Raw genomic sequence first — 56,152 nt, 5'->3', positions numbered from 1 at the left:
ACGTTGGAGCCCTAGCTGGCAAACAAGCCCACAAAGGTATCTTCATCACCACCAGTGGCAACAACACCAACGCCATAGAATTTGCTGAAGCCGTCCCCCAAAAAGTCATCCTCATCGATGGACTCCGTCTGGTGGACCTCATGATCGAACACAACGTGGGAGTCTCCACTGAGCGAACCATCGCGATCACACGCCTCGATACCGACTACTTTGAGGAGTCCTAGAGCGAATTCACGAATCCCCTCTCGATTCACAATCAGCATACCGCAATAGCAGTGCAATAGCAGTGCAATAGCAGTGCAGACTGACAAATAATTTCCGACCTGTTACAAATCACTTCTAACTGTTAGAATATTAATCAATACAATCTAATCATACATCGATTGATTAAATCCCCCAAGCACTTCGCAAACAGGCAATTTTTGATCTAGTGGACACCATCAAGTCTGGCCTCAAGAACGGTGATGCCAGCATCGCCCTCCCCGTCATCGAATAGCCTCTACTCCACAACTCCTTCAGAGTTGTTTCACGTCTTATTTCTGCACCTAGGGCAGCGACTGTGTCTCAACTGGCCCTTTGGGCGGTCAATGGTAATTGGTCAATGGACCATCTAGCTCCAGGGTTCGGAATTCTAGATTCAGCAATCAGCAATCAGCAATCAGCATTGCTGTAAATTCTGTCCGGAAAACTCACTGGCTAGAAATTCTGTCTCGCTGAGCCTCTCTCCCATTGACTAGTGACCATTGACTGATAGACCAGCCCCATGTCCGAGCCAGCCATTGCCAGCGCATCTGAACTTTGCGTTAAATACTCACACCACACCGTCCTCGACGGTGCGACTCTTGCTATCCAACCTGGAGAGCGCATTGGTCTTGTTGGTCGTAATGGCTCAGGAAAATCGACCTTCCTCAAGATCTGCGCTGGAGCCGACACCCCAGACTCAGGTGAATACACCACCCGCAACGACCTCGTCACGGGCTACCTGCCACAGAATTTTGAACTCGATGAAGAAGCCACCGTTCTCGAGGCGACACTCGCAGGTGCGCAGCACATTCTCGACCTGCTCGATGCCTATGACAACTGCGACATGGCGTCGCAAGCGGGCGCTGATATTTTGGAAGAAATCAATCACCTCGATGGTTGGAGCGTCGACTCCAGAGCTATCTCGCTACTCACCAACCTTCACGCTCCGGAGTCTGAACGTATTATAAACACCCTCTCCGGTGGAGAAAAGCGCCGAGTCTCACTGGCTCGTGCTCTTCTCGCGCAGCCAGATTTCCTGATCCTCGACGAGCCTACCAACCACCTCGACACTGGCTCTATCGAATGGCTAGAGACATTCCTCTCTCGCTACAATGGCACCTGCCTGTTCGTGACGCACGATCGTTACTTCCTCGATCGCATTGCCACACGGATTGTCGAGATGGCTCAGGGTAAGTGTATTTCCTACCAGGGAAACTACACCGAGTACCTCATCAGCCGCGCCGAACGCATGTCTCAAGAAGCAGTCAACGAGCACAAGCGCCAACGCTTCCTTAAGAAAGAACTCGAATGGGTCAGAAAACGCCCATCGGGCCGCCGCACCAAGTCACGCGACCGGATGGATAAATACTTTGAGGTTGCCGACCAAGAAGCACCAGAAGAAGAAATCGATGTCGATCTCATCATCCCAGCGTGTGGCAAGCTACCGAACCGCGTACTCGACTGCGAAGGCATTACTCAGACAGCTGGCGACCGCACACTTTTCAGGAATTTCGATTTCAAACTAGAGCCTGGCGAACGCGTTGGGATCGTAGGTCGCAATGGCATGGGCAAATCCACGTTGATCAAAACTCTTTTGGGCATGATCGAGCCAGAATCCGGTTCAGTCCACGTAGGCATGCGTACCGACATCAACTATGTTGACCAAAACCGACTCTTGATGGACGATCAAAAATCCGTTTTCGAAGAAGTCGGTGAAGGCCAAGAATACGTCAAGCTCGGCGATGAAACCATCGGCCTGCGCGCCTACCTCCGCCGCTTCCTGTTCGACGATGATCGCATCAACACTAAGATTGAGCTACTTTCAGGCGGTGAACGCTCGCGTGTCATGTTAGCTAAGATCCTCAAACGCGGCGGCAACGTGCTGGTTCTCGACGAACCGACCAACGACCTCGACCTCGCCACTCTGAGATTGCTAGAAGAAGCGCTCGCTCACTTCAAAGGCTCAGTTTTGGTGGTCTCGCACGATCGTTATTTCCTCAACCGAGTCTGCACAGGCATCCTCGCCTTTGAAGACGATGGATCACTCTACTTCTCACCTGGCTCCTACGATTACTATCTTGAAAAGAAAGCCCAGCGCGACAAGCAAGCGAGCAGCTACTCGAAACTCACCACCAGCAAGGACAAGCCCAAGAAGGTGAAGCCGACTGAGAAGCCACGCAAGCTGAAGTGGAGCGAGGAAGAAACGCTCAAAACGATCGAAGGTGACATCCTAGTAGCTGAAGAAGACGTCGCCGCGCAAGAAGCAGTGATTACAGCACCCAACTTCTATGCCGAGCACGCCAGCGACTATCAAGAGTTTGAAAAGAAGCTCAAAGAAGCGAAAGAAAAAGCCACTAAGATCTACGCACTCTGGGAAGAACTAGAAGCAGTGAAGGCGGCTTACGAAGAATATGCGAATAGCTAGTTTCGAAAATGAACTTCCCACGACTACCAAAAAGAGCTGAGAAATTCTTCCTCTCAAGATCGTGGGAGAACCATTTCGACAACGCACGGCTCAAGCGCGGCCAACGACTCTTCTCGAACGAAGACGCCAGCATTGATAACCTCCTAGTCGATGTCGACAGCGCGAGCTTTGCCTTTTTCACAGTCACGGGCTCCTACGCCTACGAAGTAGAAGTCAACTTCACCACCAATGACCGGCTCTACTCGTTTTGTGATTGCCCAGACGAGGAGAAATGCAAGCACATCGCGGCGGCTCTCTATACGTTAGAGAGGCATATTCTAGAAAATCGACCCGAATCTGAGTCCTCGGAATCAACAGCTAGCACAGCTGAAATATCCGTCGATTCCTGGCTCGAAAATTTAACTCAATCCGCCTCTGCTGATTCAGAGGAGGACGCAGAAGACGAATTCCCGCCAAGCTATAAGGACCGCGTCATTTACCTACTAGGTCAGGAAGCTGATTACCAAAATTTAGGACTTCATGCTTACAAAGGCAGACTACAAAAAGACGGCAGTTTCAAGATCACTGCCCACAATGTCCGCACTGATTACCAAGAGTACAATAAGCCGATGTTCATCACAAATTCTGATCTCAGGCTACTCAATCAGATTTCATTGTCGTCTGGGCGTATGTATGGATCATCCTCGATATATATAGATTCCTCGATGTTCGCCAACATTCTACTCGAATGTATCTCTACGGGCCGAGTTATTTTAAGACAGTCAGTATCTGTTCACGATAGAACTACGACCTACTTACCTATAGAGTTAGGTGAAGATCGAGTCCTGTCCCCTAGCTGGTCGAGCACTGCAAACAATGCGCTCAAACCCTCCATCTTGATCGAGCCAGAGCCAGACGAGCTTATTTATAGTACACCAAAAATCTACATCGACCGCAGCCAAAACTCCGTCGGAAAGCTCGATCAAACTCACCCAGACGAGTTTCTCAAGCAATGGTTGTTAGGCCCTAAAATCCCTCAAGATGAGCTAGATAATGTCCAGCAACTCATCGAGAAATCTGCTAATATTACCGGCAGCGAAACACCAGACAAACCCGCGCGCCTAGGCAAGCCGAAACTCAGCACCGCCATCCCCCAACTGCCGAAGCAAAACATTTTAGTAGATCTTACCCCGACTGCTCAGTTTGACATCGAGAGAACAGACGCCAGCTCACCAGCTATCTTGCTGCAGAATAGCCCAGTCTCGAATGTTCTCATCGGCTCACTCAGCTTCAACTACGGCGACCACTCGATAAAAGCCGAACCGTTCGCTGACACCTTCACCGTCACGACTGCGAATGACATCACCACCATTCATCGAGACCAAATACTGGAAAGTAAACTGCTCCGCCAGCTAGAGCACGCGCCAACGCTCAAGCTCTCCAAAGCATTTGATGAAAAGCTCATCAATCAGCCCTATAATGACTCAGTCCTTTTCTCTAAGGCTGACAGCTCCAACACGCATCAATGGGTGGCCTACATCAGTAGCGAGGTGCCGAAACTCGAAGCCGCTGGCTGGACCGTCAACATCGGCAAGCTCGACTACACACTCCTCGATTACGATAGCTTTTACGAAGTCATCTCACAAAACGAACTGAAGACCGAGTGGTTCAGATTCGACCTCGGAGTCGAATACAATGGCGAGAAATTCAGCCTGATCCCCGCACTCGCCAATGCCATCGCATCTGGCATGTACGAGAGCTACGACTTTGACGCAGCCGGCGGTGATCTCCTCGCTATCCCGATCGACAAGAAGAACACCTTCATCAACTTCCCAGCCAAGCGCTTCAAGCTGATCCTCGATAAAGTCCAAGACATTTTCCAACACATCAATGGCGACGGAGAAATCCACATCCCCCAGCTCCGAGCCGCCACATTGGTTGATGACCTCGATCTTGAAAAGTCGAACCAAACACTGACAGAACTCGCAGCCCTAGGAGCCCAACTCAAAAACATCAAGGGGCTACCAAAAACCAGAGTTCCGAAGAACCTCAATGCTGAACTCCGCGACTACCAGATCGAAGGCTTCCGCTGGCTCCAATTCCTCGCCCGCTATAAGCTCCACGGAGTGCTAGCCGACGACATGGGCCTAGGTAAGACGATCCAAGCACTCACCCACATTTTAGCGGAGAAGAATACCAAACGAAACAAGGGCCTCCCCACCCTCGTGGTCGCTCCCACCAGCGTGATACCTAACTGGAGAACCGAGGCTGCAAAGTTCAGCCCCTCGCTCAAGGTCCTGCTCCTCCACGGCAGCGAGCGCCACCTCAATTTCACCCAGATAAAAAATCACGACATCGTCATCACCAGCTACGCCTTGCTCCAGCGTGACCAAGCTCTCCACACCAAGCAACAATACCACATCGCCATTCTCGATGAATCCCAATACATCAAGAACGCCGCGACTAAGACCACCAAGGTTGCCTACAAACTTAAGGCCAACCACCGCATTTGCCTGTCCGGAACCCCGATGGAAAACCACCTTGGCGAGCTGTGGAGCACCTTCAACTTCCTGATGCCTGGTCTGCTCCAGTCTAACAAGGAATTCACATCCACCTTCCGCACTCCGATCGAGCGCCATGGTGACACAGCCAGACAGATTAGCCTCAACCGCCGAGTCGGCCCGCTACTCCTCCGCCGCACCAAGGATGTCGTCGCCAAGGAACTCCCGCCAAAAACTATCATCCCCCATCACATCAGCCTCACTCAGGAGCAAACTGACCTCTATGAGAGCGTGCGAGCCTCGATGGACAAACGCGTCCGCGACGCCATCTCTGACCAAGGCCTCAGCAAATCACAGATAATCATCCTCGATGCACTGCTCAAGCTGCGCCAGATCTGCTGCCACCCACAGCTGCTCAAGCTAAAGGAAGCCCAGAAAATCCAATCCTCAGCCAAGTTAGACTACCTCACCAACCTGCTAGGGACACTCATCGAAGAAGGCAGGCGCATTCTCATCTTCTCCCAGTTCACCACCATGCTAGGAATGATTGAAAAGCACCTCGTAAAGGAGAATATCGCTTTCACTAAGATCACTGGAGCCACTCGCGACCGCGAGGCCCCAGTCGAGAAATTCCAAACAGGCAAGGTCCCCGTCTTCCTCATTTCGCTCAAAGCCGGCGGCACTGGTCTCAACTTAACCGCAGCCGACACTGTCATCCACTACGACCCATGGTGGAACCCAGCAGCTGAGAACCAAGCCACCGACCGCGCCTACAGAATCGGCCAAGACAAACCAGTCTTCGTCCACAAACTCATCTGCCAAGGCACCATCGAAGAACACATCCAAGAGCTCCAAGAAAAGAAAGCAAAGCTCGTAGAATCCCTCCTAGCAGGCTCAACCAACAAGCTCAGCCTAACCACCGAAACTCTCAACGGACTACTAGCCCCGATTGATGTTTAACTAGCAGCCAACCTTTCTCTCCAACCCTTAAAAAAAATGGAAACACGCGTCCACCTACCAGACTCCGAGCCACCCGCTACTATCCGCGAAGTTGTTGCAGCCCTCAAGAAACAAAAGCTCATAGCCAAACACGACAAGCAATCTTGGGGCGACTGGATCAACCTCGATGGCCTCCAAACCGTCATTTCCATCGAATCCATGAGCGGCCTCACCACCTCCGCCACCATCGAGCAAGCCGAAGGCGAAGACGACACCTTCTCATCCATCATCGCCGCATTCAGAAAACTAGGCTGGAGTGGCGAAGACGAAGACGGAAGTTACGCGCTGTAGCGCGAATTAATAATTAACAATTAAGAATGAATAATTCTCAGCATTGCGGCACAGCTCTACTATGAAGCACAATGTGATTCAGGATAAATCCTACGACTTTGCTCTGTGAATTGTGAAACTTAGTCGTTTCCTCAATGAAGAAAAGAACGAGCATGTTCTACCCAAACAAGTCCTAAGATCTGGCACTTCAATCGGAGCTAACATTGAAGAGTCGATTGGAGGACAATCCCATAGAGACTTCATCTCCAAAATGAGCATTGCTTATAAGGAGGCTCGAGAAACACTCTATTGGCTAAGACTTCTCACAAACTCAGACTACCTCAACCGTGATCAGTCAGAATCCATCCAAGGGGAATGTAGAGAGCTCATCAAAATACTCACATCCATTCTAAACACATCTAAACAAAACAAGACCACATAATGCATATTCACCACATCCTCCTACCTGGCTGCAAAGCGGCACTAGCATTGTTAATTATTAATTGTTAATTATTCATTCAAATGTTTCACTTGATCACAATTGGCGGCGGGGCTGCTGGATTTTTTGGTTCTATTACGGCGGCTGAAAGTGGCGCTGAGAGCGTCCTTATGCTTGAGAAATCCTCAAAGCTGCTAGGAAAGGTGAAAATCTCTGGCGGGGGGCGCTGTAATGTCACCCACCATTGCTTTGACCCCAAAGAGCTCAGCAAGAACTACCCACGCGGAGAGAAATCTCTGATTGGTCCGCTGCACCGATGGGGCGCGCAGGACACTGTGGATTGGTTCCAGTCCCGCGGGGTGGAACTCAAGACTGAGGCGGATGGTCGGATGTTCCCCATCACTGATGATTCTCAAACCATCATCGATTGCCTCACCAAGGCTGCTAGAGATGCCGGAGTGAAGATCGAGACCTCCAATGGAGTAGCATCGGTCGAGCAGTTAAGCGACGACGAGTCCGATAGCGCTCGCTTCATCGTGCACACCGACAAGGGTGAGAGCCATCGGACACGTTGTATTTTATTAGCCACAGGCGGCACGCGCTTGGCCGCGGGTGCTAAACTAGCCGAACATCTAGGCCATCAGTTAGAGCCAGCCATTCCCTCACTGTTTACCTTTAAAATCACCCACCCTCTGCTTAAAGATCTACCCGGAGTAGCAGTTGCCGATACGGCAGTCTCTGTGGAAAAATCAAGACTCAACTCCCGCGGCCCCTTGCTCATCACTCATTGGGGCGTGAGCGGCCCTGGAATATTGAGGCTTTCAGCTTGGGGCGCCAGAGAGCTATCAAAGCTCGATTACAAATTCACCCTCGTCGTCAACTGGCTACCAGACACTGACGCGACCACCACGATCATTCAACTAAGATCAGATTGGGGTAAACGCCAACTTTCTACCCGTTGCCCCTTTGAAGCTATTTCAAAAAGACTCTGGGCCAGAATGTTAGAAGTCGCAGGAATTCCAGAAACACAGATTTGGTCCCAGCTTTCAAAAGCACACACTCAGGCTCTGAGTATACTGCTCAACAACTGTCGCCTTCCTGTCGACGGCAAGAGTATCAACAAAGATGAGTTCGTCACCGCTGGTGGCGTGGAACTTAAAGAAATCAACCTCAAGTCCATGCAGAGTAAACTTAGCCCTGGCCTCTATTTTTCCGGAGAAGTGATGAATGTAGACGGCATCACTGGTGGATTCAATTTCCAGAATGCCTGGATGAGCGGTCACCACGCTGGTTGCGCTATTGCTGAAGACTACTAAGCTACCAGATCCTCTAGGCCCCTTTTATCACCCACATGGTTTCCCCACCATGTGGGTCTTTTTTGCCCTCATCCCACTTTTTTAAAAAGTTTTCCTATTTCCTGCACATCCTTATCAGGATGAATACTGAAAGACTAGCCATCCTAGTCAATTAAGTCTCTCTATTCCTTCTAAAATAAGTCACTATCAACTAACTTTCTAGGATTTATTGAACTTCAATCTTTACAAATGAATCTTTTTAATAAAGTGTGATTCTTGTTATGAAACAATTTGCCCTCGTTACTGCAGCCGTCGTTGGATCGCTGAGCCAAATGGCTCCAGCCGCCAGCGAAACCGACACATTGCGCAACCGCTGCGCTACCCAAGATCGTCAGATCACAGAGCTTGAGAAAGAGATCGACTCACTGCACGCGCTCTTGGCTAAAAATAATGCTTCACCACAGCGCCTAGCATTCGCAGCACCGGCGCCAACAAATACGATCAACTACAAGGTCGCCAAAGGTGACAGCCTGAGCAAAATCGCTCGAAAGCATGGTGTAGCACTCAATACATTGATGGCCGCGAACAATGGCATCAATCCTAACAAGCTTCGTATTGGACAGACTGTCCATGTTCCAAGCTCAGCTACGGTTACGAAAAAAGCACCAGCAAAAGCGACTCCTATCGCGAAGGCTGAAATCCTCCCAGCACCCATCCCCGCTGCAACACACGCGGAGGTTCCAAAAGCTATCGTGAACACAAAGGACTATGTTGTTCAAAAAGGCGACACCCTCTACGGAATCGCTCGTAAGAACAACACTAGCGTTGCTAACATTCTCGAACAAAATCAAGGACTCGATCCACGTAAACTTCGCCCCGGCCAAAGCATTGCAATTGCTACTGCGCAGTCTAGTTCCGTAACAAAAAAGACTCCAACAGTTGCAAAACAAGCGGCTAAGCCAGTGCCAGCAGTCGAAAAGGAAACCCCTGAGAAAAAGGTTGCTAAATCAGCTCCAGCTAAACAGTCAACTCAACAAGTAAAGCACGCACCAAAGCAATCTAAAGTGCGCACGGTTTCAGTGACACGCCAGATGACCTTTGGAGAGTTTGCATCTACCTATGGAGCAACAGTTGAGCAGATCAACGTGATGAACGGCCTCAAACTCACCAAGAGCACCGTCCTCGCACAGGGATCCGAACTCTACATCCCTGGCAACCAGCACTGAGCTAGTTCATATTTTAAAAACGAAGGCAGCGCTCAGAAGTTTCGACTTCTGGGCGCTCTTTGTATACAAAAACACCATGGAAACATTCAAACTCAACGAGAGGTTAGAAAAAGGCGGTATCGATTTTGGCTGCCACGGTATCTGCCGCATGTTGCTCAAAAATAATAGCCATTTTCTCTGGTTCATATTGGTGCCTGAGATTGACCCTTCGATCACCGAAATTCACCAACTCAGCGAAGCCCAGTATGATTCGATCAATCACAGCACACGCTTCGTCGCTGGCTTCTTGTCCGATCGCTTTAGCCCAGAAAAAATCAATGTCGGCAACATTGGTAATGTTATAAGACAAATGCATATCCATGTGATTGGAAGAATCTCTAGCGATCCAGCATGGCCTAGCGTCGTTTGGGCCTGCTCAGAAAAGCAGCCCTACTCAGAAGTTCGTATTGCCGAGATTAAATCCCTCTATAGCGCATATAGTGGTGAGAATAACCTCTAATTGTTAGTTCGTCATTTGGTGGCGTGCTCCCATTTTCAACAAACTCTTATACAGCACTTAACCAGTTCCCGCCAGTTGCACTAACACCTCACCTCCGAGGACTAAAGGATTCAGAGCACTCAATCTTCAGCTTGTTGACAGGAATTAGCCACATAGAACATACTTAAAGGCTCTAGAAGATTCACATTCTAGGAAACTACTATCCCCCAAGTAGTGTCCATGAAAATCAAACCCACCATAACTGCAGGCTTGGCTTGTCTATGTGTTTATTACGCACATCAGCAAGAACAACCAGCTGCGCCTGTAATTTCTCCAGCTGATCCTACGCTTGAGACGCTGGATACTCAGACTATAGCCTCGGCTACCAGTATTACTTCACTCAGTACTCAGCCGAGTTCTGAGGAAGCTGTTGAAAGTCCGCTCGAGGTGGCCACGAGTACAGCTCACACACTTGATTCATCTCGACTCAGCAATGGAGCCTTCAAATCCATGGATACGAGACTGAAGTATGTCGCTGCGCTAGATAACCATGCTCAAGAAACCCTAAAAAACGCTACAGTTAGAGCTGAGTCGATGGGTCTAATCACCCGCGGTCGTACGGTCGGTGGTATGGAATACCAACTTGCTGGATTCGAGGGTAAGCTTCCGCTCTACCGAGCAACCAACAACGAGAATGCAGCCATCACAAATGCGGCATCCCTCATCAACACCCCGTCGTCACTGTACAATTTACAAGGAGGTGGTATGCACGCTGGGATATGGGATAGTAATGCTTGCAGAACTAGCCACCAAGAGTTTGGCGGACGTGTTCAGAAAATTGACTCCGCAAGCCTACTTTCCTACCACCATACGCACGTGAGTGGTACCATTCTCGGAAATGGTAGCCAAAGCAATGCTCGAGGAATGGCTCCTATGGGCCAGCTTACCAGTCACGATTGGAATTCCGACTTCGCAGAGATGGCGAACGAAGCGGCGGCTAGCGAGAATGCAGTCGCCTCCATCACCACATCTAATCATTCATATGGCTACCTAGCCGGCTGGGCCTATGTCAATATTTCAGGAACCACAGCCTGGCACTGGATGGGTGATGGAACAACAGACACAGAACACGAAACATTTGGTAACTATAATAGCGGCGCAAGAACCCTCGATAATATCTGTGTCGCAGCTCCCTATTTTCTCCCCTTCTGGCTGCTGGAAACGACCGCAACGACGGGCCTAACAATAACGCACGGATATACCTATGGAATGGCTTTCAGTGGCAAAGAAGCCGCTACAAACCAGACAGCCACCCACCACGCGAGCTCGACCTTCAATACGACACCATTGCCGGCGAAGCGGTCGCAAAGAACATCATGACTGTGGGGGCGGTCAGCGATGCTGTCAGTTCGGGTTCACGAGACCTTCAACAAGCCAACATCACAATCTTCAGCAGCTGGGGACCAACCGATGACGGACGCATCAAGCCGGATATTGTCGCAAATGGCGACTCTCTGACCTCTGCAGACTCAAGCAGTGACACCAGCTACCTCACACTCAGCGGCACATCCATGTCGACTCCTAGCGCCATGGGAGCCGCCATGCTGATCCAGCAACGCTACGCACAAATCAACTCTTACAAAAGAATGCCGTCTAGCTTACAGAAGGCTCTGATTCTTCACTCGGCAGATGACCTTGGCAATCCGGGTCCAGACTATAGCTATGGCTGGGGGCTAATGAATGCTAAGGCCGCTGTTGAATTGCTAGATAAACACGAGGCTTCTCCTAGTCTAGAACACCTCAGCGTCATAAATCTGAATGATGGCTCCAGCCACCAAAGGCAGTTTCAATGGGATGGTAGCTCTAGCGAGATACGCATCACTCTTTGCTGGACTGACCCAGTGCCAGCATCAGCGATCTATGGAATCGACAACCCGCAATCGGCACTGGTCAACGATCTAGACATCCGCCTCACCAGCCCAACTGGTGAAACAACCCTACCATGGATACTAGACCCTACTGCCCCCAGCGCCAGTGCGACACGCGGTGACAACACCCGCGACAATGTAGAACAAATTATACTCAATCTCCCTGTTGCGGGAAACTACACTCTCAGCGTCAACCATAAAGGCACCCTCACTGGTGGCAATCAGGTCTGTAGCATCATCATCGATGGCCATAAAATCGGTCCTCACGCACAATGGGAATTTGATCAAATCCAAGATCTCAATGTCGCCGATACTGGTGGGAGCCATTTCGACGGCACCTTATCCTCCTCCGGTGCTAGCCCGATCCAAGGAATGAGGGGGCAAGGCCTATACCTCGATGGAATCCAAGGTTCTGTGACCATCCCTCCACTTAATTTGGTAAACCCACAAACGACTCTCACAGCATGGGTCAAGCTTAACAGATCACAAGATCCTGATGTAGCTATCCTATACAACGGATCAAACAATCTATCCTCCGGACTCACTATAAAAAATGGTAATTCCCTAGCCTATCAATGGAATGCAGGAGCTAGCGACACAGCCACATTAAGCAGCTTAACTCTACCTTCTGAGCAATGGTGTTTCATCGCACTCGTTATCCACCCCACTCAGACCACTCTCTACTTGCACGACGGAACATCGATGCATTCTTCGATCCACCAAGTAAATAACTCAGCGAGCAACTTCAGTGACTCTAGCTCTATTGGCTGGGACGGAGTAAGTCCGTACCGACTCGATGCCTGTCTCGATGAAATTAGAATCTATCAAAGAGCTCTCCCTCCAGATGAGTTGTTAGATGTTTACTATGCTGGGCTTTCAGACGTCAGCCGCCATGCCTACGATGAAGGACTTGTCGGAGAAGACTTAGAGCCACTTGCGGATGCTGACGGAGATGGCGTCAGTAACCTCGTTGAGTACGTGCTGGGATCCAGCCTAACAACTCCCAACTCCCCGATTACGACAAGCTACTCAGAAGGTTTGCTCACACTCAATTTCACTGACATGAACCGCCCGGGGTTCATCATCATACCTGAGTGGTCAGATGACCTTATTCAGTGGTCGTCCACAGGATTCATTATCAGCAATGAAGGTGCCAGTATTGGGGCTACTGGCGACCAGATGTTTGTTAGGCTCCGCGTAACTAGCCAATGAAAATAGCTTCTATAGAAATAGAGCGCATGGCTAAGGCATTGACAAACCCAGATAAATCGCTAGGCAGAACATATAAATCTTATTCAACCAACTCGTAATCGACGTAGCGAGCGTGCATCATGCGCGGTTGAGTAGGCTTGTATTGTTTTCTCACCCGCCCTGCTGATGCACGCTGCACGCAGGGCTTTTTTGTGCCCATTTTTTTGGCTCCTGACCGGATGCCAACGAGTAATTCATTTGAATACTCGTCCTAAAAATTTCATCTCAAATTCTATTTTGAAACTTCAAAAACAATAGCTCGTCGAGGCTGGATGGCAACAAACTCCATTGCTCGACACCATCTATCAGCACGCAATCCAGCTGATAGATCAAAAAAACATTACAGAACTCAGCTACCTCATAAAGCACCTCAAGTGTGACTTTCCGGGTAGCCATGGCTCGTTGACAATGCAGCAAACTCCAGCCCCCCTGAGTCTGGCGATCCAAGCAAACTCAAAGGAAGCAATCAAGAACCTCGCGAAATCTCAAAAGCAAATGGAACAACTCCTTTGCTGTCCAGTGATCGAGCGTGGAGTATTGATGCCTGATGCCTGCCCAGCGGGAAATACTCCTGCCGTCATTCCTGTCTGTGGCGTGATCGCAGTAAAGAATGCCATCATTCCAGCGGCTCATAGTGCCGACATCTGCTGTTCACTCCACGCCAGCTTCTTTGTGAGCGAACTGGATACCACAAGCATTATGGATACTCTGCAGTCAGTGACTCGGTTTGGCCCGGGTGGCAGACCCAAGTCAGATCAAGTCCAACACGATTGGATTCACTCAAGTGAGTCATATTGACCCGACATTTTGTCACTCCACTGGGTTATTGTGTCACATTATTACTATGTAACAAAAATGACACACCACCAAAAGTAACCGTAACTCACTCAAAATAGGCAAATAAAACAAACTGATCTCAAATTGGCACACAAGCTGCAACTATGATTGTAGAACAAAAATAAAATATGAGAACATTATCACCATTCACAACACGTAGCCTCTTCAACGAACTCAACATCTTCTTCGAGGAAAGTCCACAAGCACACCAACTCTATACCACAGACGATGGCTGGGCCGTACGAGTTGACCTGCCGGGATTTGAGAAATCTGATCTTGAACTCCATTTCGAAGACCGAGCCCTGCATCTGATCGCAGAAAAGCCAGAAGGCTCAGAAAGCACAAGGCCAACAGCACACCACAAATTTGCACTAGGCGAGGAAGTCGACAGCCTATCGATCACCGCTAAACTCGAAAATGGTGTCCTAGAGGTCAGCCTGCCACGTAAAGAAGAAGTGGCCAACAATAAGCATATCACCATTCAGTAAGAACAAATTTAACCAAATAAATCCGATGATAGAACACACAAACAGATCCAGCAAAGAAAGCACTCCATCCACAGCACGTGCGCAGTACAAATCCACGACTACCAAGCTCGGAATATTGGTCTCAGTCGACCTTCCTGGCGTCGCTAAGCAAGACGTCACGATCACCAGCACCAAGCAACAACTAAAGATTCAGGCGCAACGTAGCGACTCCACACCTGAGGAGTGGAATCTCGTCAATAACAGCACGCGGCCAACAAACTATCAGCTGGTGCTCAACATCCACCCAGACCTCGACCTCAATAAAACTTCGGCTTCTGTTGATAATGGAGTCCTCAGTATCCAGATCGACCGACGAGACGAAAGCCTGCCGCGGCAAATCCAGATCGACCAATAATCAACACAGCGCCAGAAAGCGCAATCAACCATTTTCATTGTGTAGGTAGAGTAAGTCTCCCACATCCTCGAGTGAGGGTGTGGGAGCATTCGCTTTTACAATACTTGGAACGAGAAAACAGGCAAATGCTGGAGTCATTCCTTGAGAATTCAAGGCACAACAAAGGAGCGGTGCGCTCACAGTGACTGAGGAGAAACGTAGAATCCTCAAGCAAGCGCCCAGTATTTCATTTCCTACGCGAAGCACTATCAACAAAACCTAAAAAACAACAGTTATCTCTTTTATTGCTCCAAGTGGTATTAAACTTCACAAATGAGGCTCAAGGCCATACACCCGCGATATACCCTTTCGACAAAGCCGCAAACTGCTCCACAAAAGGCTGTTTCCTGAGCGTGTGCCTAGCATATTCAACATCAACACTTTAAACTACTCAAATCCTATGGAACCCGTAGAAGAATTCACCAAAGTAGAATCCATTTTCGTCCGCAAGCGCAATGCGCTAATGGTGTGTGGTCAATTCACGCCGATTTTCACCGACTATTACATCCACTTGATGGAGAACCAGCTGCGCCACAAAGAACAGCTCGACACAATCATCAAAGATAAGCTCGCATTCCTCACCCTCCACTTGGTCGCTCGTCCATGGGCTGAAACCATCGCTTGGACAGTCAACTTACGCGCGCCACGCGTCAACTTTTTCGTCACTGGTAGCTCAGTAGAGGAAAACATCACCGGCCACCTCTTCACTGAAAACGTCAAAGAATCTGACCGAAACATCCTCTACAGCCAGACACTGGTTAAAGGTGCTGAAGGCCGGAAGTCTACTGTCGAGCTCGATGATAATGATCCAGCTAAATGGGTGGAAACCTATTATGTGCAAAGTGAGCAACGCCCAGCACGCGCATTCCGTCTGCCAGATGAGAACTTCGTCCTGATCGCTGCCCAGCCGGATTGTGACCTTGAATGGCTCGAAGCTCTCACCACCGAAGATGTCGAAAAAATCATGGTCGAGGAACAAACCAAAGTCCTCGAGACACGCAAGTTCCGCTTCCACTGTGGTTGTGCCCCCGATCGTTTCCTTCCGGCACTCGCTCAATACAAAGACAACAAAGAAGAACTCTTCCAGGGAGATCCAGAGGTCGAGATCACCTGCCCACGCTGCGGCTCCAAACACGTCATCACCCCAGATATGCTGTAGAAAAGGCAAAGCCTTTTTTACTGTTAGCTCCCACTTCACACTTATAACTCCCCACTTATCACTTTAAAGTCATGTCCGTTCACGACACATTCACACAATACGTAATGCCGACCTACGGTCGGTTCCCTCTTGTCCCTGAGAAGGCTGAGGGCTCATGGCTCTGGGACGACCAGGGCAACAAGTACCTCGACTTCTGCACCGGCATCGCCGTGTGCTCCATCGGCCACTGCCACCCGCGTCTCGTAACAGCAATCCAACAACAGGCTAGCAAGTTGATGCATTGCTCAAATCTCTACGAGATTCCTCAACAAGCTGAGCTAGCGAAAACCATCGTCGAGAACTTCGTCAAAATCCCCGGCAAAGTTTTCTTCTCGAACTCAGGCGCTGAGGCCAATGAAGGCCTGATCAAACTCGCCCGTAAATTTGGCAATTCTAAGCCGAGCACCGACGGCACCCCTAGGCCTGAAGTCATCACCTTCAGAAATTCCTTCCACGGCAGAACCATGGCCACACTCACTGCCACTGGCCAAGATGCTATCCAAAAAGGATTTGCCCCGATCCTTCCCGGTATCAACTACGCTATCTACAATGATCTCGATTCCGTCAAAGCTCAGATCACTGACAAGACTGCAGCAATCCTGCTAGAGCCAATTCAAGGCGAAGGTGGAATTTTCTCTGCAACAGCAGAATTCCTCAATGGACTCGCAGCTCTTTGTAAGGACCACGATCTTTTACTGATGCTCGATGAAGTGCAAGCTGGCTTCGGCAGACTCGGCCACGACATGGCATGGAGAGCTATTGCTCCAGACGTGCAGCCCGATGCTATCTCCTGGGCCAAAGGCATGGGCGGCGGTTTCCCAGTCGGTGCCTTCTGGGTCAGTGATAGAGCAATCTCTGACGGTGTCACACTGAGCAGCCAACTAGGCCCTAGAACTCATGGTTCCACCTACGGCGGAAACCCGCTGGCATGCGCAGCATCCCTTGCAGTTCTAGCGGAAATCAAAGAGGCTAAGCTCAACGACAATGTCATCGCAAGAGAGCAACAAATCAGAGCAACACTTGCCGAGTGGAACCACCCAGCAATCAAGGAGCTCAGAGGTAAAGGCCTGATGTTAGGCTTCGCTCTCGAACCTTCTGCGATCAAGACTGCTGAGGGCGTGACTCCAGCTCTTGCTCTGGTACTCAAACTCACTGAAAAAGGTATGCTCACAGTACCAGCCGGCGCAGAGACTCTCCGGTGGCTGCCTGCGCTTAATGTGAGCCAGCAAGAAGTCGAACATGCGCTGGCCCTCCTCAAAGAGGCTCTCGACGAGTTAGCTGCGTAACCGCACTCACCAATCAACACAAAGGCCCAGCGTGATTCGAATCACACTGGGCCTTTTTTTTGAAATTTTAAGAGAGTGAAATATTACTTCTGGAACTCTTCACCTTTCTTCGGTGCATATTCCTCATAGCTCGGAGCATCGTAGTGCTCACGTAGCCGGTAGTATTCCTTAGTAAGCGACTCTCTAACTTTCGAATACTCAGGATTATCATAGACGTTCACCATTTCCTCAGGGTCTTTGACTAAGTCAAACATCTGCCACTCCTGAGTCGCAGGAAGGTAGAACAGCTTGTGCGTTTCCGTGCGTACTCCGTAGTGCTGAGGCACAGCGTGCTCACCAATCTCGTAGTATGCGTAGTATACTGCCTCTCTCCAATCATCCACTTTGCTACCTTTCAGCAATGGAACGATAGAGCGCCCTTGCACCTCGTCAGGCACCTTCACTCCAGCCATCTCTAACCAAGTAGGTGCGTAGTCGATATTCTGTATGAGTTGCTTTGGCCTAGACCCAGGTTTGATGACTCCTGGCCACTTGATCAAGAATGGCATTTTAAAGGACTCCTCAAACATCCAGCGCTTATCAAACCAGCCATGCTCGCCGAGAAAGAACCCTTGGTCTGAAGAATAGATCACGATGGTATTCTGATCGAGCCCATTTTCCTTAAGATAATGCAACATCCGGCCAACGTTCTCATCGACAGCTTTAACTGTCGCTAAATAGTTGCTAATGTAGCGTTGGTATTTCCACTTCACCACATCCTCAGGCTTCAACTTGCCAGCTTTGTAGTCCTCCAAGAATTTTTTATTCCTTGGTCCGAAGTAGCCATCCCAAGTCTTCTTCTGTGACAGGCTCATACGGTTGTAGACTTTAGCACCATATCTATTGGGCCCAGGGAGTTTCACTCCTGCAGCTTCGGCCTCATCTCCACGTAGCTTGAGATCGTATGACCAGTGCATATGGCGACCGATTTCCATCTCATTGAGAGGCATAGTCACACTGCGGTTTTTGTAGTCATCAAATAAGCTGTCTGGCTCAGGGATATCCACCCCTTCAAATGCATTGAGGTGACGCAGAGCTGGTGAAAAAGTGCGATGCGGTGCCTTGTGCTGACACATCAAAAAAATGGCTTATCTTTATCTCGACCGTCGAGCCATTTGATCGCCTTGTCAGTCGTTATGTCAGTCACATAGCCCTGAAATTTTTTCTTGGAGCCATCCATTTGAATAAAATCAGGATTATAGTAGCTCCCTTGCCCTGGTAAAACTTCCCAATAATCGAAAGCAACTGGATTAGTGTGGAGATGCCACTTACCTATCACCGCCGTTGTGTAACCTGCACCTTTCAGAGCCTTCGCTACCGTCCATTGGCTTTGGTCAAACCCTTTACCAGTATTGCGCATGAAGCCATTTTTATGACTGTGCTTTCCTGTCAGGATACTGGCGCGCGATGGCCCACAAATCGAGTTGCCGCAAAACGAATTCTCAAAGATCGCCCCCTCTTCAGCAATGCTATCGATGTAAGGAGTCGGTGCTATATCTTTCAGTGGCCCACCATAGGCTGAAATAGATTTCAGAGCGTGATCATCAGAAAAGAGAAATAGGATATTAGGCCGCTTTTGCTCAGCCGAGACCATTAGGCTCATGCTCGCGCTGGCTAAGATTGTTAGTACGTGTGCTTTCATAGGTGTATTCAACTGCATAAACAGTAGATCTAGAACTCTAGGTAAGTCCACTATCTTTCACTAAATAGATGGCACACACCTCACAAATGATCGTAAATGCTTTTTCTTTTGAAATTTAAGTCTCTTGTAATTGCTTAGCCAAGCTCAGTAATGGCTGCTTCAAGCGAGGCCACGTCATCGATTGAGTAGACTTTCACGGTCTTATCGATACGTCCCATGAGACCCGCGAGCACCTTACCTGGCCCTAGCTCGATGAAAGTAGTGTTCCCCTCAGCGATCACGGCCTGCATACTCTCAGTCCAGCGGACCGAGCTAGTCACCTGCTTCTCGAGAGTCTCACGGATCTCCGCCGAGTCAGCAACAGCTGTTGCATTATAGTTAGAATACACAGGAACTGATGGCATTGAGATATCTGCAGCGACAAGAACTGGCGCAAGCTGGTCCTGAGCACTTTGCATGAGACGAGAATGGTAAGCTCCAGCTACTTTAAGCTTCTTAGCTATACGGATACCGCACTCTTTAGCTCCAGCGACAGCCTTATCAACTCCCTCGATTGAACCAGAAACGACGATCTGCCCGATCGCATTGAAGTTAGCCACATCCACGTCGCAGTCTGCAGCAAGAGTCTTTACAGCCTCCGCGTCACCACCGATCATGGCTGCCATTGCACCCTCAGTGCTATTACAGGCTTCTTCCATGAAGGCTCCACGTTGCTCCACGAGCTTAAGACCGTCTTCAAACGAAAATGTCCCAGCAGCAGAATGAGCGGTGAATTCACCAAGTGAAAGTCCTGCAGCAGTCACGATCTCTAGCTCAGGCAGCTTCTCTTTGAGCACCTCGAGACAAGCCAATCCGTGTAGGTAAAGCGCTGGTTGGCAATTGCCTGTGCGTGTGAGTTCCTCATCGGGGCCCTCAAACATAACAGAGCTCAATGAGCGACCGAGTGCGGCGTCGGCCTTGTCGAAAAGTGCTTTTGCTCTAGGAAATGTCTCAACTAGATCTTTACCCATGCCCACTTTCTGAGCTCCCTGTCCGGAAAATAGTACTACTACCTTATTAGCCATAACCTTTCTCTAACCTCCGACTATCGACTAAGCAACCCTCAATATGAAGAGCTAAACGATTCTCTCTAGGGCTCTTCTAGCTGCTCGTATAGCGACCTTTTGATTTCAGATAGCCCCAGTAAACCAATGACGAGTAAACCTGTGACAGTACTACAAACAATGCGCCCAGTATTCTCCCAAACCCTGAACGCATATTTCACAAGCTCACTAGCCCAAGCACGGTACTAGCTTAGCCGCGGTCTGGTTCGTCCTCTATGATGAACGTCCAGACGAAAGTTTCTATTACTCTAATTTTTCATCAGATTTCTCGACATCGGCTCCAGCCTCAGTCCATCCAGAAATTCCGGCTCTCATGGCCTTAATATTTGTGTAACCAAGTTTTTTGACTGCGACCGCAGCCTTCTTCCAAGCGTTTCAGGTAGGTCCAGCGCAGTAGGTCACAATCAGTGCCGCTTTATCTTCGGGCAAGACCTTAGCTAGGGCTTCAGGTTTCATCGACGCGAAATGCAGTGACCTAGGAAGGTGCCCATTATTGTACTTACCAATGCCATTCGCATCGATCACAGTCAGCTCTTTCTTAGCTATTGCATTCTGGACATCCTTGATCGAAATCTCGCCAAACTTTGGCTTATCCATTTGCTTATCTGCCTTAGACGCATCCTTTACTTCGTCCGTAGCAGCTGGAGTCTCATGGCTATCAGCAATAGCCGAGGTCACGGGAACTAAAATGGACGTAACAACAATCAATAACCATTTCATCTTCATAGCTTCACAAAGTAACACAGTCACACTCAAAAAATCAATAAAACACTGCAATAGAGTAAGTTAACTAGAATTAAATAACCCAACATCTAACTTATTAAGTATCCTTACATAGTTGATCTATGCAGTATTATATCTCAATGATTAGGCCGACATTAACTCTCCTAGAAACGCATCTCCAGTCCCTCTAACGCTGTTTCTTAGTACCTAGTATTTTCACCTAATCCATACAACCTGAATGTCTAACCATCCAAAGTTTTATAGAAATCCCTAGTTTATTCTCATCAATCCAGTTTTTTCGAGTACACATGAACCTCAAATATAGATGATATACCATCGCTGGCAAGTTGTCGGGTATCACTCAAACTACCGTTCTCAACATCATAAAAGCGGCATCGCCGCCCAACGGAGCGGTACAGCTTAAAGCTGAGAGCTACTTCATAATCCATGACCATGTATGAGAGCTATCAAAATCAGCCCGAGCCAAAGCTACTTCCGCCAGTTTTGCTTTAGCTCAGGGAGGAGCATCAACGAGGCTATCAAAATACAACTCGCTCCGATGTAGGCAACTACTGACGGGCCGAGAGTTTTAGCGATAGCGAAAGCGAGGAAGGCTGAGATGACGCCACGCACACCAGTGAAGAAGGTGTGAACGCTCATGTACTCTCCTACTTTGTCGGATGGGGCAAAACGGGTGACGAACAGGTTCCACAACACATTGCCACCAGCTTTACCAATTCCGTGGAGGGAAATACCGATAATTAAGCCCCAGTAAGTAGGCACCAAAAAGTAGACTAACAATCCTAGAAAGAAGAAGAAGTTAGTGATTATTCTCAACCTGTAGAATTCCATTTTATCATAGATGGCACCCCAGGCAACTATCGAGACGATGAAAACTAACATCGGTATGGTGGTGGTAATTAGGCTCACATTCTCAGCACCATAGCCAAAGCCGTAGTCTGGGTTGGTTATGTATTCTACGAAGAGTGCCATACAAAGTAGATTTCCAAAGCCGAGCATCATCCAAGAGCTGATGAGTTTCCTAAAGACTTTATCCTCGCGAAGGTGGCCGAATGAGTCCAACAATGAGAGGCGATGGGACTTGCGTAAATAAACACGCCGCATGCAGAGGGTGAAAGTGGCCTTAAGCACACTCGCTAGAGCGAACACCCAGAACAATGGCGCGTAATCATTTCCCTGCCCGACTAACCATAGCCCTGCGAAATAACCAAATAATGCAGCAACTGAGGCACGTATCATTCCCACAGTAGAAAAGAGCCGACCACGCACTTTGCTAGGGTAATGCTCACGGTAGATTTGAGCCTGCAGTGGGCTCGATAATGCATGCGTGAGCGTCGCCAGCACTATCCCCATAACAAAGAGTATCTCATTCTGAGGCGACATCGCCACGACGGCGTAGCCAACCGCCGAGATGATCCAACCAATGGCCGCAGACACGTTTGCCGAGAGGCCGATGCGCCGCACCATTGCCACCGAAAACATACTCAGCAACAAGCCGAGGGCTGGGCCCGCAATGATGGATGATTTGGAGACTGTATTTACCTGCAAGATTCCAACAGCCACAAACATAGCAAAGGTGGAGCCCACAGTCTCGGTGATACCCATCGGTACAGACCGCAGCAAATCCATGCTGAAGGTCCTCTTCCAATTCTTCTCGGCACTTTCTTCGCTCATGCGGGACAATGACTAAGATGAGTATCCAGAAAAATCAATAGTTTGTCAGTCCGTCGACGACAGAGTTGAGCGCACCCAACGACCTCACTCTCAAATTCAAAAAGTTTATTCGAAATACATCCCGCTCTAGAGTGGTCACCCACCGATAAATATATTCCTCTCATAATTAGGACTTTTCAGCGCCTACCTCCACAGAATTGGCTAGCCCCCACATGGAATCTATTGGAGTTTAGTATGCTTTATTTTTACAATTCCAACTTGGATAGGAACGGCAAGTAATATCCGATCTGTAAAATAATTTGAGACAGCTACGGTAATTTGAAGTGGTTAGTGAAGGGTAACGCTCCTTTGTTAAATAAAGCCTCTAGCCTGCAGGTTGATCGAAGTCACTAGCCTGTCAGCATATTAAATAAGCCGCTTAGAACAGTCGATAGTAGCCGTTGGTGCCTCAAATACCGTAGGATACAACTAGTTCTGCAGCCGCTAAAGTTCTTCATATGAACTATAAGGCAGATGAGTTCTCCCAGAAAACTAGTAGGCGTTTATCCAGTCTATTTCTAACTCAAACTCACCAGCCTTTTTATCGTAAAGCATAAATCCTACGCTTGTTACTTTTTTTGTGTTGAGTTTCAAACTTGGGATTCTGCGACCAAATGATGTCGCGTAAAATGCGCTGAGTGGTACTTTTACTGTCGTCCACTTTCCCTTATCTGGTTGGATTGGGCTCCAATACGCCAGCATTCTGCTACCATTACAGCGTGCTGTGAGATAATATTTTCTACCATCCCCTTTTACCTTAATTTCTATTCCATCATATTTACTCAAGTCATACTGATTTCCATAGCTGCGGATCGAAGAAAACCCCCCATTGTTTTCTAGTGAGATTTCACCTTTGAACAAAAGTGCTGAAGATTCTTTCAGATCAAAATCCCCCTTAGATCTCCCACCCATCACGCCATCGTTGACAGCTTGCCACTGTAACTCTTGTTGGTCGTTGTCAAACTGCTCCAATATCTTTGTTTCCTCAGCCATAACGGATCCTGTAAATAGGCTTATTCCTAGTACAATTTTTGACTGTAAGTGTCTCATAGTTTTATAGTTAAGTGGAACTGCATCATTCCACACAAAACTAAAATGTCTATATTCTGTTTACTTAATTAAAGATATAACTTGAAAGTGCCACAGAATTGTCTACATTTTGTTACCAACAAAATAGTCATGCATGGCATAAAAATCGCAACTCTCAAATCAGGCCTCACATCCCACGTTATACGCATGTGGGAGAAACGTTATGCTGCTGTGGAGCCTGAACGTACCGAAACAAACAGACGCCTTTACAGTGATGAAAGCATCCAGCGCCTTATTTACCTCGCAGACCTCACAAAAAGTGGGCACTCCATCGGCCATATAGCCAATCTATCTGATGAGAAGCTATCCGAGCTTCACAAATCCCTTCAAGAATCTAACCCTAAGCAAGCTGAGCAGACGGGACAAGGTGGCATCTATGCCCCAGTAATAGCAGCCACACTCACTGCCATCAGAAATTTCGACCAAGTCTCACTCGAAAAGATATTTGATAAAGTGGTTAAGGAAGCTGGCTACTCATGCTTACTAGAAAAAGTGCTTATCCCACTCATCCACAATGTCGGGGAACTGTGGCACGATGGTGAGCTAATGGCAGCAGAGGAACACGCAGCGACGAGCTTTATAAAAGATTACCTCTGCGTGAGTGCTCGCCCATTTAGTTCAGCGACTAACGCGCCAAAACTATTGATCACCACTCCTCAGGGGCAACTGCACGAAATCGGTGCAACAATCGCTGCTACCCAAGCTCGTAAACTAGGCTGGCAGGTTATTTACCTCGGGACCTCACTACAACCAGACGAGATCGCAGGAGCTGCCGAGAAAATAGGTGCGCGCGCCGTCGTTCTTAGCATCGTTTACCCACTAGATGACCCCCAAATTAATGTACAGCTTCGCAAGCTTCGTTCCCAGTTAGACGACACTATCCCGATCATTATCGGTGGAGCTCTTTCAAAGCTCTACACCCCAACGCTAGAGGAACTGGAAATCATTCAACTCAAAACTTTTGCTGACTTAAGCCCCGAGTTGAGTAAACTGCGAGAGTAGCTTATTTTCTAACTCAGTTCATTCCCAATTATCTCTTCATGCTCCTATTCTACTCTAACGATCTCTAATGAATAAAAAAATCATCATCATTGGCGCAGGTCCCGGCGGCCTCACAAGCGGAATGCTACTCGCCCACAGAGGATACGATGTCACCATTTTGGAAAAAGCTTCTGTCGTTGGCGGTCGGAATGCTCCTATTCGATCTGGCGGTTACATATTCGATACTGGCCCCACCTTCCTCCACCAAAAGTTCACACTCGATGAGGTCTTTGCCGAGACCGGTCGTAGACCCGAGGACTACATGGAGTTCGTAAAGCTCGACCCTATGACCACGCTCACCTGGGGTGACATATCGCTGGAAACCAGCTATGATCAAGATCAGATGCTGCGTAATATTGAAAAGGCATTTCCTGGTGAATCTGCGAATTACGAACGCTTCATGAGCGATCATGCTAAAAAGCTACAGGCTATATTCCCCTGCCTGCTAATGCCCTATCACAAGCTTAGTAATTTTCTCAATGTCAACCTCATAAAAGCCCTACCCTATGTTGCTACATCAAAATCTGTGATGGATGTTTTGGGGGAATATTTCGATGACGAACGGCTCAAGCTAGCATTCACTTTTCAGGCAAAATACCTCGGTATGTCACCCTGGAATTGCCCGGCGCTCTTCAGTATTCTTGCCTACATCGAGTATGCTCATGGAATATACCACGTCCAAGGTGGACTCTCTAACATATCTGAAGGCATGGCTAAAGTTGTTGAAGAAGAAGGTGGAACCATACGCCTAAATTCTGAAGTCACTGAAATAAAGTATAACGGAAAGCGAGCCGCGACAGTCACTCTAGCAGATGGTGAAATAATGCAGTGCGATGACCTAGTCGTGAATGCTGACTACGCGCAAGCTCGTCACATGATCTTCGGAGCGAGAAACGAAAGCCAAGAGGACCAGGCAAAGAAAAAGTATTCGTGCTCCACCTTCATGCTCTACCTAGGGCTCGATAAAATCTATCAAGACGAACCACACCACCACGTAGTATTTGCCGACGATTACCATCAAAACCTCCGTGATATTCAAGGTGAGAAAGTCATCTCTGACGACATGTCTGTCTATATCCGAAACTCCAGTGTGACCGACCCAACTGTCGCACCTACTGGACATTCTCAACTCTACATCCTAGTGCCCACTATAAACTGCCGAAATGGCCATGACTGGAAAAAAACCGTAGCAGAGTACAAGGAGAAAGTCCTCTCCCGGATCATCGAAAAAACTGGGATGAAAGACCTCCGTGAGCACATCGTTGAAGAACGCATCATCACGCCACAGGACTGGAAAGGTGCTGACATCTTCCTCGGCGCCACCTTCAACCTAGCGCACACGCTGGACCAAATGCTCTACTTGCGCCCTCGCAATCGCATGCAGGGGTTCGACAACATCTACCTAGTCGGTGGCGGAACGCATCCAGGGAGTGGTCTACCTACCATCTATGAAAGCGCGCGCATTTCCTCTAACTTGATTTGTGAGTCCTACGGAAAAAAGCGTGGACGTGTAGATTTTGCTACCGAAATTCTAAGTCAAACAACCGATTTATCCACATGTTAAAATTCACGACACATTTGCTGGTAGCTGGCTCGATCGCCCTTTTACAAGGTTGTTCCAAGGGTTCTGCAAAATCTGGAGCCACTTCCCAAAAGTCTAAAACTAGCCTTTCGGAGCACGATAAATTTCGACAATGGCACGATGTTTGTTTGCAGGGCGACACCAATAAAATTGCGGAACAAATCGTAAAGTTTGAGGCTGCACTGACGCGTAACCCTACCAACGACCTAGCGCGCGCCTATCTAGGTAGTGGCTACGCTCTTGAAGCTAAACATTCATTTTTCCCTCCAACAAAACTTAGCTGTATAAAGAAAGGAAAAGCCCTGATGGAGGCCGCAGTTTTCGGTTCACCGAACAAACCAAGAGTCAGAATGGTTAGAGCTATTGCCTACTACAAAGTCCCCAAGCGTTTTGGCACTCGTCCCACTTCAATATCAGATTTTGAGGTTCTCTTAGCTGAAGTAAAGAAGCCTAAATCGTCTTTAAAAGCCAATGAAAAGCAAGCTATCCTGTACTATGCTTCTTTGGCCTTTGCTGAGGAAAACCACAAGAGTGCCGGAGAGGCAAAGCTCCTTTGCCACAAGATCGATCCAAACTCCGAATACGGGAAACGCACCAAATAAGCCATGTATCACCTACACCGTAAACAACAACTCCACTGCAGTTTAGATGATGCTTGGGATTTCTTCTCTAACCCACGAAACCTAGACAAGCTCACACCTAGCTCAGTTGGCTTTAAAATCACCCATTGTAAATCTGATGTCATGCATGTGGGACAAATGATTGGCTATCGCATCAAAATCGCTCCCATGATCTGGGTGAAATGGCTGAGTGAAATCACCCTCGTTGAAGATAAGAAGCGCTTCATCGATGACCAGAGAATTGGCCCCTACAAGGTATGGCACCATACGCATCAATTTGAGGAAAATGCAGAGGGAGTTTTGATGACTGACGATATACTCTACGCACTCCCCTATGGACCTCTTGGAGCGATTGCCCACACGCTTCACGTGAAAAAGAAACTCCAACACATTTTCGATGAACGAAGGCGACTGACCGAAGAACTATTTAGCGCATGAATAGCTCTAGCCACGGAAATAATTTACCGTATGGAGGCTTCAGATCCATTTTCTGCGCGCCAAGCTTACCGCGTCGCACCACTGCCCTTTCATAACTAAAAGCCCTCACCCCAAATTCACCTCTATAGCGACCATTGCCACTGTCACCAACACCTCCAAAAGGAAGTTTCAGATTAGATGACTGCTTCATTGTGTCATTGATACAAACTCCACCAGAGCGTTTTGATTGCTGAATTTTTAAACAAAAACTCTTACTTTCGGAGAATAGATAGAGCGCCAACGGATCACTATACTCTCTTAATTTCTCTACCAAATCACTCTCAGAGCTATAACTAACAATCGGTAAAATTGGCCCAAATACTTCCTCTTTCAGCAAGATATGATCCCAGTCGATACCACTGACTAAGCGCGGTGCCATTTTACAAATACTCCTGTCATCCTCACCACTACAAACGATCTGCTCATCATTCAATCCCTCTAGAAAATTACTCAGACGCTGGTAGTGTCGATCATTAATCACATGCGCCATTTCCAGATGCCATGGCACCTGTTCCAACTCACACTGCATCGCCGCCAAAAGCGCATCCTTCACACTTTCATGGACAGCCACAAAATCAGGAGCAAAGCAGGTCTGACCCGCATTGAAAAACTTACCCGAAAGAATCCTACCAGCCGCCAATTTTATATCCGCCGTGCTATCAACAACACACGGGCACTTCCCACCCAATTCTAACACAGATGGAGTCAATGACTCCGCAGCCCTTAGGGCAACGATTTTCCCAACCTCCGTACTACCTGTAAAAAAGATGAAATCAAATTTCTCCCCCAACAATGCTGATGAAACAGCAACGCCTCCAGTTTGTACATGGACTAACTCTGGCGGGAAAACGCTGGCTAACAACTTAACCAATAATGCTTCACTTGCTGTGGCAACCTCAGATGGCTTTAACACTACTGTGTTTCCAGCTGCAATAGCTGACATCAACGGAGCCAATGCCAACTGTATCGGATAGTTCCATGGCGCAACAACTAATGCTACCCCATATGGCTCACGACAAATCTCACTACGACATGGCTGAAAATAGATGGGACTCGATACCTTCTTTGGTTTCAGCCACTTCTTTAGCGATTTTCTCACTAAGCGAATTTCCTGAAGTAGGAAATAGTACTCCGCTAAGTAAGCCTCCACGGCAGGCTTATTTAAGTCCAGACGTAAAGCATCTAGAATTTGATCCTTATGGGATATTAGAGCGCTTTCTAAGTCCAATAAATACCTCTCACGCATCGCCAAATCCAGAGTATTCCCCTCAGAAAAATACTGCCTCTGACGACTCAAAACGTCACGAATTTGCTGCTGTGTTTGCTGCTGTGTTTGCTCGACTGTCATAAGCTTATTTATATAATAACAAAGCTAAATCAGATCACCTTATAAACAAGAGAAACTAATTTGAAACCTACTATTATGAACCCACCACGTGTTGCTGTCATAGGCGCTGGCCTCGGCGGCCTATCTGCTGCTATTTCATTGAAATCTGCTGGCTATGATGTTGAGATTTTTGAGAAGAACGAACGCATCGGAGGCAAGTTGAACCTCTTAGTAAAGGACGGATTCACCTTCGACTTAGGCCCATCTATTTTTACCCTTCCTCAGTTTTTCAAGGACCTTTTCCAGCGCGCTGGAAAAACATGGATGACTATGTCCAGCTAGATCTAGTCACACCACAATGGCGTAATTTTTTTGAAAACTCTCCCACTCTTGACCTTTATCAAGAGCCTGATCGGATGAAGGCTGAGTTTAGCAAACTCCCTGGTGATGCCGAAAAACATTGGCAGGAATTCCAAAGTTTTCTCGACTACGCTCGTGAGCAATATGGCATTATCAACACAGGCTATTTCAGTGAAGGCCTCGACACACTCTGGGAGTTTTTCTGGCACTACAAAGCGCAATTATTCGCGGGTAAAATCGATTACAAAGGCAGCATGGCTGACTCCATAGCCAGCCGCATCAGTGATCCTAAGATGCGCATGATCCTTGAATATTTCATCAAATACGTAGGTTCCTCAGCTCTAGACTCACCTGGCTACATGAACCTCATGCCAATCATTCAATTCGACTACGGCCTTTGGTATGTCAGAGGTGGAATGTATAACCTAGCAAAAGGACTCGGCAAACTGATCGACGAAATGGGCATCAAGGTCCACCTCAACTCAGATGTGAGTGCTATTGAAAAAAGTGGTAAACAAGTCACTGGCCTTCGATTTTCCGATGGATCGAAACATGAGTGCGATATCATAGTGAGCAACATGGAAGTCATTCCATGCTATGAGCAATTACTCAATGAACCTCAAAAATTCATCAAAAAGTTAGAGAAGTTCGCCCCAGCTTGCTCAGGCATCGTGCTGCATATAGGAACCGACAAAATCCACTCGAAACTCGCTCACCACAATTTCTTTTACTCGGAAAACCAACACAAACACTTCGAAACAGTCTTCCACAAAAAGCAACTTCCGGATGACCCCACACTCTATGTAGTCGCCCCCACCCGTACTGACCCAAGTAAAGCGCCTGAAGGATTTGATAATATCAAGATTCTCCCTCACATTCCACCACTTGAAGAAGGCTCCGGTATTACCCACGAGGATTACGTTGCTCTGAAAGACCGCTGTATTGATAAAATGGAGCGTTGCGGAATCACTGGACTACGCGACAGCATCATCACCGAAGATCTGCTGACACCTATCGACATCGAACGCATGTACAGCTCGAATAAAGGGTCAATTTACGGCGTGGTGACTGACTGGAAAAAGAACTACGGCTTCAAAGCCCCTAAAACGAGTAGCCAGTATGACAACCTTTATTTCACAGGTGCCAGCACCAACCCAGGTGGCGGAATGCCTATGGTTGTTCTCTCCGGCCAAAAATGTGCGGACCGCATTATCAAACAACATCCTATCGGCTAATGTTAGTCATACTTCCCATCTTAGCCACTCTCTGCGCGCTGTCCGTCCTTTGTATTCTTGGACGGCCACGCTACTTGGCTAATGTCCCGAGCTCTCAGAAGCCCACTAAAGAATCCAGTACGGTATCCATCATTGTCCCAGCTCGCAATGAAGAGGCTAACATCACTCCTCTGCTCAACTCATTCCAATCCGGGAAAAACCTTATCCACGAAGTGATCATCGTCGATGATGCATCAACCGATGGCACCGCCAAACTCGCGCTAGACGGTGGAGCCAAGGTGCTCCCGTCAGATACATTACCTGAGGGCTGGAATGGTAAGCCATGGGCGTGCTACCAAGGAGCCAAATCAGCCACTGGAGATTGGTTGCTCTTTCTCGATGCTGACGTCCGGCTACACCAAGGTGCTGTTGAAAAGCTCAATCTACTCATTAGCCGTGGCGACACGAACACCGTCTATTCGGTCTACCCTCACCATCTAGTTGATCAGCCCTACGAAGAGCTCTCGGCCTATTTCAATGCCCTTATGGTCGCTGGTGTGAACGCATTTGGCTACGGTTCCTCGGCTGGACATAATGCCGCATTATTCGGACAAACATTCCTCATTCCCAAAGAACTCTACTTTGAAACTGACGGCCACGCTGCGGTGAAGGACAAAGTGTTAGAGAATTTCCATTTCGCGGAAATACTCAAGTCAAACAAAACGCATTGCTCATGTTTATTAGGTAAGGGCCTCATCAGTATGCGTATGTTTCCCACTGGTTCCAGCGAGCTTTGGAATAGTTGGAAAAAGGGCTTCGTTAGTGGCGCAGCAAAAGTTGAAAAAACTACTCTCGTTTTTTCCTCAATTTGGATCTCAGCTGGAATGCTGAGCATCGTTTCACTTTGTTTTCTTGGCAGTTCCTATGCACCACCACATTACAGCATCTACGTACTAATTGGATATCTAACCAACGCTCTAGCTTGTGGATGGGCATTCAGAATCGCAGGTTCATTTGGCATCTGGAACGCTCTTTTATTCCCTAGCTCATTGCTTTTTTATCAGACGCTATTTTTTAAATCGCTAGTCGATAAACACAGAGGAATGAAAACTAACTGGAAGGGTCGGATGGTAAACTAATATGTGGATTGAATTATCAAACACGTGGATTGTCCTACTCAATGTCATAGCCATTCCTATCGCGCATTTAAGCTTAGCATTAGCATTCACAATTCTGCCAATCGGGCTCTTTTCATCCTCGCATGATAAACCAATCAGCGATTTTGAAATTTTCCTACACCATCACCTTTTCTGCACCCGTCAATGGAAGCAACTATTACCTGACGGTGCTCCATGGTTAGGTGGTTTCCCAAAAGGAAAACTTACTGACACTTCCCCAGCTTACCTTGAGCGCTTCATCAGCGAAACTAGACGTGGTGAGTTTTCCCACTGGCTACAAATCATAGTAATCACCGGATTCATAGCCTGGAACCCATGGCCAGCAAACCTCGCCATTGTAGGCTACGCCATCCTTTCTAACCTCCCCTGCATCCTTAACCTTCGCTACACTAGAGTCCGTCTCGTTCGTGTGGTCTCTAAAAAAACTAGCTGTAATGAGTAAAGACACCTGTATTGTTTGGTTCCGCAGAGACCTGCGTCTGCACGATAACCCCGCTTGGAACGCAGCTGTAAAAAGTGGCTGCAAAATCATTCCACTCTTCATACACAGCCCTAGCGAAGAGGGTAAATGGAGAGCTGGCGCAGCATCTAACTGGTGGCTTCATCATGCGCTCCAAGATCTCTCAAATCAATTAGCGTGCTATGGACTCACGCTGACACTTCGCAGCTCTGACACCGCTATTGCAGCCCTCACTGCACTCACTCAGGAAATCCCAGTGAAAGCTATTTACTGGAACCGATGCTATGAAGAACAATCGATAAAACGTGATACGCTGATAAAAGAGACCCTAAGTAACGATGGGATCTCTGTCAGATCCTTCAACGGCAATTTACTCTTTGACCCTCTTGAAATCACCAATAAGTCGGGATCTCCCTACAAAGTCTTCACTCCATTCTGGAAGTCATGCCTCACTTTAGTCATCCCCCGCCCAGAAACTATCACATTTCAACAGGCCGAAACGTCACCTCACTATTGTTTAAAAAGTGACGAGCTTGATTCATTTTCTCTCTTACCCAAGATCCCATGGGACTCTGAAATGAAAGAGTTTTGGGAGCCCACTCGCTCAGGCGCAAAAAAGCTGCTAAAGCAAGCGATTGCGAAGTCCACTCACTACCAAGACCTGCGGGACATTCCATCTGATGACGGAACTAGCAGGCTCTCCCCCTACCTCCATTTTGGTCAAATTAGCCCTGCAGAATTTCACCACGAAGTCCTCACTCGCTGTACCGTTAAAGATACCGCTCAAAACGGAATATTACGCCAACTCTTCTGGAGAGAATTTTCAGCGCACCTGCTCTACCATTTCCCCCACACCCACGATCAACCGCTGCGGGATGAATACCAAAACTTCCCATGGAATTTCGACACCGACCTCCTCGAAAAGTGGCAACGAGGTCAAACTGGCTACCCCATTGTCGACGCAGGAATGCGTCAGCTCTGGAAAACTGGATGGATGCACAATCGCGTGCGTATGGTCGCCTCTTCATTTCTCGTGAAACACCTACTTCAGCCATGGCAGGAAGGTGCACATTGGTTCTGGGTCACGTTGGTTGATGCTGACCTAGCAAACAACACTCAAGGCTGGCAATGGATCGGTGGCTGCGGAGCCGACGCATCACCCTATTTCCGCGTTTTCAACCCGATTCTTCAAAGTAAGAAGTTCGACCCCACCGCAGCCTATATCAAAAAATGGATTCCTGAACTCAGCGAGGTGCCCGCCAAGCTAATTCATGCACCTTGGGAAATGGAACCACTCGAATTAGCTGCCGCCGGTGTCAAACTCGGTACCGATTACCCCAAACCTATTATCGGCCATCAGGAGGGCAGAAAACAAGCGCTCGATGCTTATTCAAAATTCAAATCTAGTCTGTAGCTAGTCCTATTCATTTTCACGTAACTTTATCATGCAGAAAATTTGACCTAACGGCATACCCAACTATTATATAGGATGAAGACAAATTCCACTGAAGTACCTACTGATCCGCCATTATTCAGTAAGAAAATTCTTGAAGACCGCTACTGGCACATACTACTCACCGAGGGATCGCGACCGCACAGCGTCTACGCCTTTACTCAGTCAATAGACATAGAAGAAGCTGAGTTCTACAAACACGCTTCTAGTTTTGATGCTATCGAAGCCGGCTATTGGGATAGCCTAGTCGAAGAGACGATTGCTGTCCTCAATGAGGATAGCGACTATGCCGATTACCAAAGTGAGCAAAAAGTCCTAGCCTTTCTCTACACCTTTTTTCTCCATGCTCAAAAGAATCGTTCTCGTATTGTCGAATTCTTCCCTCGACCTGGCTGTAGTAAAGCGCTCAAGCCGATGCGGAGTCGCTTTATCGAATGGGCCACTCATGTCATTTCCCAAGGGGTTGATGAAGGATCAATTGCCAATCGTAAAAAGCTCACTGAGAAATACCCTCAACTCCTTTTTGAACAATTCAAAGCCATCATCGAGTTCCACAAAAAAGATAGCTCTACAGAATTCCAAGACACTGACGCCTTGATAGAAAAAAGCGTTCGCCTTGGTGCCGATGTTGCCCGTTCAGGCTCTCTTGACTCAGCGTTTGACCTTAGTCGTTTTCTCCTCAGAAAATTTACCATCACCCAAAGCTAAATCCTGATGAAAGAACAAACAAAAATTCCTAAGAGCAAGATTGGCAGAGCCAGTAAAATTGCCGGGGCAGGTATTCAAGTCGGCGTCAACTACCTCAAATATCAGGCAAAAAAACCATCACCGGTGACGATGATAAAACTGCATTTCACGAGGCTACCGCTAAGACAACATACGACACCTTTAGTAAACTCAAAGGTGGACCACTAAAGCTCGCACAAATGCTCAGCATGGATCGCAACCTCATCCCCGATCAATACGCTGATCAATTTTCACAAGCTCAGTATAATGCCCCACCACTCACCTATCCATTGGTCGTCAACACATTTACCAAAGAGTTAGGTAAACGACCAAACGAGGTTTTTGACTCATTCACCACAAAGGCTGTCTCGGGCGCATCGATAGGCCAAGTCCATCAAGCTGAGCTCGCTGGAAAAAAATATGCGGTGAAAATTCAGTACCCAGGTGTCGCAAATAGCATGAAGTCTGACCTAGCAATTGTTAAACCAATCGCGCTTCGTCTATTCCAACTCGATTCCCAATCACTCGACCCCTACATCAAAGAAGTACAAGAGAGATTATTAGAAGAAACCAACTACCACCTAGAACTGGAACGATCACAGGACCTCGCTGAGAAGTCAAAGCAGTTATCCAACACGCGCTTCCCTCAGTTTTTCCCTGAGATGAGTAGCCTGCGAATCTTGACTATGGAGTGGGTAGAAGGAGCCCATCTCGACACCTATGCCGAGTCCAATGCCTCGTCTGAAGAAAAACTGAAAATAGCCCAAGCTCTTTGGGACTTTTACCACCATCAGATCCACGAGCTTCGCCTGTTTCACGCTGACCCACACCCTGGCAACTTTAAGGTCCATGACAATCAACTGTGGGTTCTGGATTTCGGTTGTACCAAGGCTTTGAGTGACACTTTCTACAAAGACTACTTCTCGCTGATGAATCCAGACGTACTCGGCGACGAGCAACTCTTCCAAGATGCATTGTTCAAGATTGGTCTCATCTTAGAATCGGATAAATCGCACGAGGTTAAAAAACTTACAGCTATCTTTAGAGAATCAGTCGAGCTGCTATCGCGGCCGTTCTATGAAGGTTCATTTGATTTTGGTGATCGTGCCTACTTCGATGAGCTAGCCGCATTTGGTGAGCGTACTCGACTAGATAAAGAGCTGAACAAACTCAGCACCTCGCGTGGAAACCCAAATGCTCTCTATCTAAATCGCACCTATTTTGGACTCTACCATCTATTAGGAAGCCTAGGTTCCACAGTGAAAACCAGTTTGCCTGAGTTCACCGAATCAGCTTAATTTACTACCATTCACGACTGCTGCCCACACTCGATCTATGGGAAGCCTTCTGGTCTTGTCGAGTCACCTGACAATTCCACAAGCCTCGCTACATTTTCCTGCGGCCAAATGCAGCTAATAGCCAGTGGAAAAACACTGCCACCAGTATCGCGGACAGTCCGATGTGGAGGACTTGTACTATTCTAAGAACTCCCACTTGGGAAAGGATCAGTCCAAGCGTCATCTGCGCCAAAACGATTGCTAGAATCGTTTTTTCATGCCAACCAGCTCCGCCAATACGGAAGTTCCGGCTCACCCAGTAGAACATCAAAGAGGCAAGCAACACTGCCCATGAAAAGCTGCGATGCACCAGATACATCCAGGTCTGTTCTAGTTCTTCCGACCATTCGATACGTGGGGCGTCGCCGTGGGATTTTTTCAGAGCATCAGTCATTTCCCTCACTTGAGACCCCATGATCCCCTCAACCAAAATGAAGACAAAAGCGATCAGGCCAAACCATTTTAGCTTGCGCCCGAGTTGGGTCACCTTGAGCGTCCACGGTTGTTCACGAGCCATCCAGACGATGGAGACTTGGACACAAAGCAAAAGCACGGCCAGAGCCATGTGGGTGGTAATCGTCCCCGGTTGCAGCCCTGAATAGACGATCCTCGCCCCCATCCAGGCATTCAGCCCAACCAAAAATGTGGCTGTTGATGCAGCAATGGGTACGATGGGCTTCTTTTTCGCGAACTTGAACGACATGGCCAATGTCAGCAAAGTGAATACTCCAATAGGCAACGAGCACAGCCGGTTGATAAATTCGGTCCAAGTGTGCACTGGGTTAAATTCGGCCAACACATTCTCGCGAGTCACTTCCGCTGGATCGCGACCATAGCGCTCGGCCTTTTTCTTGTAGCGTTCTATGGGAAGAGCATCGGCATCGATTTGCTCGACCGAGGTCGGAGGGATGTATTTTCCCCAACATTTTGGCCAATCTGGGCAACCCATTCCAGCCCCCGTTGCACGCACCACTGCACCTACAAACATTAGTAAGAGAGTGAAAATAAGTGTCGCTAGGGCCACCTTCTGGAATACGCTCATCCTCATGGTTTATCCATAGCCCAGCCCCCCCCGCTGCACAAGCGCTAGTTTGTTACTAACTTGTCCTTGTGCACCTGAATTGTACAACACAGACTAGCGCCATGCAGATAGTCTTTCTCGATGCCTCAACTCTCCACTCAGGAGAACTTGATCTCTCGGTACTCGAGCGCCACGGTTCCCTCACCAGCTACCCAGTCTCCGCCGAGGCTGAAATTCCGGAACGCATCCCCCATGCCGATATAGTCATCACCAACAAGGCCCTGATGACCGCAAAGAACATCGCGGCAGCCCCACAGCTCAAACTCATCGTTTCCTGCGCCACTGGTGTCAACCAAATCGATCTCGACGCAGCAGCAGCAGCCAATGTCGTTGTCAGCAATGTGGCTGGCTACTCGACCCCTTCGGTCGCCCAGCACGTGTTCACTTTCATTCTCAATTTTGCGACGCAGATCCCGCAATTTAATCAACATAGCCGAGCTTGGCCTCAGTTTCCTATTTTCACCAGCCTCGCCCATCCTAGTTTCGATCTTGTAGGAAAAACGCTGGGCATCATCGGTCTCGGCGAGATCGGTGGAGCTACCGCTAAATTAGCGCTGGCTTTTGGCATGAATGTGCAGGTACTCGCTAGGGAAGAATCGAAAGCTAAACGGATGCCCGAGCTGCCCAGAGTAGCAGCCGAAGATTTCTACTCTAGCTCAGACTTCATCTCTCTCCACTGCCCGCTAACGCCAGCCACCCAGGGCTGCATCAATAAACAAACTCTAAGTCAGATGAAACCCACAGCCTATCTCATCAATACTGGCCGAGGACCATTGGTCAACGAAGCTGATCTGGCCGAGGCCCTAGATGCGGGAACTATCGCGGGTGCTGGGCTCGATGTTTTATCCTCAGAGCCCCCCTCCCCTAACAATTCATTGATTCTGAGTGATCATCCACAATTGATGATCACTCCGCATACAGCTTGGAGTACTTTGGAGGCACGACAACGCTTGCTAGCGGGAGTCGCAGAAAATATTACAAGCTTCATGGGGAGCTTCGCTCCAATTAAGAATTAAGAATTCCAGCCAGCCTCGCTTATAGCCAGTGGAGCAGTTTCATAGTCTCTGCTTTTCGACACGTTCCCATCTTTCGCGGTAAACCCGTTTCATCAAGCATTAGTGCAATTCGTGAAATTCGTGAAATTCGCGGTAGAAACCGTTTTATCGTGCTGGATTTTCAACAAATAACTAACAATACCTATCATGGAAGAAACTGACCTAATCACCGCTCTGATACCTGCCATTAAGGATCAACTAAAATCCAAAGACACCCCCTACGTCAAAAAGACATTTGAGCGCCTCATCAAACTCGATGACACAGATGACGAAGAGGCAATCAAGATGTTAGCTCTCTGCCTAGCAGATGAAACTAACCGTATGTTCATCGATAAGCGAAATTTCGATGAACTCCGCTACCAAGTAATGCTCAACGCACTGCCAGAGCTACCAGAAGCCTAAAGCAACACCTGACACGATCATGATTTGAGGGGTGGTCGATAGAGCCGCCTCATCGAGGACTACTAACTCCTTGATACTAAATCTCTTGCTCGAGAGCTTTGAGCCTCAGAAAGAGCTGAGCAGCCACTTTTTGTTGTGGTTGCAGATCTGACTTTGCATCGGAAATATGGCGCCGCATACTTTCGAACATAGGAGTGTAGCCATTGTAATAGGCTCGCACTCGGTCAACGTACCCGTCACGCAAAGACTTCCTCAAGGCTGGTGCTGAGTCCTCTAGTGATTCGGCAAAACTACGATTCACCAATGAGCCAGTCAGGCGGCTATACACCACGGAGGCAGCTAAAAGCGCCACACCTATTCCTACGAGAGTCAGTGCGCCAACACCCAATAACTTGTTTGTTAGAACTGCGATCAAACTGCCCGCAGTGAGGAGGAAGAGCGCTAGCTTTATGATCTTACGCATGACCTTGTAGCGTCGGACGATTAGTACGTCTAGAAAGCGTCGGAGCTTGAGATGCAGTATTGCCTGACTAACAGACTTTGCCATTCCCTCACAAAATACTTCTTGTTGCTCATCGAAACTCGCTTCATTGAAGTCACCGACATCGATCGAGAGTCGATCTACTAAATGCGGCCGTATTTCTCCCCAATTTTTGCGGCATTGCTGACGCATCTTTTCAGTTTCTACTTTAGCGTAAGCTTCAGCCTCTTCACTGACCTTCTCAATCAAGAAGTGCTCGACCTTAGTAGCTGTGTCGCCTTTTCCAAAAATTGCAATGTGGCTAGCAACCACACCTGTGCGCAGACTAGTGTAGCGCATCACCCGCTTGATTTGACTACTTAGGAGCAAGCTAAGCTGGCTCATGTTTGCCATAACGTGACGCACTTCTTCTTCGCGTGATCTGTCGATTTGTGCTTCGATCGACTGCAGGTATTCTTGGTCGCCCGCAAGATTACGTGAGCGGTCATCAATATTTCCCTCAGTCCTTCGCAACATCGCGTAGGTGGTTTTATAAACATTCCGAAGCTCACGTCTTCGATCAACTGAACGATTTAAGCTAAGATTGACATGAGTAAAACATTCGTTGATGCCAGATCCGTTTTGGGTACTTAGCGCAAACTGTGGGATGCCTATCTCGACACGTTTTTCACACAGCTCCTTCATATGCCCTAACAGCATTGAGATATCCTCAGCGGCACGGCGGTCAACCTGCTGGAGCACGAGCGCAGAACGCATACACACCTGCGCGTGCTTATCCTCCACAGCGTCCCACGTCGATGCCGACCACGGGTTCTCTGCTGTAAATACCCAAAAAAGGAAGTCCGTCTCTTCTAATAAATAATCGAGCGAAGCATGTTGGGTCTCACTAAGTTTCCCGTAGTCATGCACTTCGATTATTTCTACGTCTTTAGCTCCCCTAACATAATGCTTTTCACAGGCGTCCTCTGCCTCTAAAAAAACACGGTAACCTGCGTCACGAATGATGGAGACAGAGGGTGATTTTAAAGGCTCACTGGCATAGTTAACACCAGCAAGCTTCTGCATCAAAGATGTCTTGCCTGCACCCGCCTCACCAATCACGACAAAACGAAACGGTCTACGCAATTGGTCATCCAAAGCGTCTTCCCCCTCCTCAAGTGGTGTCGCTGACCGTTTAGCTAGCACACGCGTGTAGCGAATGAGTTCGATCAGCGAGTCGCGTGTTGCTGCATATTCCTCCCCTAGCATATGGTCTAGCGGGCAACTACAGACTTCTGTGCTATAAGCTGAGAAACGGTCACAAACTGATAGCCTTGGCGTAAAAGCGTATCAATGGTCTGCGGCATAGCATCGACAGAACTTCCGTGTAAATCATGAACGAGCAAGATGGATCCATTCCGCGCACCACTAATCAAACGCTGAGCCACAACGCTGGATCCAGGCTTCTTCCAGTCGAGCGGATCCACATCCCACAGCACTGTCGGGTAGCCATACTCACGGTAAACCCATTCCCTTTGTTTTTTGAACATTGCACCATACGGAGGGCGCATCGTGCGGGGTTGAACACCACATGCGCTGACAATAGCGTCGCGCGTCTTATCCAATTCACGACGCACTGCATCGTCGCTGAGTTTTTTTAAATTCGGGTGTGTCCAAGTGTGATTGCCTACCTCATGGCCTTCAGCGACAATTCGACGTATGATATCTGGATGATTTGCTGCACGCTCACCGATCACATAGAAAGTAGCTTTCACATTTCTACGGCGTAACATGTCTAGAAGACGAGGTGTGTGAGCTGGATTGGGCCCGTCATCGAAGGTAAGAGCCAGAAGTTTCTGAGAACGCGAACCACTACTTATACTCACGGAAGAAATCCCTGAAAACTCTGAAGACAGACGCATGTCAGGGTTTTGCGGCACGGGGCCACTGACACTAGTATTGCCATACCCAGGATTCTTACCTATTGGGTTGGGTACTGGTGAACCTTCGTTGCCGTTCTTCGACGCACAGCTTGAAAACCCCACAACGAGGGCCATTATTGAAAGAGTTTTCCCTATAGGGCGTAGATAATGATGCAACATAAGTCTGCAATAATCCTTAAAGGAGATTGATTCAACTGTCACGCATCAACCTAAAAATGTTACTCAAAAACACATAGACAACTTACCCTTTTGAACTTACCTCTCTATTCTATTAAATCGAGAGGTGACTTGACCATCAGCCTTCATAATTTATAGTCCTGACAATTCGAAGTATATGAAATCTCTCTTACTTGTAGCCACTCTGGCATCCGCATTATTATTCAGCAGTTGTTACCCTTATGATCCTTATTACAAAGGCACCTCAAACTATGGAGGAAGCAGCTACCTCTCTGGCTTCGATCAAACTCAGGCTGGCCAAGCTCCTATCCAACATAATGGTCAAGTCGCAGCTAAGGGGTACTGGGATGGTGACGGAGTCACGGGCTCACCGAAAATCCGAATCAACCTAGACGACCAACGTGCTTATTACTTTAAAGGCGACACCCTCGTAGGCGTCACTCCAATTTCTACAGGCACCGATGGTCATGGCACTCAACGCGGCCGTTACAAAGTGACGCAAAAGGATATCGACCACGAATCTTCACTCTACGGGGTAATCAAAAATGTAGAGACGGGCGAGACCATCATTAGAGATGCGTCTACCCGCCGTGACAAAGCAGGCGCAGGCGAAGTTTTTGTGCACGCTCCGATGCCCCACTTTATGCGCTTCAATGGTGCAATAGGAATGCACGCAGGATTCCTCCCAGGCTATCCAGCATCACATGGATGCGTGCGTATGCCCAAGAATATGGCTCAGAAATTCTTCGATAACACTCCTCACGGCACACCTGTGATTGTCGAATAATGCTTCCCGACCCCAGCCACACCTTCGAGCTCGACGTCGCGCAATGCCAGGACTTACTTAAGTCTGAGAATCCCCCATTGCTAATCGACTGCCGCGAACTCAATGAATACACTCATTGCAGGATTGATGGAGCGACTCTGGTTCCGCTCTCAAATTTCATGGGCCCAGCGGAAACTGAGTTTTCTAGCGGAGATGTCCCCGCCATTATCTACTGCCACCATGGAGTGCGCTCGCTCAACGCCATTTTCTATCTACGGGAGCAAGGCTTCACCCACACATATTCTATGGCAGGCGGCATCGACCAATGGTCCTTATTGATCGACCCTGAGGTCGCCCGCTATTGAGTCGCCTGCATGCTCTGCAATATAGGCTGCCTGCCTAAGATGGATCTGAAGATGGAAGGAGAGCATACAGTTCCACTGGTGCGCATCAAAGGTACCGAAGATGGGATGCTGACTGGTGGCTGTTCCGCATAACTGACTAAGGCTGCTGACCAACTTGACGTGCTCATTAATTGAACGCCTAAATGCTGCCACTTGTGGACTCCCAGTTATAGCGGATGGCATCACATCCTTTTTGGCATCGAACCCTTCAGGTGCTGGGCTGGCTTCCCCTGTCACGAGGGTCTTGATTCGAGTCGTTATGCTCCTGTTCACGATCAGGTTATGCTCTAAGAGCATAAAAAACGACCAATCACGCATGTCTTCATCCACCCCGCGCATAGCCGGCACCCTCACCGGCAATTTACCAGCCTCTTCACTGAGAGTCATCGCCAGCACCATGTACGAATCCAGAGCCTTACGAGCCTGATTCATTGCTTGCCCTCTTGTGGTCAAAGCAAACTTTCCGCGTAGGGCTAATTTAATGAGCGGATTCATCGCTGTATATCCATTTATAGCAAATTATCCACCAAGGTAGGACATTTCTTTCTTAGCTACGGGAGCCATTCCCTCACTTCGTAGTTCAGAATATCGATCATCGCGTACGCCCCATAGTGAGGAAATTCTACTCATCAATTGCTCGGGAGTTTCCCCCTCTCGTAGGGACGATTTTATGTCGTAGCCAGACTGCGCAAACAAGCAGGTATAAAGATGGCCGTCAGCAGATAACCGTATCCGATTACAGTCGCGGCAAAATGGTTTAGTCACCGAGCTGATGAAGCCGACTTCGAAACCGGCCCGCCCCTCGATATGGTATCTTCTTGCGGTCTCACCGATTGCCGCATCAGCAACGGAAACTAATGGAAAAGATTCCTGCAACAATTCTAACACCTTCTGGGATGGAACCACCTCTTCGTGTTTCCAGCCATTGGTATTACCAGTATCCATGAACTCGATGTAGCGGATAGAAATATTCCTTTCATAAGCAAACTGAGCCAATGGCAACAACTCAGATTCATTGATCCCCTTCTGAACCACGGCATTGAGCTTAACGCCTAAACCTGCAGCGAGCGCGGCATCAATCCCCTCAATCACTCGGTCAGCTTTTGCACCCACACCATTCATTTTACCAAAGATGGCATTGTCTAGGGAATCCAGCGAGACAGTCACACGATGAAGCCCCGCGTCCGCAAGTTTCTGAGCATTGCGAGCCAGCAAGGATCCGTTAGTGGTCATTGCTATGTCATCTACCCCCTCGATCGCTGCTAACTTTCCCACTAAAACATCCAGATCTCGCCGCATCAAAGGTTCGCCACCAGTGAGACGTAGCTTACGAACTCCTAGGCTCACAAAACTCCGTGCCAGCGTCTCTATCTCACCAAAACGTAAAATCTCCTCACGAGGCAAGAAACTGTAGTTTTTGTCAAAAATCTCGGCGGGCATACAATACCGGCAACGAAAATTACATCGATCCGTGACTGAGATTCGAAGATCGCGCAAAGGGCGCTGTAATGTATCGGTGCTGCTCATCTGAAGAAACGCTAGTGCGGATTGTTGTCATAAACAAAATAAAAAAGAGCAATTTTCTATTGGCAGGCACGGCATTGCACGCTTCCATTATTGCAAGTAAGTCTATGAAGCCATTGACCACACCAGCAGACGCCAGCCAGCTCATTGAATTCAGTATCCCTGCAGCTGCTGAAGTGACTATTGAGCTCGATAAATCCTTTGGGAAACTACTGCGGCGTCCAGTGCTAGCGGACCGCAATATACCCCCGTTTGACAGGGCTATGATGGACGGCATCGCCATTCACTCATCGACTAATCGAGGAGCCCTCGCTGTAGAAGCAGTCCAAGCGGCCGGCTCCCCAGCCCTTACTCTACTCGATACCAACGCATGCCTCGAGGTGATGACTGGAGCGCCTATTCCAGTCGGATGCGACTGTGTCGTCCCAATCGAAGAAGTGACCATCGAGAATGGTCAGGCGAAAATTTCAGAAAAGTATGCCTATGCCGCGGGCGACTTCATCCACCGAGAGGCGAGCGATCACTTAGCTGGTGACACCATGCTTGAGCCAGGCTCGGTCCTCGGAGCTGCCGAACTGGCCATTGCCGCCAGTTGTGGCGCGTGCCAACTCCAGGTTTCACGCACTCCTCAGATTCACCTCATCACCACTGGTGACGAAGTCATTCCTCCCGCAGCCACACCAGAACCATTTCAAATCCGCTCCAGTCACCCGATCGCTATCCTCTCTGCTATTGATTCGGGTGGTCTCGGATCGGTGACACACACACACATTGCGGATGACGAGATGGCGACCCGAGAGGCTCTTCATCATTCCTTAGCAACGGCGGACATTTTGATTCTCACCGGTGGAGTTTCCAAAGGAAAATTCGACTACATCGCGCCCCTACTCAATGAGATTGCAGGCACCGCGCTATTTCACGGAGTCAGCCAACGGCCAGGAAAACCATTCGCCTACTTTGAGAAACCCATTCCCATTTTTGCTCTACCAGGAAACCCACTTTCAGTGATGGCGTGCCTAGCCCGCTATGTGCTTCCCGCATTGAAACTCCATCTAGGTATCCTCAAGGGTGTAAAAAGTCTTCCACTTTCCTCCCCCGCCCCGCTTCACCCGAAGCTCACTCAGCTGCTTGCTGGGCGTATTGAAGACGGCAAAATCTACCCATCCTCGCCGAATAACTCTGGAGATTATGCTGCCCTACTTGGCTGTCACGGCGTGATTGAAATTCCACCATCTACGACAACATCTCCAGCGAACTCTCTCTATAACTTTTACCCTTGGGCCCAAATTTAAAACCATGTTTACCATTACAGAATCTCCCATCGACCACGCGGCACTGCGCGAAAAAACTCTCAGCGACACAGCTGGTGGATTTGTTAGTTTTGAAGGATGGGTGCGCAATCACCATCAAGGGCGAGCCGTCGACTCCCTAGAGTACTCAGCCTATGTCAGCCTTGCTGAGAAAGAAGGCTCACGGGTGATAGAGGAAGCTCTGGAAAAATTTGCGCTCACTGCTGCGCATTGTGAGCATCGCATCGGACATCTTGCTATTGGCGACATGGCGGTATGCGTCACTGTCTCTGCAGCCCATCGCGATGCCGCCTTCGAAGCCTGCCGCTATATCATTGACCAGACAAAATCACGTGTTCCCATCTGGAAAAAAGAGCATTACACCGATGGAACCACAGCCTGGCCACACTGCGCAAAATGCGCCGAAGGGATAAAGCACAGCCACTAGAGCTTACCCTGATACGGTGCAAGTCGACTTTAAGGATTTGGATCCAAGCTTATTCATATAATTTCTGAACCCCCTCCAACTCCTTACACACGGATTGCACTAAGGCTTCTGGCGCCAGGACTTTAGCGTTACTGCCCCAGCTAAGAACCACCTGAGTCACCTCTGTCAAATTATCTAAACCCATTGTCATCTGAATTTTCTCGCCCAAATCATCGAGTATCGTGATTTTCTGGCTTGGATGCCAAAGTCGTTCTTGTACCAAACGTGCCGCCCAGCCAGTAAGCTCGATCACTACCTCAATTGACTCAGCACCATCTGCTTTGCCACTCCAGACCCCGATACCTCCGCCCAAATGCTCACCAATGCTAAAATCATCGGGCCGTTCAAACCAGGTCTTCAGGACCTTCACGCCAGTCATTCTCTGTAGCGCGAATGTCCGTAATCCATCACGGTCGAGATCATAACCGATAACATACCACCCCCCAGAAATTTCACCCACATGGTAGGGCTGTATCCTCCTATGAGTCGATACCAGAGCCTTGATCCCGCGGTATTTAAAACTCACTTCATTTTGTTTCAAAACCGCCTCAGCAAGTTTACCGAACAAAGTTAGATCCGCCTCAACCACCGCATTCTTTTTGATAGCAAACGCCTCATCTAGATCATTCCACCTCAGACTCACCTTTCCCTCAAGCTGCTGCGACAACCTCTCAAAGGCTGGCTGGAGCGACTCTGCTAGCTTAGTCCCCTGAATCCCCCCCATCGCACTGCGGGCTAGGAACAATGCGGCTAGATCCTCCACCTGTAGATCTATCAAAGGGAAATCTTCTAACTCTCCCACAAGTTCGTAGCCATGAAGTTGCTGATTATAGTGCAGTTCAATTCCCATCTGATCGCGCATATAGGTGATATCGCGTTGGATCGTTTTCGGCCTCACCTCAAATTCTTCCGCAAGCTTGCGACAATTTGGAAAACTTCCATTTTTAACTGAATCAAAAATATTCATCATCCTAACCGTCGCAGTCCGACCACCTCCAAATGCACTCATACACAATCAGCTAACATAGATATTCGAACCTAAAAACCTCCAAATTGACAAACTCTTCACAGGGTAGCCCAGCAAATGTCCCACCCTAGCATTCTATAGTCTATTCATGACTAGCAGACGAAACATTCTCGGGCTCTTGAGCCTTACCACCCTCCTCCCATTCATAGCTAAAGCCGCCGAAGATACATGCTCACCAACAGATCCCATTCAACAACGATCAAAAGAATTTGAGCCATGGAAAAATCAAGTGCGCTATCCTTTGAGTGAAAGCAATGACTCCACAGTCTGCAGATTACAGGAATCGAGCCAAAGCAACCAAACCATTGCGTTTTACTACTACGGTGGCTCCAGCCCGCGACAACTCCGTTTAGCTAGCATCGAATCAGTCTTTCGCTTCACCAACTCCCCTCACACCTATGCCTCAGCTTATTGCCATCTGCGACGCGAAAATAGGATTTTCAGGGTTGATAAAATATCTCTCGCTTAGCGTCTAGAATACTTCGAGTCTGGTAAAATTCATAGTTGGCAATTTGCGCTAAAGCGTTAGTTTGTCGACATGCACAAAGCAGTATCTCTTTCCTACGCATTCATCGCCATCGCCACGGCTGGCATCACTTCTTGCGGCAACACTAACGACAAGGTCCAAATTGCTACAGGTCAAGTCACACAGGGCAGCACTGTAGAGGCGAACAAACTCTACAGCCAAGCCAGAGCCCTCGAAGCTCAAGGTAGCACAAAAAAGGCAATCAAGGTATATGGTAATGTGACTGACGACTACCCAATGTCTAAAGAAGCACCAGATGCACGCATTCGACAGGCCGAGCTCCTTTACTCTCAAGCTGAGTTAATGAAATCATTTGAACAGTACCAATCATTCATCACCCAATACCGTGGCACCTCTCAGTATGACAAGGCTATCCAGCGCCAGTCCGACGTAGTGCACGCTGCCTCTACTGGAAAAATAAAAAATAGCTTCCTCGGGCTCAAATCTGACATCCCCCGTAGCAAGGTGGAAAAGATGTTCATACAAGTCCGCGATAATGCCCCCTTCGGCCCCACCGCACCTAAGGCTCAATTCGGCCTCGCTGAGATGTGGCAGAATGACAAGAACCTCGGTAAAGCGATCAAAGCATACGAGGATCTTTACGTCCGTTACCCGAAATCATCACTTGCTCCAGAAGCCCTCTACCGCGTAGGTAACCTCCTACTCAAACAAACGGAAGACGGTAACCGCAACCGTGGAAACCTCGACACAGCGAACACGACATTCACAGACCTTACCTTGCTCTATCCAAACAGCAAACAAGCGAAGAGCGCGAAGGTCATTCTAAAGCAAATCAAAGGCTCCGATATCCAGCGCAGCTTCAGCATTGCTGAATTCTACGAAAAGAAGAAACAGTATCCATCCGCCGCGTTCTACTACAACGAAGTGATCCGCGCCACGAAGTCGGGATCCGACCTCAACCAACGCTCCAAGCAGCGTCTCGCAGCCCTCCCTAAATAAACTCCATCGCTCATATGCTTCGTCAACTACTCGCCGCTGCTCTTTGTCTAACTGCTCTTACTTCCTGCGCTGGCTACCAGCTTGGAAATGTTAAGCCCTCCGAGCTCAGCTCAGTCAACTCGATCTCAGTCCCTCTTTTTAAAAATGAGACGCAGGAACAACGGCTAGCAAGCCTCGTGACCAACAGTATGGTCGACGCCATTACCCGAGACGGCACCTACAATATTGCTTCAGCCGCCACATCTGATGCGGACCTCATCGCGACCATCAAAACAATCGAGTACAGTGAGCGACGCAACGCACGCTTTGATTCACTAAAAGCTACAGAAATGTACATGAACCTCAAGGTTGAGTGGAAGTTAGTAGACCATCAAAACCAGACGCTTGCCTCAGGTAAAGTTTCTGGCCGCACCCAATTTTCTGTGGACTCAAATCAGCAAACCTCACGTACCAACGCCTTCCCCGATGCTGCAAAAAATGCTACTGAACTCATCATGCTTCGTATCGCAAACGGATTCTAATTATGATCAGTTTTGTACCAACACCCATTGGCAACCGCGGCGACATAACCCTTCGCGCTATCGAGGTCCTCAAAGAAGTAGACCTCATCACCTGTGAGGACACGCGCCACTCGCGCCCATTTCTCGAACACCTAGGAGTATCTAAACCGGTCGTAGCACTTCACGATCACAACGAAGCGAGAAAGACCCCAGAACTCATAGAGAAAGCTCTACAAGGCACAAACATTGCTGTCATCACAGATGCTGGTATGCCCGCGATCTCTGATCCAGGGTATCGCCTCATGCAGGCGTGTATTGAAAACAAGGTTGAGTACACAGTCCTACCCGGCCCCTCAGCGGTACTTACTGCTCTGGTTGGCTCTGGCTTCCCTCTTCACGCCTTCTACTTCGGCGGTTTTCTTTCTGTGAAAAAGGGCAAACGCACCAAGGCTTTACTCGCCGCAGCAGAATCTGAACACACCTCACTCTTCTTCGAGTCGCCTCACCGTCTAACCTCCACTCTTGAAATCCTCAGCAAAGAGATACCGGACCACCAGATTTGTGTGGCTCGTGAGCTCACTAAAAAGTTTGAAACTTACCACCGTGGTACATCCAAAGAGCTTTTTGAGCACTTCAGTGTCCACAAGCCAAAGGGGGAAATAGTCCTTCTGCTCAAGCCAAAACCCTGAACATCACTTCACTTGAATGCTCAGTTTTTCAACATGCTGGAATAATGCTCGGCACAACTGTGGCGAACAAGTCATCGATGAAATTGTCGAGCTCGGTTTCAGCAATATCGAGCTCAGCCACGGCATGATGATCACCAAGCTTCCTGGCATCATGGAGGCTTTCAAAAAAGGCAAATTCAACTGCTGCGGGGTTCACAACTTTTTCCCCTCACCAGTAGAGGTCATGATCGACGCTCCCGACGCCTACGAGTACACCTCACACCGAACATATGACAGGAAACGTGCACTAGAGCTCACTCTCAAAACTCTTGAAATGGCATCGCGCTTTGAAGCCGACTACATGGTGCTCCACATGGGCTCAGCTCCCATGAACCCAAAACGCTGGACCAACAAACTCACAGCTCTCGTCAAACAAGAAAAAGACGACACCAAGAAATACCAACGTATCAAAGAAAAATTTATCAAGAAGCGGGCAAAAATTGGACAACTCTACTATGCCCGCGCGATTGAAGCTTTAGAAGAAATTGCAGAGAAAGCTGCTGAAGTTGGAGTTAAGCTAGCTGTAGAATCACGCTCGCGCTACGAAGATATGCCCACTGAGACTGAGATGCTCGCGCTGCAAGAGCATTTTAAAGACAACCCTACAGTGGGTTACTGGCACGACTTCGGTCACGTCCAACTCAAGCACAACATCCACATGCTAGATCACGATGAATGGCTAACAAGCATGACTCCCTACCTCGTAGGCTGTCACGTCCACGATGTCTATTGGCCCGAGCGCGACCACCGCGTCCCGCTCACTGGCGAGATCGACTTCCCGAAGTTACTGCAACATTTTGATCCAAAAATGCCACACACCTGGGAGCTCAGCCCAACCCGCGATCCAGAGCAAATCAAGCAATCACTACTGCTCTGGAAACAACAATTCCCTGAAACCTTAGTGTAGTACATGAGTAAGTGGAAGAAGTACCTGATCGGTGAACTCAGCTGGAAGCGGCTCGCTAAATCGCTCATCTCAATCTATGTCATTCTCCTAGTCATTGCAGTGAGTCTAGCGGACTACTTCATCTTCCTCCCGCCGACTCCGACCTATACCGAACAATCCGATCATATCGCTCTCATTGAGGGAAGCGAGGCGAACACCAAAATAGCCACCTATTACCGTCCAGCAAAACCGGGCATGGCCACGCTCCTTTGGTCACATGGCAATGCTGAGGACTTGAGCTCCACCAGTTTCTTAGATCTCTTCCACCAAGCCGGTTTTGGAATTTATGCTTACGACTACCCAGGCTACGGACTGAGCGATGGGTCGCCAAGCGATCGGAGCTGTTACGCTGCCATTGAAAGAGTGTATGTGGACCTTACCCTCACCCATAAAATCGCTAGCAAGGACCTCATTCTCGTGGGCAAATCCGTGGGCTCAGGCCCAACGACCTACCTCGCCACTCAGAAGCCCGCCGCCGGTATGATACTCATCAATCCACTCAGCAGCATCTACCGCGTCGCCTTCCGCTTCCCGATCTTTCCACGTGATCGCTTCCCTAACATTGATAGGATCAAAGGCATCACGACCCCCCTCATGGTAATCCACGGAGAGGAAGATGGGGTCATCCCACAGTCTCACGGCAAGGCTCTGATTGCAGCCCACACCGGAAAGCATATATTCCACGACCTCAAAGGTCGTGGTCACAATGACATCTACGGCGACTCGCCAGAGGAAATTCAAGCCTTCATCCAGCTCTTCCTCGACTTTTCTCAAACTCTATCAGCCGAAACTATCTCGACATCAAAAAAGTGAAGCATCACCTCACGGTAGACGTCCAGTTTGAAATCAGGTAGCCAAGCTCCATCGAATTCCTCCGGACGCACCCAATCGTAGTCACTGAACTCAGGATTGTTCTCACCGAGATCGATCTCGGGCGCAGACTTCTTTAAGCGACAAAGAAAGTACGTTTGTTTCTGACCGTCGAACTTCTTCTTTTCACGTACTTTTTGAGGGTAGAGGTATTTATACCCACCCTTCTCTTCTAGCACTTTATAATATTTTTTCTCTAGCCCCACTTCCTCCAAGACTTCGCGATAAAGTGCCTCTATGTTGGTTTCACCTTTGTCTACTCCACCTTGGGGGAATTGCCATGCTCTGCCATTGTTAGACCTCTCACAGACAAGAATTTCGCCTTCTCTATTGATAATAATGGCAGCTACGTTTGGGCGGTATTTTGGCATCAATAGATTCATCTCAACTTGTGCATCCCTTGTAAATCAAGATTTTCACAAGATTAGCGTAACCATCATTGCCAGCGCCCGTAGGAACACTGTAGAAACAACTATTATGAAATTCATTCTACCCATCATAGCTCTTACCGCTGCAGTCATGGCGCCCATCTCAGCCACGGCTCAGAATAAAAATGACAATGTATCCAGCCAAAATTTACCACAAAAATTCTGGGAAGCAAATCTCCCTGGCGGCAGCTATATGGTTTCTCTAGCACGTATCTCATCCATCGGTATGAGCACATACCATGTAAAAGGCGCTGTCGTGCATGAAGTGGACATCGAAACTATGGGAGCCGCTCTCACTCGCTTCTACGTTATCGAAGCTCTCGGTGAAAATAACAGCTCCAATGCTGCCTCCAACCTTATCAGTCGAGCAAAACAACTCGGTAGCGAAGCTGGTGGAAAAGTTGGTGTCGACCCAGACACTACCGTCCATAAAGATTACCCACTCACCACCCACTCGAAAACTATCGAATTTCGAGTCATCGATACAGACGATCTCGGTGAAATCTATAAATCTATCAGCAAAGCTTGGAAAGAGAACAAAGGCCGTAAAATCACGATCAAGTAATCGCCTTCAAATCCCCTTTTATACCATTTGAGGAGTTAGATTGGTGTAATGACGCTGAAGATTTTCTATTCTAGCAAGGCTCAAGGAAGGAGCATAGCGAGCTATGTGACTGACGCGGAACGCTGCTAGAATGGGAAAACTTTAGCGCTTTCTTAAAATTCAGCTTTGCTGACTACTCTCAAACCCAAAAATCGATCATTGCTCCAAGGTAACTGTGAAGATGGTATTACACACCCAACAGCGCACGCGCTCTGGGTGTTTTTCATGTGCACTAGACGAACTGATTGCAGGTTTTTGACCATGTTAAGTCACCATTGTCTGCACCATAGAAGCAAACAAATAAGGCGCGTCCAGCATTCGGCCTTTGACTGAGGTGCTGTACTCATTTTTTACGAATCTCCGAGGTCTAACTCCTGATTCTTCGGCGCGCGTACCACACGATCGACCCCGTGTTTACTGACAAGGTTACCACGGACTCCACGGCCCTTGATTGCTATGTCTTCAAACTTAAATGGTCGGGAAAGGTTACGCAATCTGAGCTGAGCTTTGAGATGGACAATAACAATATTATCGTTGGATTCAGCTTCGGTCTCGTGAACTATGAAGTAGAGAATGCGTGTCCCCTTCGCCGCTGTAGCTAAGCCGTATTCTTTGTCTCTAGTGACACCACCTATGCGGAAGCGCTTGGCTCGAATTGGTCCATCACGGCCTTCTCTATAGATCACCGAATACACTTTCTCTTGGTCCTTACGGAAAATAGCAATATGCTGAGGCCGCTTACCGACAAAGAGTTTCTCGGCTACCTTCATCACCTTCATCTTACCGTCAGTGCTGATCACAATCATGTCATCGAGTTCTGAGCACTTATCTAACGACTCTTCTTTTTTCAGCCCGAAGCCTGCAAATCCATTCTTACGGTCGATGTAGAGAATCTCGTTAGCTACAACAACCTGAGTACGGTCCACTTTTGCAAAGCTAGAAATTTCAGTCTTCCGCTCGCGTCCTTTACCGTACTTCTTCAGTAGATTTTTGAAGTAGCTGATCGTGTAGCGTGTCAGATTTCGTAGATTTTTCTCCACCTCCTCAATGGCATCTTCCAGTGCCTTGAGCAAGTCATCCGCCTTAGCACTATCAAATCGAGTCATGCGCAAGAATGGCAACTTAGAAAGTTTGACGATATCTTCTTCCTCCACATCACGCTGAAGTAACTTCTTGAATGGAGTCAGTCTCTTATCTATCACGGTGACTACTTCCTCCATACTCTTACAGTCTTTCATCGTGAGATAGATCTCATTCTCGATGAATATTTTTTCTAGCGAACTAAAGTGCCACTTGTCATTCAGCTCAGCCAAGCGAATCTCTAATTCCTTCTGAAGAAGGTCCTTGGTATGAAAAGCACTATGCTTGAGAATGTCATGCATCCCCATAAACTTAGGCTTACTGTCGATAATCACACAGGAGTTCGGTGAAATGCTCGACTCACAATCGGTAAAGGCATACAGCGCGTCACGCACGACTTCTGGTTCGGAACCCACGGGAAGGTGTACCAAGATTTCTGCATTGGCTGCAGTGTTATCCACTACCTTGGCAATCTTGATCTTCCCCTTCTCATTCGCCGCCACGATGTTATCCATCAAGCCACCAGTAGTCGTTCCGTAAGGGACTTCTGTAATTCGCAATAGCTTTTTACTGTCGATCTCGATCCGAGCACGGACTCGCACCTTACCACCACGAATTCCTTCACGGTAGTCGCTGGCATCCATAATCCCCGCAGTGAGAAAGTCCGGAAGAATCTCAAATGGCTCATTTCGCAGAGTACTTATACAAGCATCGATCAACTCGATAAAGTTGTGCGGGAGAATCTTACATGCCAGGCCTACTGCAATCCCCTCCACACCTTGAGCTAACAAAAGTGGAAATTTAACAGGAAGACAGATCGGCTCTTGACTTCGACCATCGTAACTAGGTGTCCAATTTGTCGTCTTAGGATTGAAAGTGATCTCTTTAGCAAAAGCAGTCAGACGCGCTTCAATGTATCGAGGTGCCGCCGCTCTATCTCCAGTCAGAATGTTGCCCCAGTTTCCCTGAGTATCAATAAGCAGGTCTTTCTGGCCAAGTCCCACCATCGCGTCTCCGATCGAAGCATCTCCGTGAGGATGATACTTCATCGTATTACCCACGACATTCGCCACCTTGTTGTAGCGACCGTCATCCAACTCATTCAATGAGTGTAGAATACGTCGCTGTACAGGTTTTAAACCATCTTCCACATACGGTACGGCGCGTTCTAGGATCACGTAACTTGCGTAATCCAAGAAATAATCCGCGTACATCTCCCGTAAACTCACCTCTGGCAATTCTTCCTGACTCATAAATTATTTAAGATAAGTTAAGATCACCATTCCCCCGCTCAGCGTCAAGGCGATTCGACTAATGGTTAGTCGGAATTCTTCCGATCCAATTACTTATACCACTTAGTGAATCAAAAGAGACTAATGCTGGAGTGATTTTTTGATCCATCAAGGCTAGACGAGAGTGGTGCGAGCACCATGACTGAGGAGAAACGCCGTTTTATCAAGAAAGCGCCCAGCACTCAAAGCTTTCCGCGTAGCGCATTTCCCTAAAGCCCTCAAAAAGAACATTTGTCTCTTTGGTTTTGCTAAGTGGTATTATACCACTTCACTCTGCACGCCAATTTTTAAGCTGTGCTCCTGCCCGGCGTACAAGAGCGCTTTCGGCGTCTCTATGGAGTAGCCAGTAGGTAGTAGCGACTAGCTATACTGCTACGTGCCATGTTTTTGGATTTCCACATCAAGGGTGGACATAATACTTAACACGTAAAACGTAACACCACTAGGAGCTCAAAGGAATTCCTCCAACATCAGAGATCGTTCTCAATTTCGCAAATCTTGATGCGCGTCAGTATATGAGTGAGTTTTGTTCTGCAGTCTTTTCTCAGTATCTGAATCCAATCACCCGAAAGGCGTCCCCTGGTTTGACAAACACCGAGATCGTCTCGTCGTCCCCTTCAATCGTGATCAATACCGTGACCTTCTCCGGTGTGGAAAGACTCACCTTGGCAGACCCGACCTTCAGATTCCGCTTACCCTTTTTCTCCACTACGCTATCATATATTTTCTTAAGTTCTCCCATCGTTGCAATTTCGTGTTTGCCATCGAGGTTGAAAGGGGCTTCGGACAGAGAGGCCGTAACGGCAGTATCGCCTTGCATGAGAGAAATAAACCAAGCCTTCGCGACTTGAACAGAGTCAACGTCTCGAGCGATCTTCGCATCATCTGGAGCGGCCGTCGCCATACTGCCAATTAAGATGCCTATGAGTGGTGCCAAAAGGCAGCAGGATAGCGTGTGTTTTATTATTTTCATTGGGTTCGGTTTCATTAGTTCAATTTTTTTGCACAATATTTTAGATCATCTATTCAGGTTTCGCGATAGTGGAACCTGAATTAGATGCATTTTTTTCGTTAGAGGTTTCTTCTATCTTGTATTCAATTCTTCAGAGGTAATGCGAGGAACCTTTGATGCAAAAAGAGACGGACACAATCCCAGTAGGCACAGTAATGTGACCCAAATAAAAAAGGTTTTATAATAGCCCCAAAACCCTGAAGAAATAAGTGCTTAAACCCTATTCTAAGCCTTGACTTTTAGACGCAGCATCTTGTTCTGCAAGTCGATTTACGAGATCAGACGGTCATAGTCGGCATGACTGCCGATCCAAAACCAAATCATAGATCCGTCAGCCCTTACCCCAAGTGCACGATATTTGATACCTGCGCGTACAGACCAGAATCGCCCGACTTTTTTGAAATGTAATGACGGATGAAAAGGGTCATTTTTGAGCAAAGAAAAATTATCATCGGCAACTGATTGAACTCGATTGGGCAGTTTATTATAAGCGTCCCAGAACTTCTTCGTCGTATGATGTTTCATCGAGGTTACAGTTCTCTAGTATTCCCAGAACGGAATTCAGCAATGGCGTCATCAGCTAGTTGGTTAAGCTTACCGCCGACAATATCACGCTCAATTTGGGCATCCCAGTGCGCGGCCTCAAAAGAGCTGAACCACTCCCTGAATATAGCTAAATCATTCTTCCCAAGCTGCTCTACAGCATCTTCAATGGCTTCTATCGTACCCATATCACCAATTTACAGGATGTCTCGAATAGGTCAATTTATTTAGCATAACCTAGAGCGCACGGATCACTGACCTCTCAGTGCACTTAGGTTTTGGGTTGATGGTGAAATTGTCATAAATCGATCGCTCTCGTAGCTGATCAGCGATTGGGTGATGTGTGTTGTACTGCAAATTCTTTCAATTCTTTAGAGCTTTTTATTTTCTTCACATGCCTTGTTTCTTCTCCAGCTAACAAACAGCACCCTCGAAAAAATAAAACAGCCGAAACTAATGAGTAACCCTATTACACCTATTACAATCACGCCCGAATCAATCGGTAATCCAATATCCCATGCCGCCGTAGCCGCGCAGAACGTAAAAGGTGACTCACGCGCGGTAGCGCGTTGAGTCCACCTGCTTGTTGAACAGAGCCGCTGTGCGGCGGGGTCATGGATTTGCTGTTGTTTGTTGGATGGAAGGTTCGCATGATGGCCAGTTCTAT

At 48.2% G+C, this 56,152-nt stretch carries 59 protein-coding genes; 40 read left to right on the top strand and 19 right to left on the bottom strand.

The features are described 5' to 3' along the window. The 15 genes from BSZ32_RS14255 to BSZ32_RS14185 form a co-directional block, all read left to right on the top strand. On the top strand, window positions 1-224 hold a 224-nt coding region (locus BSZ32_RS14255; protein ID WP_206018865.1), incomplete at its 5' end, for a restriction endonuclease. A gap of 539 nt (window positions 225-763) precedes the next feature. Beyond that, a complete protein-coding gene (locus tag BSZ32_RS14250) occupies window positions 764-2,668 on the top strand; it encodes an ABC-F family ATP-binding cassette domain-containing protein (RefSeq protein WP_105044037.1) in 1,905 nt (634 codons plus the stop codon). A gap of 8 nt (window positions 2,669-2,676) precedes the next feature. Then, complete coding sequence (locus BSZ32_RS14245) at window positions 2,677-6,108, top strand: DEAD/DEAH box helicase (RefSeq protein ID WP_105044036.1); 3,432 nt, start codon at window positions 2,677-2,679, stop codon at window positions 6,106-6,108. Between the two features lie 36 nt (window positions 6,109-6,144). Next, the gene (locus tag BSZ32_RS14240; RefSeq protein WP_105044035.1) at window positions 6,145-6,438 is read left to right on the top strand and encodes a hypothetical protein; all 294 of its coding nucleotides are present in this window, start codon (window positions 6,145-6,147) and stop codon (window positions 6,436-6,438) included. Between the two features lie 112 nt (window positions 6,439-6,550). Next, window positions 6,551-6,859, top strand: a complete 309-nt coding sequence (locus BSZ32_RS14235; RefSeq protein WP_206018864.1) for a four helix bundle protein — start codon at window positions 6,551-6,553, stop codon at window positions 6,857-6,859. A gap of 80 nt (window positions 6,860-6,939) precedes the next feature. Further along, the gene (locus BSZ32_RS14230) at window positions 6,940-8,172 is read left to right on the top strand and encodes a BaiN/RdsA family NAD(P)/FAD-dependent oxidoreductase (protein WP_105044034.1); all 1,233 of its coding nucleotides are present in this window, start codon (window positions 6,940-6,942) and stop codon (window positions 8,170-8,172) included. Window positions 8,173-8,432: 260 nt separating this feature from the next. Then, window positions 8,433-9,377: a LysM peptidoglycan-binding domain-containing protein gene (locus tag BSZ32_RS14225; protein WP_105044033.1), complete on the top strand. Its 945-nt coding sequence runs from the start codon at window positions 8,433-8,435 to the stop codon at window positions 9,375-9,377. 76 nt (window positions 9,378-9,453) lie between these two features. Further along, window positions 9,454-9,876 (top strand): HIT domain-containing protein, encoded by a 423-nt coding sequence (locus tag BSZ32_RS14220; RefSeq protein WP_105044032.1) that lies wholly within the window; start codon window positions 9,454-9,456, stop codon window positions 9,874-9,876. Window positions 9,877-10,095: 219 nt separating this feature from the next. Next, entirely contained in the window at window positions 10,096-11,235 is a 1,140-nt protein-coding gene (locus BSZ32_RS14215) for a S8 family peptidase (protein WP_105044031.1), read from the top strand. Then, window positions 11,232-12,995 (top strand): LamG-like jellyroll fold domain-containing protein, encoded by a 1,764-nt coding sequence (locus BSZ32_RS14210; protein WP_105044030.1) that lies wholly within the window; start codon window positions 11,232-11,234, stop codon window positions 12,993-12,995. Before BSZ32_RS14215 ends, BSZ32_RS14210 begins: the two co-directional genes overlap by 4 nt. 327 nt (window positions 12,996-13,322) lie before the next feature. Further along, window positions 13,323-13,832 carry a hypothetical protein gene (locus BSZ32_RS14205; RefSeq protein ID WP_105044029.1) on the top strand — a complete coding sequence of 170 codons (510 nt, stop codon included), beginning with the start codon at window positions 13,323-13,325 and terminating at the stop codon, window positions 13,830-13,832. Between the two features lie 167 nt (window positions 13,833-13,999). Continuing rightward, entirely contained in the window at window positions 14,000-14,359 is a 360-nt protein-coding gene (locus BSZ32_RS14200; protein WP_105044028.1) for an Hsp20/alpha crystallin family protein, read from the top strand. A 25-nt stretch (window positions 14,360-14,384) separates the two neighbouring features. Next, the gene (locus BSZ32_RS14195) at window positions 14,385-14,753 is read left to right on the top strand and encodes an Hsp20/alpha crystallin family protein (protein WP_105044027.1); all 369 of its coding nucleotides are present in this window, start codon (window positions 14,385-14,387) and stop codon (window positions 14,751-14,753) included. A 439-nt stretch (window positions 14,754-15,192) separates the two neighbouring features. Beyond that, on the top strand, window positions 15,193-15,951 hold the full coding sequence (locus BSZ32_RS14190) for an Hsp33 family molecular chaperone HslO (protein ID WP_105044026.1): 759 nt from the start codon (window positions 15,193-15,195) through the stop codon (window positions 15,949-15,951). Window positions 15,952-16,022: 71 nt separating this feature from the next. Further along, window positions 16,023-17,276 carry an aspartate aminotransferase family protein gene (locus tag BSZ32_RS14185; protein WP_105044025.1) on the top strand — a complete coding sequence of 418 codons (1,254 nt, stop codon included), beginning with the start codon at window positions 16,023-16,025 and terminating at the stop codon, window positions 17,274-17,276. An 83-nt stretch (window positions 17,277-17,359) separates the two neighbouring features. On the opposite strand, the gene BSZ32_RS14180 is transcribed toward BSZ32_RS14185, so the two are convergent. From BSZ32_RS14180 to BSZ32_RS14160, 6 genes are all read right to left on the bottom strand, one after another. Continuing rightward, a complete protein-coding gene (locus BSZ32_RS14180; RefSeq protein ID WP_206018863.1) occupies window positions 17,360-18,391 on the bottom strand; it encodes a sulfatase/phosphatase domain-containing protein in 1,032 nt (343 codons plus the stop codon). Further along, the gene (locus BSZ32_RS19445; RefSeq protein ID WP_206018862.1) at window positions 18,391-18,957 is read right to left on the bottom strand and encodes a sulfatase-like hydrolase/transferase; all 567 of its coding nucleotides are present in this window, start codon (window positions 18,955-18,957) and stop codon (window positions 18,391-18,393) included. The genes BSZ32_RS14180 and BSZ32_RS19445 overlap by 1 nt, the downstream gene beginning before the upstream one ends. Before the next feature lie 134 nt (window positions 18,958-19,091). Then, a complete protein-coding gene (gene fabD, locus BSZ32_RS14175; protein WP_105044024.1) occupies window positions 19,092-20,021 on the bottom strand; it encodes an ACP S-malonyltransferase in 930 nt (309 codons plus the stop codon). Window positions 20,022-20,435: 414 nt separating this feature from the next. Next, on the bottom strand, window positions 20,436-20,786 hold the full coding sequence (locus BSZ32_RS14170; protein ID WP_129589774.1) for a rhodanese-like domain-containing protein: 351 nt from the start codon (window positions 20,784-20,786) through the stop codon (window positions 20,436-20,438). 486 nt (window positions 20,787-21,272) lie between these two features. Beyond that, window positions 21,273-22,478: an MFS transporter gene (locus BSZ32_RS14165; protein ID WP_105044022.1), complete on the bottom strand. Its 1,206-nt coding sequence runs from the start codon at window positions 22,476-22,478 to the stop codon at window positions 21,273-21,275. 531 nt (window positions 22,479-23,009) lie between these two features. After that, window positions 23,010-23,567 (bottom strand): CIA30 family protein, encoded by a 558-nt coding sequence (locus BSZ32_RS14160; protein WP_105044021.1) that lies wholly within the window; start codon window positions 23,565-23,567, stop codon window positions 23,010-23,012. Between the two features lie 129 nt (window positions 23,568-23,696). Here BSZ32_RS14160 and BSZ32_RS14155 point away from each other — a divergent pair, with 129 nt between their 5' ends. From BSZ32_RS14155 to BSZ32_RS14140, 4 genes are all read left to right on the top strand, one after another. Then, window positions 23,697-24,608, top strand: coding sequence for a MerR family transcriptional regulator (locus BSZ32_RS14155; protein ID WP_105044020.1), 912 nt, complete (start codon window positions 23,697-23,699; stop codon window positions 24,606-24,608). Window positions 24,609-24,675: 67 nt separating this feature from the next. Continuing rightward, the gene (locus tag BSZ32_RS14150; protein ID WP_105044019.1) at window positions 24,676-26,211 is read left to right on the top strand and encodes a phytoene desaturase family protein; all 1,536 of its coding nucleotides are present in this window, start codon (window positions 24,676-24,678) and stop codon (window positions 26,209-26,211) included. After that, window positions 26,205-26,831 carry a hypothetical protein gene (locus BSZ32_RS14145; RefSeq protein WP_105044018.1) on the top strand — a complete coding sequence of 209 codons (627 nt, stop codon included), beginning with the start codon at window positions 26,205-26,207 and terminating at the stop codon, window positions 26,829-26,831. Before BSZ32_RS14150 ends, BSZ32_RS14145 begins: the two co-directional genes overlap by 7 nt. Before the next feature lie 3 nt (window positions 26,832-26,834). Continuing rightward, on the top strand, window positions 26,835-27,287 hold the full coding sequence (locus tag BSZ32_RS14140) for an SRPBCC family protein (RefSeq protein WP_105044017.1): 453 nt from the start codon (window positions 26,835-26,837) through the stop codon (window positions 27,285-27,287). Here BSZ32_RS14140 and BSZ32_RS14135 read toward each other — a convergent pair. Continuing rightward, entirely contained in the window at window positions 27,277-28,674 is a 1,398-nt protein-coding gene (locus BSZ32_RS14135; RefSeq protein ID WP_105044016.1) for an aldehyde dehydrogenase family protein, read from the bottom strand. The two genes, BSZ32_RS14140 and BSZ32_RS14135, sit on opposite strands and share 11 nt — an antisense overlap. Window positions 28,675-28,749: 75 nt before the next feature. Between BSZ32_RS14135 and BSZ32_RS19860 the strand changes: the two genes are divergently transcribed. From BSZ32_RS19860 to BSZ32_RS14100, 8 genes are all read left to right on the top strand, one after another. Beyond that, window positions 28,750-28,995, top strand: a complete 246-nt coding sequence (locus BSZ32_RS19860) for a phytoene desaturase family protein (protein WP_240610645.1) — start codon at window positions 28,750-28,752, stop codon at window positions 28,993-28,995. Next, window positions 28,974-30,248: a phytoene desaturase family protein gene (locus BSZ32_RS14130; protein ID WP_240610644.1), complete on the top strand. Its 1,275-nt coding sequence runs from the start codon at window positions 28,974-28,976 to the stop codon at window positions 30,246-30,248. Before BSZ32_RS19860 ends, BSZ32_RS14130 begins: the two co-directional genes overlap by 22 nt. Next, window positions 30,248-31,366: a glycosyltransferase family 2 protein gene (locus BSZ32_RS14125; protein WP_165788864.1), complete on the top strand. Its 1,119-nt coding sequence runs from the start codon at window positions 30,248-30,250 to the stop codon at window positions 31,364-31,366. The genes BSZ32_RS14130 and BSZ32_RS14125 overlap by 1 nt, the downstream gene beginning before the upstream one ends. Window position 31,367: 1 nt before the next feature. Then, entirely contained in the window at window positions 31,368-31,847 is a 480-nt protein-coding gene (locus BSZ32_RS14120) for a glycosyl-4,4'-diaponeurosporenoate acyltransferase CrtO family protein (RefSeq protein WP_105044014.1), read from the top strand. After that, the gene (locus BSZ32_RS14115; RefSeq protein WP_105044013.1) at window positions 31,840-33,279 is read left to right on the top strand and encodes a cryptochrome/photolyase family protein; all 1,440 of its coding nucleotides are present in this window, start codon (window positions 31,840-31,842) and stop codon (window positions 33,277-33,279) included. The genes BSZ32_RS14120 and BSZ32_RS14115 overlap by 8 nt, the downstream gene beginning before the upstream one ends. 75 nt (window positions 33,280-33,354) lie before the next feature. Then, on the top strand, window positions 33,355-34,026 hold the full coding sequence (locus tag BSZ32_RS14110; RefSeq protein WP_105044012.1) for a hypothetical protein: 672 nt from the start codon (window positions 33,355-33,357) through the stop codon (window positions 34,024-34,026). Between the two features lie 6 nt (window positions 34,027-34,032). Further along, complete coding sequence (locus BSZ32_RS14105) at window positions 34,033-34,233, top strand: hypothetical protein (RefSeq protein WP_105044011.1); 201 nt, start codon at window positions 34,033-34,035, stop codon at window positions 34,231-34,233. A gap of 20 nt (window positions 34,234-34,253) precedes the next feature. Next, window positions 34,254-35,342: an ABC1 kinase family protein gene (locus BSZ32_RS14100; RefSeq protein ID WP_165788863.1), complete on the top strand. Its 1,089-nt coding sequence runs from the start codon at window positions 34,254-34,256 to the stop codon at window positions 35,340-35,342. A gap of 88 nt (window positions 35,343-35,430) precedes the next feature. Here the strand turns inward: BSZ32_RS14100 and BSZ32_RS14095 are convergent, their stop codons facing one another. Beyond that, on the bottom strand, window positions 35,431-36,423 hold the full coding sequence (locus BSZ32_RS14095) for a COX15/CtaA family protein (protein ID WP_165788862.1): 993 nt from the start codon (window positions 36,421-36,423) through the stop codon (window positions 35,431-35,433). Window positions 36,424-36,524: 101 nt separating this feature from the next. Here BSZ32_RS14095 and BSZ32_RS14090 point away from each other — a divergent pair, with 101 nt between their 5' ends. Both BSZ32_RS14090 and BSZ32_RS14085 read left to right on the top strand, forming a co-directional pair. Beyond that, window positions 36,525-37,478: an NAD(P)-dependent oxidoreductase gene (locus BSZ32_RS14090; protein WP_105044008.1), complete on the top strand. Its 954-nt coding sequence runs from the start codon at window positions 36,525-36,527 to the stop codon at window positions 37,476-37,478. 186 nt (window positions 37,479-37,664) lie between these two features. Then, the gene (locus BSZ32_RS14085; protein ID WP_105044007.1) at window positions 37,665-37,919 is read left to right on the top strand and encodes a hypothetical protein; all 255 of its coding nucleotides are present in this window, start codon (window positions 37,665-37,667) and stop codon (window positions 37,917-37,919) included. A 76-nt stretch (window positions 37,920-37,995) separates the two neighbouring features. On the opposite strand, the gene BSZ32_RS14080 is transcribed toward BSZ32_RS14085, so the two are convergent. After that, window positions 37,996-39,648 (bottom strand): GTPase domain-containing protein, encoded by a 1,653-nt coding sequence (locus BSZ32_RS14080; protein WP_105044006.1) that lies wholly within the window; start codon window positions 39,646-39,648, stop codon window positions 37,996-37,998. Window positions 39,649-39,653: 5 nt separating this feature from the next. Further along, window positions 39,654-40,436: a polysaccharide deacetylase family protein gene (locus BSZ32_RS14075; protein WP_105044005.1), complete on the bottom strand. Its 783-nt coding sequence runs from the start codon at window positions 40,434-40,436 to the stop codon at window positions 39,654-39,656. Window positions 40,437-40,656: 220 nt separating this feature from the next. Between BSZ32_RS14075 and BSZ32_RS14070 the strand changes: the two genes are divergently transcribed. Both BSZ32_RS14070 and BSZ32_RS14065 read left to right on the top strand, forming a co-directional pair. Beyond that, window positions 40,657-41,286 (top strand): L,D-transpeptidase family protein, encoded by a 630-nt coding sequence (locus tag BSZ32_RS14070; RefSeq protein WP_105044004.1) that lies wholly within the window; start codon window positions 40,657-40,659, stop codon window positions 41,284-41,286. Beyond that, window positions 41,286-41,630, top strand: coding sequence for a rhodanese-like domain-containing protein (locus BSZ32_RS14065; protein WP_105044003.1), 345 nt, complete (start codon window positions 41,286-41,288; stop codon window positions 41,628-41,630). Before BSZ32_RS14070 ends, BSZ32_RS14065 begins: the two co-directional genes overlap by 1 nt. Here the strand turns inward: BSZ32_RS14065 and BSZ32_RS14060 are convergent. Both BSZ32_RS14060 and moaA read right to left on the bottom strand, forming a co-directional pair. Beyond that, entirely contained in the window at window positions 41,598-42,164 is a 567-nt protein-coding gene (locus BSZ32_RS14060; RefSeq protein WP_105044002.1) for a DinB family protein, read from the bottom strand. The two genes, BSZ32_RS14065 and BSZ32_RS14060, sit on opposite strands and share 33 nt — an antisense overlap. Before the next feature lie 24 nt (window positions 42,165-42,188). Continuing rightward, entirely contained in the window at window positions 42,189-43,196 is a 1,008-nt protein-coding gene (gene moaA, locus BSZ32_RS14055; RefSeq protein WP_105044001.1) for a GTP 3',8-cyclase MoaA, read from the bottom strand. A gap of 104 nt (window positions 43,197-43,300) precedes the next feature. Between moaA and BSZ32_RS14050 the strand changes: the two genes are divergently transcribed. Beyond that, window positions 43,301-44,485, top strand: a complete 1,185-nt coding sequence (locus BSZ32_RS14050; protein ID WP_165788861.1) for a molybdopterin molybdotransferase MoeA — start codon at window positions 43,301-43,303, stop codon at window positions 44,483-44,485. A 4-nt stretch (window positions 44,486-44,489) separates the two neighbouring features. Beyond that, on the top strand, window positions 44,490-44,930 hold the full coding sequence (locus BSZ32_RS14045) for a molybdenum cofactor biosynthesis protein MoaE (protein WP_105043999.1): 441 nt from the start codon (window positions 44,490-44,492) through the stop codon (window positions 44,928-44,930). A 49-nt stretch (window positions 44,931-44,979) separates the two neighbouring features. Here BSZ32_RS14045 and BSZ32_RS14040 read toward each other — a convergent pair whose 3' ends face one another. Next, entirely contained in the window at window positions 44,980-45,978 is a 999-nt protein-coding gene (locus BSZ32_RS14040) for a helix-turn-helix transcriptional regulator (protein WP_105043998.1), read from the bottom strand. Between the two features lie 106 nt (window positions 45,979-46,084). On the opposite strand from BSZ32_RS14040, the gene BSZ32_RS14035 reads away from it, so the two are divergent. From BSZ32_RS14035 to BSZ32_RS14010, 6 genes are all read left to right on the top strand, one after another. Next, entirely contained in the window at window positions 46,085-46,465 is a 381-nt protein-coding gene (locus BSZ32_RS14035; protein WP_105043997.1) for a WYL domain-containing protein, read from the top strand. Between the two features lie 69 nt (window positions 46,466-46,534). Beyond that, window positions 46,535-47,482, top strand: coding sequence for an outer membrane protein assembly factor BamD (gene bamD, locus BSZ32_RS14030; protein ID WP_105043996.1), 948 nt, complete (start codon window positions 46,535-46,537; stop codon window positions 47,480-47,482). A gap of 14 nt (window positions 47,483-47,496) precedes the next feature. Continuing rightward, a complete protein-coding gene (lptE, locus tag BSZ32_RS14025) occupies window positions 47,497-48,003 on the top strand; it encodes an LPS assembly lipoprotein LptE (RefSeq protein WP_105043995.1) in 507 nt (168 codons plus the stop codon). Between the two features lie 2 nt (window positions 48,004-48,005). Then, entirely contained in the window at window positions 48,006-48,671 is a 666-nt protein-coding gene (gene rsmI / locus BSZ32_RS14020) for a 16S rRNA (cytidine(1402)-2'-O)-methyltransferase (protein WP_105043994.1), read from the top strand. A 16-nt stretch (window positions 48,672-48,687) separates the two neighbouring features. Further along, window positions 48,688-49,617, top strand: coding sequence for a sugar phosphate isomerase/epimerase family protein (locus tag BSZ32_RS14015; protein ID WP_105043993.1), 930 nt, complete (start codon window positions 48,688-48,690; stop codon window positions 49,615-49,617). Window positions 49,618-49,620: 3 nt separating this feature from the next. Then, window positions 49,621-50,469, top strand: coding sequence for an alpha/beta hydrolase (locus BSZ32_RS14010; RefSeq protein WP_105043992.1), 849 nt, complete (start codon window positions 49,621-49,623; stop codon window positions 50,467-50,469). On the opposite strand, the gene BSZ32_RS14005 is transcribed toward BSZ32_RS14010, so the two are convergent. Further along, window positions 50,427-50,897 (bottom strand): RNA pyrophosphohydrolase, encoded by a 471-nt coding sequence (locus tag BSZ32_RS14005; RefSeq protein WP_105043991.1) that lies wholly within the window; start codon window positions 50,895-50,897, stop codon window positions 50,427-50,429. The genes BSZ32_RS14010 and BSZ32_RS14005 overlap by 43 nt on opposite strands. A gap of 106 nt (window positions 50,898-51,003) precedes the next feature. Between BSZ32_RS14005 and BSZ32_RS14000 the strand changes: the two genes are divergently transcribed. Continuing rightward, window positions 51,004-51,519, top strand: coding sequence for a hypothetical protein (locus BSZ32_RS14000; protein WP_105043990.1), 516 nt, complete (start codon window positions 51,004-51,006; stop codon window positions 51,517-51,519). A 389-nt stretch (window positions 51,520-51,908) separates the two neighbouring features. On the opposite strand, the gene BSZ32_RS13995 is transcribed toward BSZ32_RS14000, so the two are convergent. From BSZ32_RS13995 to BSZ32_RS19440, 5 genes are all read right to left on the bottom strand, one after another. Next, entirely contained in the window at window positions 51,909-53,891 is a 1,983-nt protein-coding gene (locus BSZ32_RS13995) for a DNA gyrase/topoisomerase IV subunit A (protein ID WP_105043989.1), read from the bottom strand. A 583-nt stretch (window positions 53,892-54,474) separates the two neighbouring features. Beyond that, window positions 54,475-54,918, bottom strand: coding sequence for a hypothetical protein (locus tag BSZ32_RS13990; protein ID WP_105043988.1), 444 nt, complete (start codon window positions 54,916-54,918; stop codon window positions 54,475-54,477). A gap of 294 nt (window positions 54,919-55,212) precedes the next feature. Beyond that, on the bottom strand, window positions 55,213-55,467 hold the full coding sequence (locus BSZ32_RS13985) for a type II toxin-antitoxin system RelE family toxin (RefSeq protein ID WP_105043987.1): 255 nt from the start codon (window positions 55,465-55,467) through the stop codon (window positions 55,213-55,215). A 5-nt stretch (window positions 55,468-55,472) separates the two neighbouring features. After that, on the bottom strand, window positions 55,473-55,673 hold the full coding sequence (locus BSZ32_RS13980; RefSeq protein ID WP_105043986.1) for a hypothetical protein: 201 nt from the start codon (window positions 55,671-55,673) through the stop codon (window positions 55,473-55,475). A 183-nt stretch (window positions 55,674-55,856) separates the two neighbouring features. After that, on the bottom strand, window positions 55,857-56,152 hold a 296-nt coding region (locus BSZ32_RS19440), incomplete at its 5' end, for a hypothetical protein (RefSeq protein ID WP_206018861.1).

This window comes from Rubritalea profundi, from assembly GCF_002954445.1.
GTDB classification, from domain to species: Bacteria; Verrucomicrobiota; Verrucomicrobiia; order Verrucomicrobiales; family Akkermansiaceae; genus Rubritalea; species Rubritalea profundi.
The sequence above is the reverse complement of the archived record's forward strand: the minus strand, read 5'-3'. Positions and strand labels throughout refer to the sequence as shown.

Bases quoted from the DNA above. Each gene is read 5' to 3' on its own strand.
- BSZ32_RS14250 (WP_105044037.1), top strand. From the start codon at position 764: ATGTCCGAGCCAGCCATTGCCAGCGCATCTGAACTTTGCGTTAAATAC.
- BSZ32_RS14245 (WP_105044036.1), top strand. From the start codon at position 2,677: ATGAACTTCCCACGACTACCAAAAAGAGCTGAGAAATTCTTCCTCTCA.
- BSZ32_RS14240 (WP_105044035.1), top strand. From the start codon at position 6,145: ATGGAAACACGCGTCCACCTACCAGACTCCGAGCCACCCGCTACTATC.
- BSZ32_RS14230 (WP_105044034.1), top strand. From the start codon at position 6,940: ATGTTTCACTTGATCACAATTGGCGGCGGGGCTGCTGGATTTTTTGGT.
- BSZ32_RS14225 (WP_105044033.1), top strand. From the start codon at position 8,433: ATGAAACAATTTGCCCTCGTTACTGCAGCCGTCGTTGGATCGCTGAGC.
- BSZ32_RS14220 (WP_105044032.1), top strand. From the start codon at position 9,454: ATGGAAACATTCAAACTCAACGAGAGGTTAGAAAAAGGCGGTATCGAT.
- BSZ32_RS14215 (WP_105044031.1), top strand. From the start codon at position 10,096: ATGAAAATCAAACCCACCATAACTGCAGGCTTGGCTTGTCTATGTGTT.
- BSZ32_RS14210 (WP_105044030.1), top strand. From the start codon at position 11,232: ATGACTGTGGGGGCGGTCAGCGATGCTGTCAGTTCGGGTTCACGAGAC.
- BSZ32_RS14200 (WP_105044028.1), top strand. From the start codon at position 14,000: ATGAGAACATTATCACCATTCACAACACGTAGCCTCTTCAACGAACTC.
- BSZ32_RS14195 (WP_105044027.1), top strand. From the start codon at position 14,385: ATGATAGAACACACAAACAGATCCAGCAAAGAAAGCACTCCATCCACA.
- BSZ32_RS14190 (WP_105044026.1), top strand. From the start codon at position 15,193: ATGGAACCCGTAGAAGAATTCACCAAAGTAGAATCCATTTTCGTCCGC.
- BSZ32_RS14185 (WP_105044025.1), top strand. From the start codon at position 16,023: ATGTCCGTTCACGACACATTCACACAATACGTAATGCCGACCTACGGT.
- BSZ32_RS14180 (WP_206018863.1), bottom strand. From the start codon at position 18,391: ATGTGTCAGCACAAGGCACCGCATCGCACTTTTTCACCAGCTCTGCGT.
- BSZ32_RS19445 (WP_206018862.1), bottom strand. From the start codon at position 18,957: ATGAAAGCACACGTACTAACAATCTTAGCCAGCGCGAGCATGAGCCTA.
- fabD (WP_105044024.1), bottom strand. From the start codon at position 20,021: ATGGCTAATAAGGTAGTAGTACTATTTTCCGGACAGGGAGCTCAGAAA.
- BSZ32_RS14170 (WP_129589774.1), bottom strand. From the start codon at position 20,786: ATGAAGATGAAATGGTTATTGATTGTTGTTACGTCCATTTTAGTTCCC.
- BSZ32_RS14165 (WP_105044022.1), bottom strand. From the start codon at position 22,478: ATGAGCGAAGAAAGTGCCGAGAAGAATTGGAAGAGGACCTTCAGCATG.
- BSZ32_RS14160 (WP_105044021.1), bottom strand. From the start codon at position 23,567: ATGAGACACTTACAGTCAAAAATTGTACTAGGAATAAGCCTATTTACA.
- BSZ32_RS14155 (WP_105044020.1), top strand. From the start codon at position 23,697: ATGCATGGCATAAAAATCGCAACTCTCAAATCAGGCCTCACATCCCAC.
- BSZ32_RS14150 (WP_105044019.1), top strand. From the start codon at position 24,676: ATGAATAAAAAAATCATCATCATTGGCGCAGGTCCCGGCGGCCTCACA.
- BSZ32_RS14145 (WP_105044018.1), top strand. From the start codon at position 26,205: ATGTTAAAATTCACGACACATTTGCTGGTAGCTGGCTCGATCGCCCTT.
- BSZ32_RS14140 (WP_105044017.1), top strand. From the start codon at position 26,835: ATGTATCACCTACACCGTAAACAACAACTCCACTGCAGTTTAGATGAT.
- BSZ32_RS14135 (WP_105044016.1), bottom strand. From the start codon at position 28,674: ATGACAGTCGAGCAAACACAGCAGCAAACACAGCAGCAAATTCGTGAC.
- BSZ32_RS19860 (WP_240610645.1), top strand. From the start codon at position 28,750: ATGAACCCACCACGTGTTGCTGTCATAGGCGCTGGCCTCGGCGGCCTA.
- BSZ32_RS14130 (WP_240610644.1), top strand. From the start codon at position 28,974: ATGGATGACTATGTCCAGCTAGATCTAGTCACACCACAATGGCGTAAT.
- BSZ32_RS14125 (WP_165788864.1), top strand. From the start codon at position 30,248: ATGTTAGTCATACTTCCCATCTTAGCCACTCTCTGCGCGCTGTCCGTC.
- BSZ32_RS14120 (WP_105044014.1), top strand. From the start codon at position 31,368: ATGTGGATTGAATTATCAAACACGTGGATTGTCCTACTCAATGTCATA.
- BSZ32_RS14115 (WP_105044013.1), top strand. From the start codon at position 31,840: ATGAGTAAAGACACCTGTATTGTTTGGTTCCGCAGAGACCTGCGTCTG.
- BSZ32_RS14110 (WP_105044012.1), top strand. From the start codon at position 33,355: ATGAAGACAAATTCCACTGAAGTACCTACTGATCCGCCATTATTCAGT.
- BSZ32_RS14105 (WP_105044011.1), top strand. From the start codon at position 34,033: ATGAAAGAACAAACAAAAATTCCTAAGAGCAAGATTGGCAGAGCCAGT.
- BSZ32_RS14100 (WP_165788863.1), top strand. From the start codon at position 34,254: ATGGATCGCAACCTCATCCCCGATCAATACGCTGATCAATTTTCACAA.
- BSZ32_RS14095 (WP_165788862.1), bottom strand. From the start codon at position 36,423: ATGAGCGTATTCCAGAAGGTGGCCCTAGCGACACTTATTTTCACTCTC.
- BSZ32_RS14090 (WP_105044008.1), top strand. From the start codon at position 36,525: ATGCAGATAGTCTTTCTCGATGCCTCAACTCTCCACTCAGGAGAACTT.
- BSZ32_RS14085 (WP_105044007.1), top strand. From the start codon at position 37,665: ATGGAAGAAACTGACCTAATCACCGCTCTGATACCTGCCATTAAGGAT.
- BSZ32_RS14080 (WP_105044006.1), bottom strand. From the start codon at position 39,648: ATGCTAGGGGAGGAATATGCAGCAACACGCGACTCGCTGATCGAACTC.
- BSZ32_RS14075 (WP_105044005.1), bottom strand. From the start codon at position 40,436: ATGGCCCTCGTTGTGGGGTTTTCAAGCTGTGCGTCGAAGAACGGCAAC.
- BSZ32_RS14070 (WP_105044004.1), top strand. From the start codon at position 40,657: ATGAAATCTCTCTTACTTGTAGCCACTCTGGCATCCGCATTATTATTC.
- BSZ32_RS14065 (WP_105044003.1), top strand. From the start codon at position 41,286: ATGCTTCCCGACCCCAGCCACACCTTCGAGCTCGACGTCGCGCAATGC.
- BSZ32_RS14060 (WP_105044002.1), bottom strand. From the start codon at position 42,164: ATGAATCCGCTCATTAAATTAGCCCTACGCGGAAAGTTTGCTTTGACC.
- moaA (WP_105044001.1), bottom strand. From the start codon at position 43,196: ATGAGCAGCACCGATACATTACAGCGCCCTTTGCGCGATCTTCGAATC.
- BSZ32_RS14050 (WP_165788861.1), top strand. From the start codon at position 43,301: ATGAAGCCATTGACCACACCAGCAGACGCCAGCCAGCTCATTGAATTC.
- BSZ32_RS14045 (WP_105043999.1), top strand. From the start codon at position 44,490: ATGTTTACCATTACAGAATCTCCCATCGACCACGCGGCACTGCGCGAA.
- BSZ32_RS14040 (WP_105043998.1), bottom strand. From the start codon at position 45,978: ATGAGTGCATTTGGAGGTGGTCGGACTGCGACGGTTAGGATGATGAAT.
- BSZ32_RS14035 (WP_105043997.1), top strand. From the start codon at position 46,085: ATGACTAGCAGACGAAACATTCTCGGGCTCTTGAGCCTTACCACCCTC.
- bamD (WP_105043996.1), top strand. From the start codon at position 46,535: ATGCACAAAGCAGTATCTCTTTCCTACGCATTCATCGCCATCGCCACG.
- lptE (WP_105043995.1), top strand. From the start codon at position 47,497: ATGCTTCGTCAACTACTCGCCGCTGCTCTTTGTCTAACTGCTCTTACT.
- rsmI (WP_105043994.1), top strand. From the start codon at position 48,006: ATGATCAGTTTTGTACCAACACCCATTGGCAACCGCGGCGACATAACC.
- BSZ32_RS14015 (WP_105043993.1), top strand. From the start codon at position 48,688: ATGCTCAGTTTTTCAACATGCTGGAATAATGCTCGGCACAACTGTGGC.
- BSZ32_RS14010 (WP_105043992.1), top strand. From the start codon at position 49,621: ATGAGTAAGTGGAAGAAGTACCTGATCGGTGAACTCAGCTGGAAGCGG.
- BSZ32_RS14005 (WP_105043991.1), bottom strand. From the start codon at position 50,897: ATGCCAAAATACCGCCCAAACGTAGCTGCCATTATTATCAATAGAGAA.
- BSZ32_RS14000 (WP_105043990.1), top strand. From the start codon at position 51,004: ATGAAATTCATTCTACCCATCATAGCTCTTACCGCTGCAGTCATGGCG.
- BSZ32_RS13995 (WP_105043989.1), bottom strand. From the start codon at position 53,891: ATGAGTCAGGAAGAATTGCCAGAGGTGAGTTTACGGGAGATGTACGCG.
- BSZ32_RS13990 (WP_105043988.1), bottom strand. From the start codon at position 54,918: ATGAAACCGAACCCAATGAAAATAATAAAACACACGCTATCCTGCTGC.
- BSZ32_RS13985 (WP_105043987.1), bottom strand. From the start codon at position 55,467: ATGAAACATCATACGACGAAGAAGTTCTGGGACGCTTATAATAAACTG.
- BSZ32_RS13980 (WP_105043986.1), bottom strand. From the start codon at position 55,673: ATGGGTACGATAGAAGCCATTGAAGATGCTGTAGAGCAGCTTGGGAAG.